The organism is Mesorhizobium sp. M0306 (assembly GCF_040321655.1).
Lineage (GTDB): Bacteria > Pseudomonadota > Alphaproteobacteria > Rhizobiales > Rhizobiaceae > Mesorhizobium.
Genome location: NZ_JAMYRY010000007.1, coordinates 55,488 through 111,453 on the forward strand (window position 1 = coordinate 55,488; position 55,966 = coordinate 111,453).

At 62.8% G+C, this 55,966-nt stretch carries 56 protein-coding genes and 1 pseudogene (2 of these 57 only partly in view); 32 read left to right on the forward strand and 25 right to left on the reverse strand.

Annotated features, from left to right (window positions below; translation table 11 throughout):
• Together NKI95_RS12960 and NKI95_RS12965 are read right to left on the reverse strand one after the other, a co-directional pair.
• Window positions 1–225 carry the 5' end (the start) of a bifunctional 5-dehydro-2-deoxygluconokinase/5-dehydro-2-deoxyphosphogluconate aldolase gene (locus tag NKI95_RS12960; protein ID WP_352717162.1) on the reverse strand. The gene continues 1,710 nt to the left of window position 1, outside the view, so 225 of the gene's 1,935 nt are visible here — the first part of the coding sequence; the start codon lies at window positions 223–225; the stop codon falls past the left edge of the window.
• A 200-nt stretch (window positions 226–425) separates the two neighbouring features.
• Window positions 426–1,154, reverse strand: a complete 729-nt coding sequence (locus tag NKI95_RS12965) for an SDR family oxidoreductase (protein WP_352717164.1) — start codon at window positions 1,152–1,154, stop codon at window positions 426–428.
• Window positions 1,155–1,291: 137 nt separating this feature from the next.
• On the opposite strand from NKI95_RS12965, the gene NKI95_RS12970 reads away from it, so the two are divergent.
• On the forward strand, window positions 1,292–2,182 hold the full coding sequence (locus tag NKI95_RS12970; protein ID WP_352717165.1) for an AraC family transcriptional regulator: 891 nt from the start codon (window positions 1,292–1,294) through the stop codon (window positions 2,180–2,182).
• On the opposite strand, the gene NKI95_RS12975 is transcribed toward NKI95_RS12970, so the two are convergent.
• Window positions 2,179–3,024, reverse strand: coding sequence for a MurR/RpiR family transcriptional regulator (locus NKI95_RS12975; protein WP_352717364.1), 846 nt, complete (start codon window positions 3,022–3,024; stop codon window positions 2,179–2,181). The two genes, NKI95_RS12970 and NKI95_RS12975, sit on opposite strands and share 4 nt — an antisense overlap.
• A 152-nt stretch (window positions 3,025–3,176) precedes the next feature.
• Here NKI95_RS12975 and NKI95_RS12980 point away from each other — a divergent pair, with 152 nt between their 5' ends.
• The gene (locus NKI95_RS12980; protein ID WP_352717166.1) at window positions 3,177–4,286 is read left to right on the forward strand and encodes a Gfo/Idh/MocA family protein; all 1,110 of its coding nucleotides are present in this window, start codon (window positions 3,177–3,179) and stop codon (window positions 4,284–4,286) included.
• A 60-nt stretch (window positions 4,287–4,346) separates the two neighbouring features.
• Here the strand turns inward: NKI95_RS12980 and NKI95_RS12985 are convergent, their stop codons facing one another.
• The 10 genes and pseudogenes from NKI95_RS12985 to NKI95_RS13030 form a co-directional block, all read right to left on the reverse strand.
• On the reverse strand, window positions 4,347–5,438 hold the full coding sequence (locus NKI95_RS12985) for a 3-deoxy-7-phosphoheptulonate synthase (protein WP_352717168.1): 1,092 nt from the start codon (window positions 5,436–5,438) through the stop codon (window positions 4,347–4,349).
• Complete coding sequence (locus tag NKI95_RS12990) at window positions 5,432–5,674, reverse strand: hypothetical protein (protein ID WP_352717170.1); 243 nt, start codon at window positions 5,672–5,674, stop codon at window positions 5,432–5,434. The genes NKI95_RS12985 and NKI95_RS12990 overlap by 7 nt, the downstream gene beginning before the upstream one ends.
• Before the next feature lie 486 nt (window positions 5,675–6,160).
• Window positions 6,161–6,403: a hypothetical protein gene (locus NKI95_RS12995; protein WP_352717171.1), complete on the reverse strand. Its 243-nt coding sequence runs from the start codon at window positions 6,401–6,403 to the stop codon at window positions 6,161–6,163.
• Between the two features lie 41 nt (window positions 6,404–6,444).
• Window positions 6,445–6,522 (reverse strand): annotated as a pseudogene (locus NKI95_RS13000) (VapC toxin family PIN domain ribonuclease); the annotation flags it as partial.
• 20 nt (window positions 6,523–6,542) lie between these two features.
• Window positions 6,543–7,337, reverse strand: coding sequence for an SDR family oxidoreductase (locus NKI95_RS13005; RefSeq protein ID WP_352717172.1), 795 nt, complete (start codon window positions 7,335–7,337; stop codon window positions 6,543–6,545).
• A 23-nt stretch (window positions 7,338–7,360) separates the two neighbouring features.
• The gene (gene iolG, locus NKI95_RS13010; protein ID WP_352717173.1) at window positions 7,361–8,362 is read right to left on the reverse strand and encodes an inositol 2-dehydrogenase; all 1,002 of its coding nucleotides are present in this window, start codon (window positions 8,360–8,362) and stop codon (window positions 7,361–7,363) included.
• Window positions 8,363–8,427: 65 nt separating this feature from the next.
• On the reverse strand, window positions 8,428–9,195 hold the full coding sequence (locus NKI95_RS13015) for an ATP-binding cassette domain-containing protein (protein WP_352717175.1): 768 nt from the start codon (window positions 9,193–9,195) through the stop codon (window positions 8,428–8,430).
• A 2-nt stretch (window positions 9,196–9,197) separates the two neighbouring features.
• The gene (locus tag NKI95_RS13020) at window positions 9,198–10,274 is read right to left on the reverse strand and encodes an ABC transporter permease (protein WP_352717176.1); all 1,077 of its coding nucleotides are present in this window, start codon (window positions 10,272–10,274) and stop codon (window positions 9,198–9,200) included.
• A 114-nt stretch (window positions 10,275–10,388) separates the two neighbouring features.
• Complete coding sequence (locus NKI95_RS13025) at window positions 10,389–11,330, reverse strand: sugar ABC transporter substrate-binding protein (protein WP_352451673.1); 942 nt, start codon at window positions 11,328–11,330, stop codon at window positions 10,389–10,391.
• A gap of 310 nt (window positions 11,331–11,640) precedes the next feature.
• Window positions 11,641–12,672 carry a LacI family DNA-binding transcriptional regulator gene (locus NKI95_RS13030; RefSeq protein ID WP_352717178.1) on the reverse strand — a complete coding sequence of 344 codons (1,032 nt, stop codon included), beginning with the start codon at window positions 12,670–12,672 and terminating at the stop codon, window positions 11,641–11,643.
• Window positions 12,673–12,807: 135 nt separating this feature from the next.
• On the opposite strand from NKI95_RS13030, the gene NKI95_RS13035 reads away from it, so the two are divergent.
• Genes NKI95_RS13035 through NKI95_RS13045 form a run of 3 tightly spaced genes read left to right on the forward strand, consistent with a single transcriptional unit; the run spans window position 12,808 to window position 15,526 of the window.
• Window positions 12,808–13,938: a fatty acid desaturase family protein gene (locus tag NKI95_RS13035; protein ID WP_352717365.1), complete on the forward strand. Its 1,131-nt coding sequence runs from the start codon at window positions 12,808–12,810 to the stop codon at window positions 13,936–13,938.
• 41 nt (window positions 13,939–13,979) lie between these two features.
• Window positions 13,980–14,294, forward strand: coding sequence for a MocE family 2Fe-2S type ferredoxin (locus tag NKI95_RS13040; RefSeq protein WP_352464700.1), 315 nt, complete (start codon window positions 13,980–13,982; stop codon window positions 14,292–14,294).
• Between the two features lie 2 nt (window positions 14,295–14,296).
• Complete coding sequence (locus tag NKI95_RS13045; protein WP_352717367.1) at window positions 14,297–15,526, forward strand: NAD(P)/FAD-dependent oxidoreductase; 1,230 nt, start codon at window positions 14,297–14,299, stop codon at window positions 15,524–15,526.
• Between the two features lie 34 nt (window positions 15,527–15,560).
• Here NKI95_RS13045 and NKI95_RS13050 read toward each other — a convergent pair whose 3' ends face one another.
• The 5 genes from NKI95_RS13050 to hslV form a co-directional block, all read right to left on the reverse strand.
• Window positions 15,561–16,520 (reverse strand): DUF1402 family protein, encoded by a 960-nt coding sequence (locus NKI95_RS13050; RefSeq protein ID WP_352717180.1) that lies wholly within the window; start codon window positions 16,518–16,520, stop codon window positions 15,561–15,563.
• Between the two features lie 183 nt (window positions 16,521–16,703).
• Entirely contained in the window at window positions 16,704–18,017 is a 1,314-nt protein-coding gene (gene hslU, locus NKI95_RS13055; RefSeq protein ID WP_352464697.1) for an ATP-dependent protease ATPase subunit HslU, read from the reverse strand.
• A gap of 4 nt (window positions 18,018–18,021) precedes the next feature.
• Window positions 18,022–18,618 (reverse strand): DUF2585 domain-containing protein, encoded by a 597-nt coding sequence (locus NKI95_RS13060; RefSeq protein WP_254815925.1) that lies wholly within the window; start codon window positions 18,616–18,618, stop codon window positions 18,022–18,024.
• Window positions 18,619–18,622: 4 nt separating this feature from the next.
• Entirely contained in the window at window positions 18,623–19,165 is a 543-nt protein-coding gene (locus NKI95_RS13065) for a GNAT family N-acetyltransferase (RefSeq protein ID WP_352717181.1), read from the reverse strand.
• Window positions 19,155–19,706 (reverse strand): ATP-dependent protease subunit HslV, encoded by a 552-nt coding sequence (gene hslV, locus NKI95_RS13070; RefSeq protein ID WP_292660356.1) that lies wholly within the window; start codon window positions 19,704–19,706, stop codon window positions 19,155–19,157. Before hslV ends, NKI95_RS13065 begins: the two co-directional genes overlap by 11 nt.
• A gap of 225 nt (window positions 19,707–19,931) precedes the next feature.
• On the opposite strand from hslV, the gene hisB reads away from it, so the two are divergent.
• From hisB to NKI95_RS13140, 14 genes are all read left to right on the forward strand, one after another.
• Window positions 19,932–20,531 (forward strand): imidazoleglycerol-phosphate dehydratase HisB, encoded by a 600-nt coding sequence (gene hisB / locus NKI95_RS13075; RefSeq protein WP_352717183.1) that lies wholly within the window; start codon window positions 19,932–19,934, stop codon window positions 20,529–20,531.
• A 4-nt stretch (window positions 20,532–20,535) separates the two neighbouring features.
• On the forward strand, window positions 20,536–21,009 hold the full coding sequence (locus NKI95_RS13080; RefSeq protein ID WP_352717184.1) for a DUF2628 domain-containing protein: 474 nt from the start codon (window positions 20,536–20,538) through the stop codon (window positions 21,007–21,009).
• 1 nt (window position 21,010) lies between these two features.
• Window positions 21,011–21,661: an imidazole glycerol phosphate synthase subunit HisH gene (hisH, locus tag NKI95_RS13085; RefSeq protein ID WP_352717185.1), complete on the forward strand. Its 651-nt coding sequence runs from the start codon at window positions 21,011–21,013 to the stop codon at window positions 21,659–21,661.
• Between the two features lie 3 nt (window positions 21,662–21,664).
• Window positions 21,665–21,955, forward strand: a complete 291-nt coding sequence (locus NKI95_RS13090) for a DUF1330 domain-containing protein (protein ID WP_352717187.1) — start codon at window positions 21,665–21,667, stop codon at window positions 21,953–21,955.
• A gap of 2 nt (window positions 21,956–21,957) precedes the next feature.
• Window positions 21,958–22,707 (forward strand): 1-(5-phosphoribosyl)-5-[(5-phosphoribosylamino)methylideneamino]imidazole-4-carboxamide isomerase, encoded by a 750-nt coding sequence (hisA, locus tag NKI95_RS13095; protein ID WP_352717189.1) that lies wholly within the window; start codon window positions 21,958–21,960, stop codon window positions 22,705–22,707.
• Complete coding sequence (locus tag NKI95_RS13100) at window positions 22,704–23,540, forward strand: arginase family protein (protein WP_352717191.1); 837 nt, start codon at window positions 22,704–22,706, stop codon at window positions 23,538–23,540. Before hisA ends, NKI95_RS13100 begins: the two co-directional genes overlap by 4 nt.
• A complete protein-coding gene (hisF, locus tag NKI95_RS13105) occupies window positions 23,537–24,331 on the forward strand; it encodes an imidazole glycerol phosphate synthase subunit HisF (RefSeq protein WP_352717369.1) in 795 nt (264 codons plus the stop codon). The genes NKI95_RS13100 and hisF overlap by 4 nt, the downstream gene beginning before the upstream one ends.
• 36 nt (window positions 24,332–24,367) lie before the next feature.
• A complete protein-coding gene (locus NKI95_RS13110; protein ID WP_292660336.1) occupies window positions 24,368–24,694 on the forward strand; it encodes a phosphoribosyl-ATP diphosphatase in 327 nt (108 codons plus the stop codon).
• Between the two features lie 18 nt (window positions 24,695–24,712).
• The gene (gene coaA / locus NKI95_RS13115) at window positions 24,713–25,672 is read left to right on the forward strand and encodes a type I pantothenate kinase (protein WP_352717192.1); all 960 of its coding nucleotides are present in this window, start codon (window positions 24,713–24,715) and stop codon (window positions 25,670–25,672) included.
• Window positions 25,673–25,748: 76 nt separating this feature from the next.
• Window positions 25,749–26,756: a glycosyltransferase family 2 protein gene (locus tag NKI95_RS13120; RefSeq protein ID WP_352717194.1), complete on the forward strand. Its 1,008-nt coding sequence runs from the start codon at window positions 25,749–25,751 to the stop codon at window positions 26,754–26,756.
• On the forward strand, window positions 26,756–27,526 hold the full coding sequence (locus tag NKI95_RS13125; protein WP_352717195.1) for a class I SAM-dependent methyltransferase: 771 nt from the start codon (window positions 26,756–26,758) through the stop codon (window positions 27,524–27,526). The genes NKI95_RS13120 and NKI95_RS13125 overlap by 1 nt, the downstream gene beginning before the upstream one ends.
• A gap of 7 nt (window positions 27,527–27,533) precedes the next feature.
• Window positions 27,534–27,929, forward strand: coding sequence for a GtrA family protein (locus NKI95_RS13130; protein ID WP_352717196.1), 396 nt, complete (start codon window positions 27,534–27,536; stop codon window positions 27,927–27,929).
• A complete protein-coding gene (locus tag NKI95_RS13135; protein ID WP_352717197.1) occupies window positions 27,919–29,493 on the forward strand; it encodes a hypothetical protein in 1,575 nt (524 codons plus the stop codon). The genes NKI95_RS13130 and NKI95_RS13135 overlap by 11 nt, the downstream gene beginning before the upstream one ends.
• A 91-nt stretch (window positions 29,494–29,584) precedes the next feature.
• The gene (locus NKI95_RS13140; RefSeq protein ID WP_352717198.1) at window positions 29,585–31,198 is read left to right on the forward strand and encodes a hypothetical protein; all 1,614 of its coding nucleotides are present in this window, start codon (window positions 29,585–29,587) and stop codon (window positions 31,196–31,198) included.
• Here the strand turns inward: NKI95_RS13140 and NKI95_RS13145 are convergent.
• The 3 genes from NKI95_RS13145 to NKI95_RS13155 form a co-directional block, all read right to left on the reverse strand.
• Window positions 31,161–31,778 carry an alpha-ketoglutarate-dependent dioxygenase AlkB family protein gene (locus tag NKI95_RS13145; protein ID WP_352717199.1) on the reverse strand — a complete coding sequence of 206 codons (618 nt, stop codon included), beginning with the start codon at window positions 31,776–31,778 and terminating at the stop codon, window positions 31,161–31,163. The two genes, NKI95_RS13140 and NKI95_RS13145, sit on opposite strands and share 38 nt — an antisense overlap.
• A gap of 130 nt (window positions 31,779–31,908) precedes the next feature.
• Window positions 31,909–32,346 (reverse strand): alternative ribosome rescue aminoacyl-tRNA hydrolase ArfB, encoded by a 438-nt coding sequence (arfB, locus tag NKI95_RS13150; RefSeq protein ID WP_352717200.1) that lies wholly within the window; start codon window positions 32,344–32,346, stop codon window positions 31,909–31,911.
• A gap of 79 nt (window positions 32,347–32,425) precedes the next feature.
• Entirely contained in the window at window positions 32,426–34,036 is a 1,611-nt protein-coding gene (locus NKI95_RS13155; RefSeq protein WP_352717201.1) for a phosphoenolpyruvate carboxykinase, read from the reverse strand.
• A gap of 341 nt (window positions 34,037–34,377) precedes the next feature.
• On the opposite strand from NKI95_RS13155, the gene NKI95_RS13160 reads away from it, so the two are divergent.
• The 13 genes from NKI95_RS13160 (at window position 34,378) to NKI95_RS13220 (ending at window position 52,417) form a co-directional block, all read left to right on the forward strand.
• On the forward strand, window positions 34,378–35,079 hold the full coding sequence (locus tag NKI95_RS13160; RefSeq protein ID WP_023677547.1) for a response regulator transcription factor: 702 nt from the start codon (window positions 34,378–34,380) through the stop codon (window positions 35,077–35,079).
• Between the two features lie 142 nt (window positions 35,080–35,221).
• Window positions 35,222–37,006 (forward strand): sensor histidine kinase, encoded by a 1,785-nt coding sequence (locus tag NKI95_RS13165; protein ID WP_352717203.1) that lies wholly within the window; start codon window positions 35,222–35,224, stop codon window positions 37,004–37,006.
• Window positions 37,007–37,037: 31 nt separating this feature from the next.
• Window positions 37,038–37,484: an HPr kinase/phosphorylase gene (locus NKI95_RS13170; RefSeq protein ID WP_352464662.1), complete on the forward strand. Its 447-nt coding sequence runs from the start codon at window positions 37,038–37,040 to the stop codon at window positions 37,482–37,484.
• Between the two features lie 164 nt (window positions 37,485–37,648).
• Complete coding sequence (locus NKI95_RS13175; RefSeq protein ID WP_254815942.1) at window positions 37,649–38,050, forward strand: PTS sugar transporter subunit IIA; 402 nt, start codon at window positions 37,649–37,651, stop codon at window positions 38,048–38,050.
• Complete coding sequence (locus NKI95_RS13180; RefSeq protein WP_023677551.1) at window positions 38,047–38,343, forward strand: HPr family phosphocarrier protein; 297 nt, start codon at window positions 38,047–38,049, stop codon at window positions 38,341–38,343. The genes NKI95_RS13175 and NKI95_RS13180 overlap by 4 nt, the downstream gene beginning before the upstream one ends.
• A gap of 156 nt (window positions 38,344–38,499) precedes the next feature.
• A complete protein-coding gene (ahcY, locus tag NKI95_RS13185; protein ID WP_023677552.1) occupies window positions 38,500–39,900 on the forward strand; it encodes an adenosylhomocysteinase in 1,401 nt (466 codons plus the stop codon).
• Window positions 39,901–40,088: 188 nt separating this feature from the next.
• Window positions 40,089–42,650: a sensor histidine kinase gene (locus NKI95_RS13190; RefSeq protein ID WP_352717204.1), complete on the forward strand. Its 2,562-nt coding sequence runs from the start codon at window positions 40,089–40,091 to the stop codon at window positions 42,648–42,650.
• Between the two features lie 8 nt (window positions 42,651–42,658).
• Entirely contained in the window at window positions 42,659–44,170 is a 1,512-nt protein-coding gene (gene tsaE / locus NKI95_RS13195) for a tRNA (adenosine(37)-N6)-threonylcarbamoyltransferase complex ATPase subunit type 1 TsaE (protein WP_352717205.1), read from the forward strand.
• A 56-nt stretch (window positions 44,171–44,226) separates the two neighbouring features.
• Complete coding sequence (locus tag NKI95_RS13200) at window positions 44,227–44,970, forward strand: nucleotidyltransferase family protein (protein WP_352717371.1); 744 nt, start codon at window positions 44,227–44,229, stop codon at window positions 44,968–44,970.
• Entirely contained in the window at window positions 44,967–48,104 is a 3,138-nt protein-coding gene (gene addB, locus NKI95_RS13205; protein WP_352717206.1) for a double-strand break repair protein AddB, read from the forward strand. Before NKI95_RS13200 ends, addB begins: the two co-directional genes overlap by 4 nt.
• The gene (gene addA / locus NKI95_RS13210; RefSeq protein ID WP_352717208.1) at window positions 48,101–51,610 is read left to right on the forward strand and encodes a double-strand break repair helicase AddA; all 3,510 of its coding nucleotides are present in this window, start codon (window positions 48,101–48,103) and stop codon (window positions 51,608–51,610) included. Before addB ends, addA begins: the two co-directional genes overlap by 4 nt.
• A gap of 73 nt (window positions 51,611–51,683) precedes the next feature.
• Window positions 51,684–52,007: a thioredoxin gene (gene trxA, locus NKI95_RS13215; protein ID WP_023677558.1), complete on the forward strand. Its 324-nt coding sequence runs from the start codon at window positions 51,684–51,686 to the stop codon at window positions 52,005–52,007.
• 128 nt (window positions 52,008–52,135) lie between these two features.
• Window positions 52,136–52,417: a cupin domain-containing protein gene (locus NKI95_RS13220; protein ID WP_352717209.1), complete on the forward strand. Its 282-nt coding sequence runs from the start codon at window positions 52,136–52,138 to the stop codon at window positions 52,415–52,417.
• A gap of 47 nt (window positions 52,418–52,464) precedes the next feature.
• Here the strand turns inward: NKI95_RS13220 and NKI95_RS13225 are convergent, their stop codons facing one another.
• From NKI95_RS13225 to trpA, 4 genes are all read right to left on the reverse strand, one after another.
• Window positions 52,465–52,884 carry a VOC family protein gene (locus NKI95_RS13225; protein ID WP_352717210.1) on the reverse strand — a complete coding sequence of 140 codons (420 nt, stop codon included), beginning with the start codon at window positions 52,882–52,884 and terminating at the stop codon, window positions 52,465–52,467.
• A 49-nt stretch (window positions 52,885–52,933) separates the two neighbouring features.
• Window positions 52,934–54,259: a bifunctional folylpolyglutamate synthase/dihydrofolate synthase gene (locus NKI95_RS13230; RefSeq protein ID WP_352717212.1), complete on the reverse strand. Its 1,326-nt coding sequence runs from the start codon at window positions 54,257–54,259 to the stop codon at window positions 52,934–52,936.
• Between the two features lie 62 nt (window positions 54,260–54,321).
• Window positions 54,322–55,248, reverse strand: a complete 927-nt coding sequence (gene accD, locus NKI95_RS13235) for an acetyl-CoA carboxylase, carboxyltransferase subunit beta (RefSeq protein ID WP_352717214.1) — start codon at window positions 55,246–55,248, stop codon at window positions 54,322–54,324.
• Between the two features lie 93 nt (window positions 55,249–55,341).
• Window positions 55,342–55,966 carry the 3' portion of a tryptophan synthase subunit alpha gene (trpA, locus tag NKI95_RS13240; RefSeq protein ID WP_292662785.1) on the reverse strand. The gene runs 215 nt beyond the window's last position, so the window shows 625 of its 840 coding nt (coding positions 216–840); its start codon lies beyond the right edge, outside the window; its stop codon occupies window positions 55,342–55,344.

A 55,966-nucleotide genomic window follows, 5' to 3' on the forward strand; every position in this document is an offset into this window, starting at 1 on the left:
GAAGCGGCCCATCTGCTCATTGCCGACGCGGGTGAGCAGCGCCGAGCGCAGGCCGAGCCTGGCAGTGCCGACTGCGATGTTGGCTGGGCAGCCGCCGACCGACTTGGCAAAGGAAGTAATGTCCTCGAGGCGCGAGCCGATCTGCTGGCCGTAAAGATCGACGGAAGCGCGGCCGATCGTGATGACGTCGAGCGGCGCATGTCTCGCTTCCACGGCTTCGCCCATTCGAACCTCCCATCGGCTTTGTTGTCTTGGGTAACACGCGCGAGCGGCAGCGTGGCGCCGGCAATATGAAATAATAATTCCAATCCATAGTCAATATGGAACGAGCATTCCCAAGGCTGAAAAGTGCGGTGCAAGGCTCGCGCGTTCAGAAACTTTGAAGTCAGACGAACGTCAAGGGTCTGCCACTGAAACCAGCTGATTTACCAAGGAAGCGGGCCATCATCGTTGAAGTACCCGGCGGTCGGGCCATCGGCGTCCAGGGTCGCCAGGTGAATGACGATCTCGGCCGCCTGCTGCACCGTGCGGTGACCTTTATACCCGTTGAGATCGGTGGCGGTGTAGCCGGGCGCCGCGGCGTTGACCTTGATGCCTTGGAGCGCGAGTTCCCTGGCGAAGGCCACGGTGATGGCGTTCAAGGCTGTCTTGGAGCTGCCGTAGCCCATCATATTGACGGCGTGGTTCGCGGTGGCGGGATCCAGCGCCCGGCCGATGGACCCGGTGGAGCTGCTCACCATCACGATCCGGGCAGCAGGTGCTGCCAGCAGCAGCGGCAGGAATGCCTGGGTCACGCGGATGGGGCCGAAGACATTGACGTCGTAAGTGGCCTGGATGTCGGCGATCCGCTGCTGGCTCGGCGGCAGGTCGTAATTGATGGCGACGCCGGCGTTGTTCACCAGCACGTCGAGGCAGGGGCTGGCCTGCCCGAGTGCCTTGGCTGCCGCCGCAACACTGTTATCCTGCGTGACGTCGAGTTCAAGCCACTCTGCGTCGAGGCCTTCCGCGCGCAATGCCTGCGCCGCCGCCATGCCGCGCTCGGCGTCCCTGGCGCCGAGCCAGACCTTGAAGCCCATGGTCGCCAGTCGCCGGGCGATTTCGCGGCCTATACCCTTGTTGGCGCCGGTCACCAGCGCGGTCTTCGAAGTCGTCATTTCGGTGTCTCCATTTTTCTTGTGGAAGACCCACAAATGGCGCGAGGCAGCGGGCGCCGCACGCCGGAAATTCTCAGGCTCTTGCCTAATCCTCTCACGCTGTTGCGCGGCCGGCGTGAATGCGCGATGCTGGCGCAATGAGCGAGGCGCTGCAGGAGTTGATCGAGATCGCCGGCCGCCATGCGTACGGGCGGCGAACAAGCACGGCGGTTCCCCGCGTTTCGATCGGCCGCAGCGAAGTTGCCACGCCGCCATTGCCAGGGGTGTGGGGGTCGGGGATCTTATTCGTATTGCAGGGCGCGAAAACGGTCCTGATCGGCGACCGGACCCTTCGTTACAATCCGGCCAGCTATTTCATCTACACTGTCGAGACGCCCACCATCAGCCAGATAGTCGAAGCGAGCGCCGCGCGCCCTTACCTGGCCATTGGCTTGACCCTTGACCTGCAGGCAGTCGCCGCGCTCCTCGTCGGGCACGCGCCGGCCCTCGGCGGCGACAGTTTCTCCACCTCTCCCGTTGATGACGAGCTACTCGACGCATTGCGTCGAATGATGCGGCTGCTTGACCGGCCAGCGGAGATTCCCGTGCTCGCGACCATGCTCGAGCGGGAGATGCTGTTTCGGCTCCTGCAAGGCCGACAAGGCGGAAAGCTTCGTGAGCTTGCGCGCGCCGATGGCCATCTGTCCCGGATTGGCCGGGCGATTACCTGGATCCGTTCGCATTCCCATCAGCCGGTCCGGGTCGGGGATCTGGCCGAAATCGCCCATATGAGCAGTGCTGCGTTTTATCGTCACTTCAAGGCGGCGACGGCCATGAGCCCAATCCAGTATCAAAAGCAAATCCGCTTGCTGGAAGCCCGCCATCTGCTGATTGCCCAGCCGGGCAACGTGGCGCGTGTCGCCTTCGCTGTCGGCTATGAGAGTGCTTCCCAGTTCAGCCGGGAGTATGCCCGCCAGTTCGGGTCGCCGCCTGCCCGCGACGCAGCGCGGCTTTTGACAGGAGGCGAAACGGCAATAGAGGTGATCTAGGCCTTGCGCTTGCGGCCGCTGTCGCGCCGCTTCTCGCCAACGGCGACGGTCAGCGCCATGGCCAAAGCCATCGTCGCCGACAGCGAGCGGAATCCGGCAAAATCGGCCTCGGCGACCTCGAACCAAACCCTGGCGAATTGGGCGAGCGGCGAAAAGGAGCTGTCGGTAATCGCCACGATCGGCACGCCTTCCTCCGAAATGACGCGCGCCTCTTCGATGGTGGCCGGGGCATAGGGTGAAAAGCTGATGGCGATGACGGCATCCCTTGGAGAGGCAAAGCCGATCATCTCCGCGTTCAGGCCGGCGGCCGATTCGATCAGCTGGTTGCGGATCTTGAGCTTGCCCAATGCATAGGCAATGTAGGAGGCGACCGGGTAGGAGCGCCGCTTGGCCAGCACATAAATGGTTTCCGCCTTGGCCAGCACGGCGATCGCGTCTTCGAAATGGTCTTCATTCAGCGTGCGCGAAATGTCGTTGAGCGAGGTGCTGGCCGCGGCGACAAAACCGTCGAAAATCGCGCGGTGGCCGGCGCCTTCCTCGGCCTTGGCGCGCAATGCCGCCAGCCTTTCATCGTAGGATGAGTTGCGCTCGCGCAGGCGCTCGCGAAACACCAGTTGCAGGCTGGTGAAACCATCAAAGCCAAGCTGCTGGGCAAAGCGGATCAGGGTCGAAGGCTGGACACCGGCGGAGGCGGCGATGCTGGCAGCGGTGCCGAAGGCGATATCGTCGGGGTTGTCGAGCGCATAGGCGGCGATCTGGGCGATACGTTTCGGCAGGCTCTGACGCCGCTCCAGGATCGTCGCCCGCAGCGTTTCGAAATCGCGAGGCACCCGTTCGTCCATCGTCGCTCCGCCCAGGCTCATCGTTAGTTCCCTCTGTGCCCCATCATAGCGGGCCTGTGCAAGAACACCATAAAAAATGAGGCAAGCGTTCCATTTGCAAACAAAATGGACTAATTCATCCACATAAGTTTGCACACAGGGAGGCAAGGCAGATGGTCAGGGTAGGTCTTATCGGCACGGGCTTCATGGGCAAGTGCCACGCCATTGCCTGGAACGCGGTCGGCACCGTCTTTCCCGATGTCGACAAGCCAAGGCTGGTCCATCTGGGCGAGGTCAACGAGGACCTTGCCAAACGCCGCGCCAGCGAATTCGGCTTCGCCAAGGCATCCGGCGACTGGCGTGCGGTGGTCGATGATCCGGATGTCGATGTCATCTCGCTGACCACGCCAAACCAGTTCCACCCGGAAATGGCCATCGCCATCCTCGAAGCCGGCAAGCATCTGTGGTGCGAGAAGCCGATGGCGCCAAGTTTTGCGGAGGCGCAAGCGATGGCTGCGGCGGCCCAAAAATCCGGCAAGGTGGCCGCGCTTGGCTATAACTACATCCAAAATCCCGCGATCCGCCGCATCGGTGCGCTGCTCGACGAGAAGATCATCGGCGAGGTCAACCATCTGCGTATCGAGATGGACGAAGACTTCATGGCCGATCCGGAGGCGCTGTTCTTCTGGAAGCACGAGACGGCGTCCGGTTACGGCGCGCTCGACGATTTCGCCGTGCATCCGCTGTCGCTCATCGCCGTGCTGTTCGGCCGCGTCGCCCGCGTCATGTGCGACATGGCCAAGCCCTATGCCGACCGCCGCGTCGCCTCAGGCGGGCGCCGCGCCGTCGAGACCTATGACATCGCCAGCATCCTGATGCATCTCGAAAACGGCATTGCCGGCACGCTGCTGGTCAACCGTTCGGCTTGGGGCCGCAAGGGCCGGATCGCCATCCAGATTTTCGGTTCGAAGGGCTCGATCCTGTACGACCAGGAGCGGATGAACGAGTTCCAACTCTATCTGACGGCCGACCGGCCGACCGAGCAAGGCTACCGCACCATCCTGGTGGCCCCGCACCATACGCCTTACGACGCCTTCCTGCCGGCACCCGGCCACGGCCTTGGCTTTAATGACCTCAAGATCATCGAATGCCGGGAACTGTTGACGCGGCTTGCCGGCAAGCCGGCGCGGATCATCGATTTCGACGAAGGCCTGGAGATCGAGCGCACCGTGCATGCGATGGCGCGCTCGTTCGCGGAACAGCGCTGGATCGCGGTGCGGTAGCACCGGCGTTGGCTTCCCCTTCTCCCACGACAAGGGGAGAAGGTATCGGCGCCAACCAGCTCAGGCGGCTCCTGGCCGGCCGGCGATCATTGCACGCCGAACCGACCGGCGCTGCTCGACGGCGTCGGCAAGGCCGTGAAGCACCGTCTCGGTGGCTGCCCAGTCGATGCAGCCATCGGTGATGCTCTGGCCATAGACGAGCGGCTTGCCGGGCACGACGTCCTGCCGGCCGGCGACAAGGTTGCTCTCGATCATGACGCCGATGATGCGCTCGTCGCCTGCCGCTACCTGGCCAGCCACGACGGCCGCCACTCCTGGCTGGTTTTCCGGCTTCTTGCTGCTGTTGGCGTGGCTGACATCGATCATCAGCCGCGGCGCCACGCCGATCCGGCCGAGTTCCGCGCAGGCAGCAGCAATGCTGGCCGCGTCATAATTCGGCACAATACCGCCGCGCAGGATGACGTGGCAGTCCTCGTTGCCGGTGGTCGTCGCGATGGCGCTGCGCCCGCCCTTCGTCACCGCCATGAAATGATGCGGCTGGGCGGCGGATTTCACGGCCTCGGCCGCGATCCGCAAATTGCCGTCGGTGCCGTTCTTGAAGCCGACCGGGCAGGACAGGCCTGATGCGAGTTCGCGGTGGATCTGGCTCTCGGTCGTGCGCGCGCCGATCGCGCCCCAGGCGACGAGGTCGGCGATATATTGCGGAGTGGCCATGTCGAGGAATTCGGTCGCCGCCGGCAGACCGAGATTGTTGACGGCGGCGAGCACGTTGCGGGCCATCCGCAGCCCCTTGTCTATGTTGAAGCTGCCGTCGAGGTCGGGATCGTTGATCAGGCCCTTCCAGCCGACTGTCGTGCGCGGTTTCTCGAAATAGACGCGCATCACGATCTCCAGCCGATCCGACAGGCTTTCACGCAGCGATGCCAAGCGGCTGGCATAGTCTACGGCAGCGGCCGGATCGTGGATCGAACAAGGGCCGACGACGACCACCAGCCGATCGTCGGTGCCGGTCAGCACGGCGTGGATCGCGTTGCGTGACGCGGCAACGGTGCGCGTCGCAGTCAACGTGCGCGGTATCTCCCGCATCACCTCGTCCGGCGTGCTCAATTCCCTTATTTCTTTGACCCGAAGATCGTCTGTGGTCGTCAACACGGCATTCTGCTCCTGATTGGGAGACCTGCCGGCTGAAACAAAAAAGCCGCCAGGTCTGGCGGCTGTTCGGATGTTGTTGCTGCAATCTTCAGATCGAGCGCAATCCTCCCGCCGCCAGCGAGCTCATAAAGTACCAATATTTGGCGGTCAGGTTGATCATGAGGGCTGATATAGTCGATGCGGAAGCGCTTGTCACGTGCCAGGTGGCTCGGCTTGAAATGTGACATGTCGTCCATCGTCACCTAAGCCAAACCGCTTTATGCTTGACACGAAGCCGCTCCACCGAATGCGGCGCGAAAGCGAAATCAAAGGTTATGCCAGAGCCCCAAGGATACCATCTTCTCATAATCGTGGCGTTCGTATTGGCGATGGCCGGAATCGTCTATGGCTTGAGGTCTCCAAATTTGACTCTTGGCTGGCGCTTTGTGCTGTTCATTGCTGTTTTTGTTTTGAGTGCCCCTGGCCTCTTCTTTCTTTTCGCTTCGCTCGTCGCGCGTGCCGGGTAGACTGACACCCTTTATGGGCTCAGCCGTAGGGGAGCAGCATTCTGCGCCGCTGCAATGCTTTGAAGTCACATATGGATCTCGGGGTCTGCGCCGCGCCGCTTCGCTCCTTGCTTCGCCCCGCGATGAAGAAGCGATGGGCGTTTCCGCTAGTCGCCAAGGCATTCGGGATTTAAGCGCAAGCGCCTCCGATCTGTCAGGAGCCGAGAAGGTCGTGTCTCAGTTTGCAATGTGTTCCAAACCTTGAGGATACCAGATGCCGCGACGAAACCAGTTGGCCGCACCCAAATTGGGCACGACATGGTTCTGGTCGAGATCGTTCATGTCCTTGATGATCTCGATACTGATAATTTCTTGGCGGATCCCGTAGGCAAGGGCGAAGAGTTGTAGGGCATCGGCTTCCGACCGGGCGGTAACGCTAACGCCAAGGCTACCGCTTATCCTGATCCAGTATGGATGCATCTCGGGTCACTTTCGAGGCCCAACATGCAGCGCCGAGCGGTTCATGCAGTCCAGGGATCGACGAGTTCAATTCCAAAGCCTTCGAAATCCTTCGTGTTACGCGTTGCCAAGGTGAGCTCCTGCGGCTACTCGGTTGATCCTATTCCGGCGACGACCCTGCGATGTTCTGATCGTAGTCGACCAGCGACCCGGTCATGACGCCGGACTGCGGGCTGATCATGTAGCTGATCAGTCGGGCAAGCTGCGCCGGCTTCACCAATTGGCCCATCGGCTGCGCGGCTTCGGCCTTCTCCAGCCAGTCGTCCGGCGCGTCATGCCATTTCTTCTGCACGATCGCCTCGCCCTCAGTATCCATCCAGCCGGGCAGCACCGCATTGCAGCGGATGCGATTGCCGCGATAGGCATTGGCGACATTCTTGGTCAGTGTCGCCAGCGCTCCCTTGCTCGACGAATAGGGTGCCAGGAACGACTGGCCGCAATGCGCCGACATCGACAGCACGTTGACGATCGAGCCCGGTGCCTGGCGCGCCAGCAAATGCGCCACCACTCCCTGCATCAAGAAAAACGGGCCGCGCACATTGGTCTGGAATATCTGGTCGAACAGATCCTCGGAGGTCTCGACCAGCGAGCCGCGGGCCGAGGTGGCGGCGGCGTTGACCAGCGCGTTGATGGTGCCGAAATGGCCAATCGCCGTTTCGACCGCACGCTTGCAGTCGGCCACTTTTGAGACGTCGGCGCTGATGAAGATGGCATCGACGCCTGCGCGCTTGAGAGCGGCGACAGCCTTGTCGCCCTTCTCCTGCGAGCGGCCGATCAGCGCCAGTGCCCGGCAGCCCTCATCGGCCAGCGCTTCGGCGACGGCAAAGCCGATGCCTTGTGCGCCGCCCGTGACGATGGCGCGTGTTTCGGAATTGCGACCGGCTGAACCGTTCATCGCCTTGCTCCTGTGCTTGATAGTCAGATTGTTTTGTCGAGGCGGACGGTCTTGCCTTCCTTGGCCGATTTCAGCGCCGCATCTGCCAGCCTGAGCGCCACCAGCCCGTCCTTGCCACTCGGCGCCGCCTTTTTGCCTGACGTCGCTGCCGCGATGAAAGCAGCGATCTCGTTTGCGTAGGCGTCGAGATAACGGGTCATGAAGAAATCGTGCAGCGGCGGCCGCGTATAGCCTTTCTCATTGGCCAGTTCGATCGACACCGGCCGCTGGTTCTCGGCCGCAATCATGCCTTTCGAGCCATGCACCTCGATGCGCTGGTCGTAGCCATAGGTGGCGCGGCGCGAGTTGGAGATGACGCATTGCTTGCCGGAGGCAGTTTCGAGGATGACGCTGACGCTGTCGAAGTCGCCGGCCTCGCCGATCTTTTTATCAACCAGCACAGAAGCGTGCGCGCTGACCGCCACCGGCTCCTCGCCAAGCAGGAAGCGCGCCATGTCGAAATCATGAATGGTCATGTCGCGGAAGATGCCGCCCGAGCGGCCGATATAGTCGAGCGGCGGCGGGCCGGGATCGCGCGAGGTGATGGTCACCATCTCGACCGCGCCGATGGCGCCGTCGTCGATCGCCTTGCGCACGGCGGCAAAATGCGGATCGAAACGGCGGTTGAAGCCGACCATCAGGGTGGCGCCGGTCTTGTCGACGACGGCCAGGCATTGTTCCACCCTGGCGGCGTCGAGATCGATCGGCTTTTCGCAGAAGATCGCTTTACCCGCTTTGGCGAAGCGTTCGATCAGATCGGCATGAGTGTCGGTGGGCGTGCAGATGATGACCGCATCGATATCGCCGGCCTTCTCGATGGCATCGATGCTGCGCACTTCGGCGCCATAGGCAGAGGCCAGATCGGTCGCCGCCTTCTCGAACGCGTCGGCAACCGCAACCAGCCTGGCCTGCGGATTGGAACCAACGGCGCGAGCATGGACCTTGCCGATACGGCCGGCACCGAGAAGAGCAAAGCGAAGAGGCATGAAGAATTTCCTTTGAGGACGGTTTGGAAGGGAAGGCGTCAGCGCCTGTGGCTCGGCGTTGGCCCTTAGGCCGCAAGTTCCGCCTGCCCGGTCTTGGCGCCGGTGATGTAGGAGACGATATCGTTGCCGTCGGTGTCCTGCTTGCGCAAATTGGCGACGATGCGGCCGCGCCGGAAAACGACGATACGGTCGACCAGGTCGAAGACCTGGCGCATGTTGTGAGAGATCAGGATCAGCGGTTCGCCATTCTCCTTCAGCGTGCGTATGATGTTTTCGACCTGCATCGTCTCCTGCACGCCGAGTGCCGCCGTCGGCTCGTCCATGATGATGAGCTTGGAGGCAAAGGTCGCGGTTCTGGCGATCGCTACGCACTGGCGCTGGCCGCCCGACATGTGGCGAATGGTGTTGGAAAGATTGGGGATCTTGACGGCGGTGCGGACCAAGGCTGCCTCGGTCGCCTTGCGCATGAACTTGCGATCGAGGATCGAGAAGGGCCCGAGATTGAACAGCACCCGCTCGCGGCCGAGGAACAGGTTCGACGGCACGTCGAGATCGTCGGCGAGCGCCAGGTTCTGGAACACCGTCTCGATGCCCGCCTCGCGGGCTTCGATGGGGCCGGCGAAATTCACTTCCTTGCCGTCGAACCACATCTTGCCGTTGGTGCGCTGCTCGACGCCGGTAATCTGGCGCACGAAGGTCGATTTGCCGGCGCCATTGTCGCCCATGATGGCGACGTGCTCGCCCTTGCGCAGCTCGAAATTGGCACCCTCCAGCGCATGGACGCCGCCATAATACTTGGTCAGGTTTTCGGTTTTCAGCACGACGTCCGACATGATCAAGCCCTCATTGCCCGCAGGCGTTGGCGCCACTGGTCGAGTACGACTGCGCCGACGATGATAACGCCCTTGACCATCTCCTGATAATAGGCGTCGAGGCGCAGAAAGGTGAAGCCGGAGATGATGACGCCGAAGATCAGCGAGCCGATCACTGTCCCGATAATCGAGCCGCGACCGCCCGACAGCGACACGCCGCCGATAACTGCCATGGCGATCGCGTCGAGCTCGTACATTACACCCATGCCGGCCTGGGCGGTGAGATTTTTCGAGCTCAGCACCACGGCGGCGAGCGCGGCGAGGACGCCGGCAATGACGTAGACGAGGATCTTGTGGTTGGCGATGTTGATGCCGGACATGCGCGCGGCGTCCTCATTGGAGCCGATTGCATAGCAGTGCTTGCCATATTTGGTGTAGCTCAGGATCAGCTGGAACAGCACCGCGAGTGATATGAAAATGATGACCGGCATCAGCCCCTTGCCGATGGCGGCGAAACTCTCAGTCGGAAACGAGATCGGCTGCCCCTTCGACCACCATTTGGCGATGCCGCGCGCGGTGACCATCATGCCGAGCGTGGCGATGAACGGCGGAATGCGCGTGTAGGCGATCAATGCACCGTTGACCAGACCGGCCAGCAGACCGCAGCCGATCGCGACCAGCACCGGCACGATCACCGGCAGGTCGGTCCAGCCCTGGGCGATGAACATTGCCTTGGGGTTCGGGTTGCCGTTGACCGTCGCCACCTGGGCGAAGCTCATGGCTATCATCGCCGTGGCGCCGACAATCGAACCGGAGGACAGATCGATGCCGCCGGTAATGATCACCTGCGTCACGCCGATGGCGATGATGCCGACGATCGACACCTGCAGGATGATGATCTGCAGGCGCGCTTCGTTGAAGATCGCATCGATATTGTCGCGGGTATTGAACAGGAAGCTGTCGCCCAGGAAAACCCGGCCGATCAGCTCGAAAGCGCCGACGAGGATGACGAGCGCCAGGAAGACGTTGAATTCGGCTGGCCATGCGCGCCGCTTCGCATCAAAGCTGAGCCCGCCGACGCCGTGAGATGTCTGTGCCAATCGTGCTTCCTCCGTCAGCCACGGTCTCCACTCGGCGCTGTTCAGGCCGAGAGGGAAAAAGCGGAGCGGCGCTGTCTTACTTTGGCGCGCCGCTCCGTATCGGAAAGGTCCGCCTCAGTTCTTCTTCAGGAACTTGTCGATATTCGCAGGCGTGACCAGCTGGAACGGGATGTAGACCTTGTGCTCGACCTTCTCGCCCTTCGCCAGCTTGAGCGCTGCGTCAAGCGCGCCGGCGCCCTGGCCGGCTGCGTCCTGGAATACCGTCGCATCGAGGTCGCCCGCCTGCATCGCCGCAAGCGCGTCCTGGGTAGCATCGACGCCGCCGACGACAACCGACTTCATGTCGATGTTGGCGGCCTTCATCGCCTGGATGGCGCCGATGGCGCTTTCGTCATTATTGGCGATGACGCCGTCGAACGGCTTGCCGGTCGACAGCCAATTGGTCATCAGATTCTGCGCTTCTTCGCGCTTCCAGTTCGACGTCTGCTTGTCGATGATCTTGATGAAGCTGCACTCCGGCGTGGCGATCACGTCGTCAATGTCCTTGGTGCGCTGCACCGCTGCCTGGTTCGACAGCTCGCCCATGATCACATAGACGTTGGCTTCAGTCTTGCCGGCCTCCTTGAACAGGCGGCAGACCTCCTTGGTCTCAAGCGTGCCGGAATCGGCTTCGTTCGAGGCGACGAACGCCTGGTTTTCGGGCAGCGTGTCGACGTTGACCGGCTCGCGATTGACATAGACCAGTGGAATCTTGGCAGCGGCGGCTGCGTCCGACATCGCCTGGGTGGCCGAGGTGTCGACCGGGTTGACGATGATGGCGTCGACGCCCGAGGCGGCGAAGTTCTTGATCTGGTCGAGTTGCTTGGCGACGTCGTTCTGCGCATCCTCCACCTGCAGCTCGACGCCGTCCATGCCCTTGGCCTGCTCAATCATGCCGTTGCGCAGCACGGTGAGAAAATTGTCGTCGAACAACGCCATCGACACGCCGATCTTGGCAGCAAAGGCGGACGAACTCATCAGCGCCGCGAACGCGACGCCCAAAAGCAGTTTTTTCATTTTATTTCTCCTCCACATTGGTGTCCGGCTGCACCGATCTACCCGGAATCCCCGATCTCGCAGGGAATTCTCTCCCGATTGCCATTTTCAGTTCCGGAAGGCATTTGCCTGAAACAGATCTTCCGGAACGAAAGAACCAAAATGCTCAGTTGGTGAAATATTTATTCCATTTCGCGTGGGCGTCAAGCGAGATTTCGCTATGAGGAATGGATTTTCGGCATTTCGAGCGCTTCTAGACGGACGCTAACGCAAGCCAGGCCTGAAAGCGTTCTGATAGATTACATCATGTCTGCCGCCGATGACCGCGACGTCAGATGTTTTCCGGCAGATAAATGTCGAAGGGCAGAAAGGTCTGGCCCGGCGCATTCGCAGCGCCGGTCTCGATGGCATGCGCCATCAGCCCGACAAGCTCGCGGCAAAGCGCTGCCAGTGGCGTTGAGATCACCATCGTCAGGAAATTGTCTGCCAGCGCCGCGCGGGAGTCGGGCGTGATCTCGTTGCAGACGACCGCCGGCATCTCAGCCGGCTTTGCCTCTCTCAGCGCCGAGATCGCGCCTTCCATGCCGCCACCGGCGACATAGCAACCGGCGAGATCGGGGTGGCCGGCCAGAAGCTCGATCATTGCATCATGCGTGATCTGGTTCGCTTCCAGATTGACCAACGTCTCGAGGAGAGTGAATTCCGGCGCCTGCTCGCGAAAGAAGGAGCGAAAACCGATCTCGCGAAGCTCATGGCCATGGAAGCGATGGCTGCCGACGAAGAGGGCAACCTTGCCAGGTCTCTTCGCAGCCTTCGAGATCATCCAGGCAGCGGTGCGGCCGACCTTGCGATTGTCGAGGCCGACATAGCCCTCGCGAATACCGGACGCAAAGTCGGAAAGCAGGGAGAACACCGGTACACCATTGGCTTTGAGAGCCTCGACGGCGACCGTCAGCGTCGGGTGATCAGGCCCGACCAGGGCGACGGCCCTGGATTTGGCGGCCAGCTTGCGCATCCGCTCGACGATCTCGTCCGGCGCCAGCGAAGCGGCGAAGTCGATGGTGGCCACGCCGCGAAAGCGCGGCGACTGCGATACCGCCAGTTCAAGCTCGCGGGCAAATTCACTGTAGAAGACGTCCTCCCGCCTCAACAGCAGGAACCCGAGCCGGTATTCGGGCAATTCATGGCGCATCCGCTGCTTGATCAATCCGGCTGCGTGATAGCCGATGCTGGTCGCCGCTTCATAGACGCGGCGTGCGGTTTCCTCGCGCACTGGCAAGCGGTTGTTCAGCACCCGGTCGACGGTGGCAACGCTGACCCCCGAAATGCGTGCCAGGTCGGTGATCGTCGGCCGTTTCGCCATCGCTGCCTCGCTCTACTGTCCGGCTCCTTTTACACCATTCTGATGGAAAATGATAGAAACTATCTTTGTGATATTGAGCCTATCAGGGCTCGGCGTTATTTTGAACGCTGACCGAATATGATCGAGGCCTCCGCCATGGTGGATATTGGACTCCGAACCGGGAATACGAGCTCCGCAGCAGCGTCCCGACGCGACTACAGCCTGATCGGCCGCGACGCGAAGCTCGCCGTCGAGAGCGGGCTGGCGGCGGCCGAGTGGTATCACACCGACGTGCCGCGCAAGCAGATGAAGGAGCTGATGCAGCGCTCCGACGGCCCGGCAATCCGCGATACCATCATCTGGCTCGGCGCCTTAGTCCTGAGCGGCGCCGGCGCCGTCTGGTTCTGGGGCAGTTGGTGGTGTGTGCCGTTCTTCTTCGTCTACGGCGTCCTCTACGGTTCCTCCACCGATTCACGCTGGCACGAATGCGGCCACGGCACCGCTTTCAGGACGCAGTGGATGAACGACGTGGTCTATCAGGTCGCCTGCTTCATGATCATGCGCAACCCGGTGACCTGGCGCTGGAGCCACACGCGCCATCACACTGATACCATCATCGTCGGCCGCGATCCGGAGATCTCGGTCATGCGGCCGCCCGATCTGCTGCGCGTCGTTCTCAACTTCGTCGGTATTCTCGATGCCTGGCATGCGATGAGCGACATGCTGCGCAATGCAGCCGGCATCATCAGCCCGGCCGAAGGAACATTCATTCCCGACCAGGAGCAGCCGAAGGCAATCCGCATTGCCCGCATCTGGACGACAATCTATGCCGCGACCATTGCGCTGGCGCTCTACACGGGCTCGTTCCTGCCGCTGATGCTGGTCGGTCTGCCCAGGCTTTACGGTGCCTGGCATCATGTCATGGTCGGCCTGCTGCAGCATGGCGGCCTGGCCGAAAACGTCACCGATCACCGGCTCAACAGCCGCACCGTCTACATGAACCCGATAAGCCGCTTCATCTACTGGAACATGAACTACCACGTCGAACATCACATGTTTCCCATGGTGCCCTATCATGCGCTGCCCAGGCTGCATGAACTGATCAAGCACGATCTGCCGGCGCCGACGCCGTCCATCCTGGCCGGCTACCGCGAGATGATACCGGCTTTCCTGCGCCAGCTGCGCAATGAGGATTATTTCATCAAGCGCGAACTGCCGCCGACGGCGAGGCCCTATCGCGAGGACTTCCACAGGGATAACGCTGCCGCTGCTGTGGCTGCCGAATGACAAGCCCATGCCGAGGGCGCCAAGAATTGGGGGAGGCGTAAATGAGCGACTGGGTCGAGGCCTGTGACGCCGGGGACATCGACGAAGAGGACGTGATGCGCTTCGACCATGGCGGCCGCACCTTCGCCGTCTACCGCAGCCCCGACGACGAGTATTTCGCCACCGACGGGCTTTGCACGCATGAGAAGGTGCATCTGGCGGACGGGCTGGTGATGGACGATATCATCGAATGCCCGAAGCATAATGGCCGCTTCAATTACAAGACTGGGGCTGCCAGGGGCGCGCCGGTCTGCGTCGATCTAAGAACCTATCCGGTCAAAGTCGACGCCGGCAAAGTCCTTGTCCGGATCGGTTGATGATGACGAAGGGAATGGTCATCATCGGCGCCGGCGAATGCGGCGGGCGCGCCGCCCTTGCGCTGCGCGAGCTCGGCTATGATGGCCCGGTGACGCTGGTCGGCGACGAGCCGCATCTGCCCTATGAGCGGCCACCGCTGTCGAAAGACGCGATGGTCGCCGACTCGCCCCTGCTCAAGGCGATCGCCAGCGAGGCGGTCCTGGCCGAAAGATCGATCAGGCATATCCATTCGGTCCAGGCGGTGGCGATCGACCGCGCGGCGCATGTCGTGCGCCTCTCGGACGGTTCCGTCCTGGCCTACGAGAAGCTCCTGCTGGCGACCGGTTCGGTGCCGCGCAAGCTGCCGATGCCGGGCCTTGGCGGGCGCTGCGTCTACCTCCGGACCTTCAACGACGCGCTGGCCATTCGCGCCCATCTCAGCGCCGGAAATCGCATCGCCATCATTGGCGGCGGCTTCATCGGGCTTGAGCTTGCCGTGGCGGCACGCAGACTGGGTGCGGCGGTCACAGTTATCGAGGCGCAGCCGCGCATTCTGATGCGCGGCGTGCCGGCCGAGATCGCCGAGATCATCCATCAGGCGCATGAAGCCGAAGGCGTCAAAATCCTGTGCGGCGAGGGCATCGCCGCCATTGCCGATGACGGCGCCGAAGTGCGCATCACGCTTGCCGGTGGACACGACATTGTCGCCGATCTTGCCGTGATCGGCATCGGCGCCGTGCCGGTGACCGGACTTGCCGCGGAAGCAGGGCTGACGATCGACAATGGTATCGCCGTCGACGCCGAGCTTCGCACCAGCGACCCGGACATCTTTGCCGCCGGCGATTGCTGCTCGTTTCCGCTCGCCTTCTATGGTGGCCGGCGCGTGCGGCTCGAAGCTTGGCGCAATGCGCAGGAGCAGGGCGCGCTCGCCGCAAAAAACATGCTTGGCGCCGGCGAGGCCCATGCGGCGGTGCCGTGGTTCTGGTCGGATCAGTACGGCCTGACCTTGCAGATCGCCGGCCTGTCGGACGAAGGCCGCAGCATTGTGCGCCGCGATCTCGGCGACGGCGCCTTCATCCTGTTCCACCTCGCCGAGGACGGCAGGCTGGTTGCGGCAAGCGGCATTGGCCCCGGCAACGCGATCGCGCGCGACGTAAGGCTGGCCGAGATGCTGATTGCAAAGCAGGCAAAGCCGGCGCCGGAAGCGCTGGGCTCGCAGACCGTGAAGTTAAAGTCGCTGCTGGCGGCTTGATCCGCCGCGTGGATAGTTGGCCGAACGCGTTCGGCTAAAACAGCGCCTTCAGCTCCGGCAGCTTGTCGTTGACCAGCCAGCCATAGTAATTTTCCTCCGGCAGCTTTTCCGGCTCGCCCGCAGCGCGGCGCTTGTCGTTCTCGGCCTTCAGCGCATAGGCACGCTGTTCGGGGTTGCCGACATTGTAGAGCGTCGACGTGATGCCGGGATTGCCTGAGATGTCGAAGCCGGCAATGCTTTCATAGGCGTCGATCGACTTCCTGATCGTCGCCGCGACATAAGGCAGTGTCAGGTCAGGGTCCATGATTGTCTTGTAGACCGCGTTCGGGTCGCCGACGTCGAGCTCCGGCAGGCCGGAAACCTTGTGCACGAGGTCGCTCATCTGCAGTGCCGTCAGCGGATTGAGCTGGCCAAGGCCAAAGGTCTGGCCGGCATAATAAGGCTGGAAGAAAGTGGCGCCGAAGCGGTCGTTGGGAAAGCTCTCGCCGTTGACGGTTTTGCCGCGGAACGACCGGTTCCACACCTGTTCGCGGCACTCCCACAGATCGTAGCTGTCGGACTTCCCTGCGCATTTCGCAAATTGCGGCCGTTGCACGAAATCGGTGATGTCCTCGCCATCATAGGCAAAGGAGAGCTTGCTCGACAGGTACGAGATCGCCTTCACGTAATAGGTCTGCAGCCGGTCATAGGCATCGACATTATAAGTATGCTCGCCGACGACGGCTCCAACGATATGCATTGGGTCGATGCCATAGGCCGCGGCTGCCTGCTTGATCTTGCCGCGCAGTTCGGCATCGTTCTGGAGCAGCGCAAAGACTTTTCGGTATTTCGCCTGGAACGTGGTGTTGGTCGCCTGGGTGCGCCGGCTCGATGCGCCCGGTATGTCGGGTTGCTCGGTGTTGCGGTTGCCCGGCGGCACCATCGTTGCCGCTTGCGCGGCGAACATGGCTGCCGCCAGCGTCAGCCCCAAAATGACGAGGATCAGTTTTTTCATGCGCCGCCGCCCAAATAATCGCCGGCAAACTAGGTAATGCTCCACCGGGAGTCGAGAGACGCCTGCACCGGACGGGACGAAAGCTTGCCGGATGCTTCCATTTGGCCACACATCGGGAATGCCGGGCCGAATTAGGCGGAGACCGGGAGCAATTCCCCGGCCTCTTCGAGAATGAAGCGTCTCCTACAGGATGAAACGCGACAAGTCCGTGTTTCTGGAGAGGTCGCCGACATGCTTCTCGACATAGGCGGCATCGATGGTCACCGAGGTGCCGTTACGGTCCGGCGCGTCATAGGAGATGTCGTCAAGCACCCGTTCCATCACCGTCTGCAGCCGCCTGGCGCCAATGTTCTCGACGCTTGCGTTGAGGTCCACGGCGATGCCGGCCAACGAATCGATCGCGTCGTCGGTGAAGACCAAGTCGACGCCTTCGGTCTTCATCAGCGCGATATACTGCTTGATCAGGCTGGCTTCGGTCTCTGTGAGGATGCGGACGAAATCGTCCTTCTCCAGCGCCCGCAGCTCGACGCGGATCGGCAGGCGGCCCTGCAATTCCGGCAGCAGGTCGGAGGGCTTGGCGACGTGGAACGCGCCCGAGGCGATGAACAGGATGTGGTCGGTCTTCACCGGTCCGTATTTGGTCGCAACCGTGGTGCCTTCGACCAGCGGCAGCAGGTCGCGCTGCACGCCTTCACGCGAAACGCCGGCACCGATGCCGCCTTCGCGCGAGGCGATTTTGTCGATCTCGTCAAGAAAGACGATGCCGTCGTTCTCGGTCGATTCGAGTGCCCTGCGCACCACTTCGTCCTGATCGAGCAGCTTGTCGGACTCGTCGCCGATCAACAGCCCGTAGGACTCCTTGACCGTCGTCTTGCGCAACTTGGTCTTCTTGCCACCCATCGCCTTCGACAGCATGTCGTTGATATTGAGCACGCCGATATTGGCGCCCGGCATGCCGGGGATCTCGAAGCCGGGCATGCCGCCATTGCCGGTATCGGCCACTTCGATCTCGATCTCCTTGTTGTCGAGCTCGCCGTCGCGCAGCTTCTTGCGGAAACTGTCGCGGGTGGCCGGGCTTGCCGTCTTGCCGACGAGGGCTTCGAGCACCCGTTCCTCGGCGTTGATGTGGGCTCGCGCCTTGACGTCCTCGCGCATCTTCTCGCGCACCAGCCCGATGGCGATCTCGACCAGATCGCGGATGATCTGCTCGACATCGCGGCCGACATAGCCGACCTCCGTAAACTTGGTGGCTTCGACCTTGACGAAAGGCGCACCGGCAAGGCGTGCCAGGCGGCGCGATATCTCGGTCTTGCCGACACCGGTCGGGCCGATCATCAGGATGTTCTTCGGCATCACCTCTTCGCGCATCTGGCCCTCGAGCTGCTGGCGGCGCCAGCGGTTGCGCAAGGCAATCGCCACGGCACGCTTGGCGTCTTTCTGGCCGATGATGAAGCGGTCGAGTTCCGAAACGATTTCGCGGGGAGAGAAGGTGCTCATGTCACTAAATTCCACTTTGCCACTGCCGAATGGACTCGAACGGATGCAGCAGCATGATCACGTTGAGTGTCAGATTGTCCCGGATGAGATAGCCGACACCGAATTCGAAGATGAGGGCGAGGGTTACGATCACCCATATAGGAAGCCTTCGCGCCATGACAAACCCCAGCACCATTGCCAGCGTGTCCGACACCGAATTGATGATGCTGTCGCCATAATAGTCGAGCGAGATCGTGCCGGCGCGATAGCGATCGATGATGAAAGGGCTGTTCTCGAGCAGCTCCCAGCCGCCCTCTATCACCACCGCAAAGGCCAGCCTGAGCCCGATCGGCGAGCGCGGGAAAAGAAACCACGCCAGCGCATAGAAAAGGAAGCCGTGAATGATGTGCGAGAAGCTGTACCAGTCGGAAATATGCTGGGAATTCTCGGAGCTCTGCACGATGCCGTGCCACAGCTTGACGTAGCCGCAGGTACAAATCGGCGTCCGCCCCATGCCGTAGAGGACCCCGGCCTGGAAGATGACCAGGCCGAGAACCAGCAGAAGCCCCATTCGCCAGCTGTCTTCGTAGGCCGAGACGGTTTTGTCGCTGGAAACGCTCATGCTGCTATTGCCCCTCTTCTGTGTCACCCTGTTCGGCATCACCCTCTGGGGCATCAATCGCCATCAGCACGGCATCGCCATATTCCGACTTCCTGCGATCGATAGCCCTGAAACCGGCCTTTTCATAGGCTCGGATAGCCCGTGCATTGGCTGGGTCCGGATCGATGATGACGCGCGGCGCCCCTTCCTCGAAAAGCTGCTCGACGAACTGCCGGACGATCGCCGAGCCATGGCCGATCCCGACAAGCTCCGGCACGCCGATCGACAGATCGATGCCGAGCGTGCCGAACGGCTGGTCGCTATAGGGATGGCCATCCTCCAGATGTGGATCGTAGCTCTGCAGATAGCCGATGGGTTTGCCGTCGAGCTCGACAATCAGCGGCTCGACCGAAATGCTGTCGATATGTTCGCGGATCTCCGCGATCTCGGTCTCTGGATCGTTCCACCATTCGGCGACATGCGGCTCGGCAAGCCAGCCGGCGATCATCGGCAGGTCCCTCTGGGTCACCGGCCGAAAACCATAGCGGAGGCTCCGCTCAGGCGGCATCGAGGGTTTCGACGACGAAGCTGTTGTTGGTGTAGACGCAAATGTCTGATGCGATCTGCATCGCCTTGCGGGCGATCTCCTCTGCGCCCTTGTCGCTATCCATCAAGGCGCGTGCCGCTGCCAGCGCGTAATTGCCGCCCGAGCCGATGGCCATGACGCCAAATTCGGGCTCCAGCACGTCGCCGGTGCCGGTCAGTGCCAACGACACCGACTTGTCGGCCACCAGCATCATCGCTTCCAGCCGCCGCAAATAGCGGTCGGTGCGCCAGTCCTTGGCGAGCTCCACGCAGGCGCGTGTCAGCTGGTCGGGATATTGTTCGAGCTTGGCTTCGAGCCGCTCGAGCAGAGTGAAGGCGTCGGCGGTGGCGCCGGCGAAACCAGCGATGACGTTGCCGCCCTTGCCGATGCGGCGCACCTTCTTGGCGTTGCCTTTCATGATGGTCTGGCCGAGGCTGACCTGGCCGTCGCCGGCGATCACCACTTTGCCGCCCTTGCGCACGGTCAGGATGGTCGTGGCATGCATGGTCAGTTCATTCGACATTTTCCGCTCCGATAAGCACCGATCCCATCAAGGCGATCGGCGCGTTACGAGTGACTTGATCGGCCATATGTATGCATAGGCCGGACGATTGCAAACCGGCCATCCGCCGGGCCGGACTGTGCTCCGCAGCGGTAACTGGCAATCGCCGGACCATGCTGCTAGAAGGCTTTCGTTTTCAGGCATGTGAACGCCTGAATCATGCAAATCTGAGACAAGGATGAGGTCATGGCGCCCCGTTCCGCCGAGATAAGCCGCAAGACCAAGGAAACCGACATCTCCGTGTCGGTCCAGGTCGACGGCTCGGGCAAATCCGACATTTCGACGGGCGTCGGCTTCTTCGACCATATGCTGGACCAGTTGTCGCGCCATTCGCTGATCGACATGACCGTGAAGGCCAAGGGCGACCTGCACATAGACGACCACCACACGGTCGAGGATACGGGCATCGCGCTCGGCCAGGCGCTGGCCAAGGCATTGGGCGAGCGGCGCGGCATCATGCGCTACGCCTCGATCGATCTCGCCATGGACGAAACGCTGACGCGGGCGGCAATCGATGTCTCCGGCCGGCCTTTTCTGGTCTGGAATGTTTCATTCTCGTCGCCGAAGATCGGTACGTTCGACACCGAGCTGGTGCGCGAATTCTTCCACGCGCTGGCGCAGAATGCCGGCATCACGCTGCATGTCACCAATCATTACGGCGCCAACAACCACCACATCGCCGAGACCTGCTTCAAGGCCGTGGCGCGTGCGTTGCGTTCGGCACTTGAGCGCGACCCGCGCCAGCCGGATGCGGTTCCCTCCACCAAGGGATCCCTGAAAGGATAGCGTCATGGCCATCTATATCGTGATGGAGCCGCCAGGCCGCAGCGAAAGCGTGGACACTACCTTTATCCGTGACGGCTTTGCCTGGCTCGGCTTCCTGGTGCCGCCGCTGTGGCTGGCGTGGCACCGGCTGTGGGTCGAGGCGGCATTGGGCTTTGTCGCCATGGGCCTGCTCTCGATGCTGGGCGAAAGGCTGGGCCTCGAAACAACCGGCTCGCTTTTATCCCTGCTTGTCATGCTCTTTATCGGACTGGAAGGGCAGGGCTTGCGGATCGCTGCCCTGCGCCGTCGCGGCTGGCATGAATGGGGCGTGGTCGAGGCCGACAGGCTCGACGACGCCGACGTCCGCTATGCATTGGAAGCCGAAGCCCAGTCGGATGAACAACCGCCGGTGCAACGCATCGTGCCGGACGCAGCACTTGCCCGGCCGGCGCAGATGGGCATGGCGCTGGGGCTGAACCATATTCCGGGAAAGCCCTGAGATGAGGGTCGCGATCATCGACTACGGGTCGGGCAATCTGCGCTCGGCCACCAAGGCCTTCGAGCGTGCCGCGCATGAAGCCGGCATTGCCGCCGCGATCGAACTCACCGCCGATGCCGAGCGGGTCAGGACCGCCGACCGCATCGTCCTGCCGGGCGTCGGTGCCTATGCCGATTGCGCCGCTGGACTGCGTGCGGTCGCCGGCATGTGGGAAGCGGTGGAGGATGTGGCGATCGCCAAGGCTCGGCCGTTCCTCGGCATCTGCGTCGGCATGCAGCTGATGTCGGAGCGAGGCCTGGAAAAGACCGTCACAAAGGGCTTTGGCTGGATCGCAGGCGACGTCAAAGAAATCACGCCGGCCGATCCGACACTGAAGATCCCGCAGATCGGCTGGAACACGATTGACCTGAAGCGCAAGCATCCGCTGTTTTCCGGCATTGCAACGGGCGGCAAGGGACTGCACGCCTATTTCGTTCATTCCTACCATCTCGACGCACGGAAGGAGGATGAGGTGCTGGCGGTTGCCGACTATGGCGGCCCGGTAACGGCCGCTGTCGCCCGCGACAATCTCGCCGGAACGCAATTCCACCCCGAGAAGAGCCAGGCGCTTGGCTTGGCGCTGATCACCAATTTCCTAGGCTGGAGGCCCTGAACCATGAGCAAGAAGGGCTATTGGATGGCAATGGTCGATGTCCACGATCCTGAGATCTACAAGCAGTACATCGAGGCCAATGCCGCGGCTTTCGCGAAATACGGCGCGAAGTTCCCGGTGCGCGCCGGGCGGTATACCAGCCCGGAAGGACCGACAGGCAATCGTCACGTGCTGGTGGAATTCGAATCCTATGAAAAGGCGATGGAATGCTACGGCTCGCCTGAATACCAGGAGGCCTTGAAATACAGGCTCGCCGGCTCGACCGGCCACTTTGTCATCGTCGAAGGCGCCTGAAGGTGTTTTTGTTTCCGGCGATAGACCTCAAGGACGGCAAATGCGTGCGCCTCAGGCATGGCGACATGGCGACCGCGACGATCTACAATGACGATCCCGCGGCTCAGGCGCGCGCCTTCGAAGAGCAGGGCTTCGAATGGCTGCACGTCGTCGACCTCAACGGCGCCTTCAAGGGCCAGAGCGTCAACAGCGCTGCGGTCGGCGCCATCCTCACGGCGACGAACAATCCGGTGCAGCTCGGCGGCGGCATCCGCACTCTGGCGCAAATCGAGGACTGGCTCGACCGTGGGCTGGCCCGCGTCATTCTTGGCACCGTGGCGGTGCGCGATCCGGATCTGGTCAGGCAGGCGTGCAAGGCGTTCCCGGGCAAGATCGCCGTCGGCATCGACGCCAAGGGCGGCAAGGTCGCGGTCGAAGGCTGGGCCGAGGCATCGAGCCTCGGCGTCATCGAACTGGCGAGGAAATTCGAAGGCGCCGGCGTTGCTGCCATCATCTACACCGACATCGATCGCGACGGTGTGCTGGCAGGCATCAACTGGGACGCCACCATCGATCTCGCCGAGGCGGTTTCGATCCCGATCATCGCCTCGGGCGGGCTCGCCTCGATCGCCGACATCGTGCGCATGACCATGCCCGATGCGCAGAAGCTCGAAGGCGCGATCTCCGGCCGCGCGCTCTACGACGGCCGCATCGATCCGGCCGAGGCACTGGCGATCCTGCGCGGCAAGCCGATGGCAGGGGCGTCATCATGAAAGTCTCGATTATCCTCGCCCCCTATGACAGTGGGCGCTATCATGAAGGGTGTGGCCAGGGGCCGGCCGCCATCATCGGCGGTGGGGTCGTCGAAGCCCTGACCGTGGCTGGCCATGACGTCGCCGTCGAAGATATCGGCAAGGTCGGAGACGAGCAGGGGCGCGAAATTGCAACCGGCTTCGCCGTCTGCAACGCCGTCGCGACCAAGGTTAACCTCGCCCGCGATGGAGGACGCTTCCCCATTATCCTTGCTGGAAATTGCCTGACCGCCGCCGGTGCGGTCGCCGGCGAAGTTGCGGATTCGATCATCTGGATCGACCAGCATGGCGATCTCAACACGCCGGAGACGTCCGCCTACGGCTTTCTCGACGGCATGGCGCTGGCGGCGACGCTCGGGCTCTGCTGGCGTCCGATGGCGGCAGCGATTCCGGGGTTCCGGCCGATAGACCCGGCGCGCTGCATGCTGGTCGATGCCCGCGACCTCGATCCCGACGAAAAGCGCCTGCTGGAAACTTTGCCGATCGTGCGCACCGAATGTGCCGGTGCACTCGATAGAGTCGGAAAGCTCACAGCGGCAGGGGCCGTCCAAGCACATCTGCATCTGGACCTGGATGTCCTCGATCCGGATGTGTTGCAGGTGAACCGCTACGCGCATCCGGGCGGCCCGAGCCCGGAACAGCTACGGCAGCTTGCCTGCGGACTGGCCAGGTCAATCCCGATCGTCGGCGTGACGCTCTCGGCCTACGACCCGGCTGTTGATTCCCAGGCCGAGGTTCCGCCCGTCGTCGGCCAGCTGCTTGTCGATTTTCTTGCGGAGATCGAGAGGATCTGATGCTGAAAGCCCGCGTCATCCCCTGTCTCGACGTCAAGAACGGCCGCGTCGTCAAGGGCGTCAATTTCGTCGATCTGGTCGATGCCGGCGATCCCGTCGAAGCGGCAAAAGCCTATGATGCGGCCGGCGCCGACGAGCTCTGCTTTCTCGACATCACCGCCTCGTCGGAAAACCGCGAGACCATTTTCGATGTCATCGCCCGCACCGCCGAACAATGTTTCATGCCGCTGACCGTTGGCGGTGGCGTCCGTCAGGTCGCCGACATCAGGAAGCTGCTTTTGGCCGGCGCCGACAAGGTGTCGATCAATACGGCGGCGGTGAAGACCCCAGATTTTGTCGCCGAGGCTGCCGACAAATTCGGCAACCAGTGCATCGTCGTCGCCATCGATGCCAAGAAAGTGTCCGCTGCGAGCGAGGCTGATCGCTGGGAGATATTCACCCATGGCGGCCGCGAGAAGACCGGCATCGATGCCGTCGAGTTCGCTCGGCGAGTGGTCGATCTCGGCTCCGGCGAGATCCTGCTGACATCGATGGACCGCGACGGCACCAAGGCCGGCTACGACATAGCCCTAACCCGCGCGGTCGCCGACGCCGTACGCGTGCCGGTTATCGCTTCCGGCGGCGTCGGCACGCTCGACCACCTGGTCGAAGGCATTCGCGATGGCCATGCCGGCGCGGTGCTGGCGGCGTCGATCTTCCATTTCGGCACCTACAGCATCGCCGAGGCCAAGCTGCATATGGCTCAGGCCGGACTGCCGATGCGGCTGGACTCGCCGGGTAATCGGTCCTAGAGCCTTTCCGGCTAAGAAGAGGCTGTAAACGCCGTCATGACTGAGTTCTCACTCTCCGATCTGGAGAAGATCATTGGCGAACGCGCACGCTCCGGCGATCCGGATTCGTGGACGGCCAAGCTCTTTCAGCGCGGCATGAGCAAGGCAGCGCAGAAACTCGGCGAAGAGGCGGTCGAAACGGTGATCGCAGCCGTCAGCGCCGATAGGGCCGCGCTTGTTTCGGAAAGCGCCGATCTCATTTATCATTGGCTTGTCGTTCTTGGCGTAGCGGGCATTCCGCTGAGCGATGTGCTCAACGAGCTTGAACGCCGCACCGGTCGTTCGGGCATCGCCGAAAAGGCGTCTCGGCTGGACCGGGGCTGATCGCTGCGGAGGAACTCGATGGACCAGCTCGCTCCTACCGAGAAGTATTCACCCTATCGTTTCTTCTCGGCCGAGCAATGGTCGCGGTTCCGCGCCGATACGCCGATGACGCTGACCGCAGACGAGATCCATCGTCTGCGGTCGCTGAACGATCCGGTCGATCTCCACGAGGTCGAGCGCATTTACCTTTCGATGTCGCGGCTGTTGTCGGCTCATGTCGAAGCCAGTCAACTCTTGTTCAGGCAACGCCAGGTCTTCTTCAACGCGCTGGACGTGGCCAAGACACCGTTCATCATCGGCATTGCCGGTTCCGTGGCGGTCGGCAAATCGACCACGGCGCGCGTCCTAAAGGAGCTGCTGGCGCGCTGGCCGTCGAGTCCCAAGGTCGACCTGGTCACCACCGACGGTTTCCTGCTGCCGAACGAAGTCCTGCGCCGCAACAATCTGATGGAGCGCAAGGGCTTTCCCGACAGCTACGACGTCGGCGCGCTGCTGCGCTTCCTGTCCGGCATCAAATCGGCGCAGCGTAACGTCCGCGCGCCAGTCTATTCGCACCTGACCTATGACGTCATTCCGGGCGAGTTCCAGACCATTGACCGGCCGGACATCCTGATTTTCGAAGGCATCAATGTCCTGCAGCCGGGCAAGTTGCCGAAGGACGGCAAGATCGTGCCTTTCCTGTCGGATTTCTTCGACTTCGCCATCTATATCGATGCCGAGGAGGCGCTGATCCATCACTGGTATATCGCCCGCTTCATGCGGCTGCGCGAAACCGCCTTCCGCGACCCGGCTTCCTTCTTCCATCGCTATTCGCAACTTTCCGAGGATGCGGCCCGCGCCATCGCCGAGGGCCTGTGGACCAACATCAATCTGAAGAATTTGCGCGAGAATATATTGCCGACCCGCGCCCGAGCCGATCTCATCCTGCGCAAGGGCGCCAACCATCTGGTCGAGGAAGTGGCGCTCCGAAAACTTTGAAATCCTGAGGCATTCCTTAAAGTCATCTTAACCCAGTCTTCCTATTGTCGGGCTTGATCTGCGGGCTCGGCAAACAATGAATGCGCCATTCCTAAATATTGATCGGCCGGCAGCTGGCCGCGCGGCACATCCGGGCAGCGGCGCCGCAACGATTGCCCTGATCGTGCCGGTCCACAATGAGGAAGGCGCAATTGCTCCATTCCTGAAGGCCGTGTGTGAAAGCACTGCTCCGCTGAAGGACAAAGGCGTTGCCCTCGAGTTCATCTTCGTCAACGACGGCAGCAGCGATACGACGCTCGAAAAGCTGATCGAAGCTCAACAAACCGATCCACGCATCCACATAATCGACCTTTCGCGCAATTTCGGCAAGGAAGCCGCGATGACCGCGGGGCTCGACAGCTGCGATGCCGATGCAGCGATTCCGATGGATGTCGATATGCAGGATCCGCCGCATGTCATTCCGCTGCTTGTGGAAAAGTGGCGCGAGGGTTTCGAGGTCGTTCTGGCCAAGCGAGCCAACCGGTCGAGCGACAGTTTTCTCAAGCAGCGCTCCGCCTCGATGTTCTACCGCGTTCACAACTGGATCGCGCAGCAGAAGATCCCGCACGATGTCGGCGACTTCCGTTTGATCGACCGTCAGGTCATCCAGGCGCTGCGGTCTTTGCCCGAACGCCGTCGTTTCATGAAGGGCCTGTTCGCCTGGGTCGGGTTCCGCACCGCAAGCATCGAATATGTCCGCGATCAGCGCATCGCCGGCCAGTCGAAATTCTCCGGCTGGAAGCTGTGGAACTTCGCGCTCGAAGGCATTACCAGCTTCTCCACCGCTCCGCTTGAAATCTGGACCTATGTCGGCGCAACGATTTCCGCACTGTCGTTCCTCTACGGCCTGCTGATCGTCGCCAAGACAATGATCTTTGGCGTTGATGTTCCCGGCTACGCCTCGCTGCTGGTCAGTGTTCTTTTCCTTGGCGGCATCCAGTTACTCGGCATCGGCATCATCGGACAGTACCTCGGCAGGGTCTACGCCGAGATCAAGCAGCGTCCGATCTACATTGTGCGCCGCAAATATGAGGGAATGAGCTGATGGAGCTCGACGCCTACCGACAGATGGCCGCCACCGAAGACGAGCATTGGTGGTTCTGCGGGCGTCGCGCCATCGCAGAGGCGGTCATTCGCAGCATCGACCTGCCCGAAAAGGCGCGCATCGTCGAGATCGGCGCCGGCACCGGCGGCAACATCAGGATGCTGGAGCAGTTCGGCGCCGTGACGGCAGTCGAGATGAGCGATCTCGCGCGCAGGATTGCCTGGGAAAAGACCGGCCGCGACTTCCTTGCCGGATATCTGCCGGACAACATTCCTGTCGCGCCGCAAAGCTGCGACCTGGTTTGCCTGTTCGACGTGCTGGAACATGTCGCCGAAGACGAGGCATCGCTTGCCGCGATCCGCCAAATGCTGAAACCGGGCGGCAGCGTCGTCCTCACGGTGCCCGCACACCAATGGTTGTGGAGCACGCATGATGTGGGGCTGCATCATATGCGGCGCTATTCGCGCAATCTGCTGCGTGAACGAATTGAAAGGGCTGGCTTCAGGATCGACCGGCTGAGCTACACAAATGCCGCACTCTTTCCTGTAGCGGCACTGGCACGGCTGGTGGACAGGTTGCGCACGTCGGCCTTGCCAGCCGGCCATGCAACGCCGCCGAAACCACTGAATGCGGCGATGAAGGCAGTGTTTTCGGCGGAAGGCCGCATCATACCAAATGCAAGCCTGCCCTTCGGTGTTTCGCTGCTGGCGGTATTCCGCAAGGACGACGCCGTCGAAACCGGTCGCCTCGACGAGAAATTGGCTGCTTGACCGCGTAATGGGCAGCGGCTCGTATCGTCGACTATCGCGCTTTGCGCTAATTGGCATCGCGTCGACGCTGATCTATGCCGTTTGTGCTTTCCTACTGTCGCGTGGACAGGCAACGGCGGCCCTGCCGGCGGCGCTCACATCGTTTGCGGCCTACGCCGTCGCCGCGCTGTTCTCCTACACCGGGCATAAATATTTCACCTTTACCTCGGGCGGCAGCCACGCGATGGAATTGCCCCGCTTCCTCCTGCTCACCGCTTCCGGTCTCGCCGTCGCGATCGCCCTGCCGGGCCTTTTGACCCAGATGCTCGGCGTCCCGGCCGCAATCCCGATCCTGCTCACCTGCATTGCCGTGCCGGTCATCAACTATGTCGTCCTCGGGCGGTGGGTGTTTCGTGGTCTCTAGCGCGCGATCCCTCAGTGAACTGCTGCCCGGCGCCAACCGTTTCTCGCCGTTTGCGGGTGTAGCGGGTGCTCCGTTGCTGCTGGCCTGCCTGGTCGTCACATACGCCGTCTGGCTATTTACCGTTGCAATTCCGACCAATGTCGACGTGTCATGGCTTCTGGTCGTCTGTGACCGCCTGCTTGGCGGAGAGCGGCTCAACACGGACATCATGGAGACCAACCCACCGTTCTCGATCTGGCTCTACATGCCGTTCATGCTCCTGGAAAAGCTCACCGGCATACGTGCGGAATTCTGGCTGACGCTTGGCATCGTTTGCCTGAGCCTGGCCAGTCTTTTCATTTCCGTCCGCATTTTCGCGCGCGATGAACCGGTTTACCGGCAGCCCCATGCGCTGTGGGCGGCAGCGGCGGCCCTGTTTTCGATCCTCTGTTTCATGCCGGATCAATTCGGCCAACGCGAGCACTTCGCGATGATTGCCATTTTGCCCTGGGTGGCGTTGCAATGCACACGTCAGCGGACCCCGGATTTCAGCGCGGGCTCGCCCCTGGAGCACATGGTCGCGGGCCTCGGCGCGGCGGTCGGGGTCATGGTCAAGCCGCCCTATTTTGCGCTGGCCTTCATGTTGCCGTCACTCTGTCTTGCGGTTGAAAGGCGGTCGCTGAAACCGCTCTTCGTCGTGGAGAACGTGCTTGGCGCTGCGATCGTGGCCGCCTATGTCGCGTCCATCGCGCTCTTCGACCGCGCTTACGTCAGCGACGTCCTGCCCTTGGTCAGGGAGGTCTATCTTCCGTTGAGGGCCTCTGCCGCCGATATGCTGGCAAACTGGCCGAAAGTGGTGCTGCTTCTGGCCGCCGCCACCGTGCTTGTGGCCGGCGGCCTGAGACAGACGAGCTGGGACGTCAGGATTCCGCTTCTGACCGCACTGGGGTTCATTCCGGCCTTCATCATCATGGGCAAGGGTTGGCCCAATCACGCCCTGCCGATGGTCGTTGTTGCAGCACTTGCATTTGGCATCCAGCTTGTGCGGTTCGGCACATTCCGCAGTGCAGGCTTCGTTCGTAAGGCCGCCCTGATCTTCGGTTGCGTGCTGGTGCTGCAAATAGCGGTCAGGGCACAGTACGCGGCGCTGACGGCGGACGACGGCCCGATCGCCCGGTCTGTCGCCGCGATCCGCTCGACGGTCGAAACCCCGACCATCATGTCGATTGCCGACCAGATGCAGGTTGCCCATCCCCTCGCCAGGCTGGTCGGCGGCAGGTTCATATCACGCCATCCGAGCGCCTGGACGGTCTCCAACGCGGACACGCTCGCCCGCGTCACCAGCGATCTCGAACGGAGACGGGAACTTGAAAGCATCCGCGATCGGGTGATCGGCGAATACGCCGCGGAGGTATCAGCGAAGAAGCCCGATATCGTGCTGTCAGGCTCGCGGGCGTGGACTGCCCTGATGCTGCAGGACAAGCGGATCGCTGCCGCTTTGGCCGACTATCGTCTGCTGCACGCCGAGCCGGAAATTACTGTCTATCTTCGTTACACTGCGCCCGCGCCGCTCCAAACCGATTGAGCAGAAGCCCCCGGAAAACCATGACACGGCTGGATCCAATCGCTCCTCTGGACGACATATGGCTCGATCTCGAGAGCCTCGGTGCAACTTCATGAGCGTCTCGAACGACATTGGCGGCTTGAGCCGCTGGCGCGGCCGGGATATCGCAGCGTCGCTGCTTCCTAGCCGCAATGTCCTGGCCATTGCCGCAGTCACCGTCTTCTCGATCGTCTGGCAGCGGCGTTGGGGGACTGTTCCCGATACCAGCTGGCTGATCACGGTCTGCGAGCGTATGCTGTCCGGTGAGCGGCTTTACTCGCAAATCTATGAGACCAATCCTCCATTCAGCGTCTGGCTCTATCTGCCACCAGTGGCTGCGGCCAGAATGCTGGGCACGGCCCCGGAAATCCTGGTTGAGGCCTGGACTTACCTTGCCGTGCTCGTCGGACTTTCGCTCTCGGGAGTGATCGTCAAGCGCGCGGGTTTCACCGAAACTGCATCATTGTTTGCACTGGGGCCAGCGTTTTGCGCAATGTTGGTGGTCTTCCCCGGCAATGCCTTCAGCGAGCGGGAGCATATCGGCATGGCGCTTTTCATGCCGCTGCTTGCGCTCCATGCGTGGCGTGCCCGCAGAGATGCAGCTGCCCAACCAGGCCCGGGGCTTGCCGTACTCGCCGGCCTGTCGGGCAGCATTTTGCTGCTGGTCAAGCCCTACTATGCGATCATGGTGTTGGCGCCGGCGCTGGTCGTTGCAGTGCGCCGGCGCAGTCTGAAATCGATCTTCGCCCTGGAACACTGGGTCATTGCCGGCATCTGCATTGTCTATCTCAGCACGGTCACGCTGATCCATCCGGAATTCCTGCGTGACGTCTATCCCCTCTTGGCGGATGTTTATGGAAAGATCGGCATCTTTTGGCCGATTGTGATCGGCTACGGTTTCTCGTGGTGTTTCCTTGTCTTCCTGATCTGGTGGCTGTGGCCTGCCAGGCGGTTTCCAGAGCTGGCGGCGGTAGCGTTGGCGGCATCGATCGCCGGCATGTTTCCCCTATTCTACCAAGCGAAAGGCTGGTCTTATCATGCCTATCCCGCGATCTTTTGCGCCGTGGCAGCCATTTTCTGCCTGCTGGCGGTGCCCAGGATCGTGCAGCAGCCGTCGAAGCTGTTGGCGTTCGTGACGGCTCCTTCGCGAGCATGGGCACTGGCGGCGGTGGCAATCGCTTTCTTGCCGTACTGGAGCACCCAGAAACCAGGGCCAGCGCTGATTGCCACCATTCGCGCCGCCACCGATCGGCCGACCGTAGCGTTGGTCAGTTCGGATATTTCCTCGGGACATCCGTTGAACCGTATGATCGATGGGCAGTTCGTTTCGACCCACGTCAGCGATTGGCTTGGAGCGTTCGCACTTTCCCTGTCCCGGCAGGCAGCCCTCTCGGGTGACACCGCCGAAGCCACGCGTTACCAGGCCATCATGGCGCGTTACGTCGAAAGCAAACGCGAAGAATTCGCGCGTCTGCGTCCGGATGTCGTCGTCTTCAAGAAAAACAACACAATGTGGACAAGCCAACTGATGGGGCGTTTTGGCTTTGACGCCCACCTGGCGCACTACCGCATTCTCGTCGAGGACGAGACCGAGCGCATCTATCTGCGCGACGATTATGTCCGCCCGGGTCACCGGCCACCCGAACAGCCTATTTCGGCATCGTCACCCGTCGCAGTGTCAGATTGATGCGGCCGCCACTCCTGAGCAATGCCGATGTCGACGGGTAGATGCGGTCGACGCCGTGAAAGCAGAGCCGCCCTTCGCCGCCAAGCACGACGACGTCGCCGCTTTTCAACCTGAACGATTTGGTGGCGCCGTCGCGCGTGTTCTGGCCGACCCGGAACAGGCAATCGTCGCCGAGCGAGACCGAGACGACAGGCGCGGAGAAATCGCTCTCGTCGCGATCCTGGTGAAGACCCATCTTGGCATCCTGCGAATAGAAATTGACCAGGCAGGCCTCCGGCGGGTGCGCATAGCCGGATACGTCCCGCCACAGTTCGAGCAGTATCTCCGGGATCAGCGGCCAAGGCCTTCCGGTCACCGGATGGGTCGGCTGATAGCGGTAGCCGTGCTCCCTGTCGGTGACCCAGCCCAGCGGGCCGCAATTGGTCATGCGCACGCTCATCTCCTTGCCGGTACGTGGCATCGCCGGCACGAACAGCGGGGCCTCTTGCACGACCTCCCTGATATCTTCCACCAGCACTTCCTGCATGGCGCGCGACAGGTAGCCGGGCATATGGCGGACGCCTTTGGGCAGTACGAGCATCGCGTCGCTTGATCCGTTGGTCTGGAAAATCAGAATGCCACCGTCAAATGAAAACGGCGACCCGAAAGCCGCCTCCGACGCTGGCTGCGCGCTTTAACCGGCGATCTGGGATCCGAAGCCGCTTCGGCTGTCAGTCATCCCCGACCCGGCCGCGCAGTTTCTTGATCGAACCGCGCCCCGCCTTGGTCTTCAGCCGTCTTTCGACCGCGCCCTTGGACGGCCTGGTCTTCTTGCGCGGCGGCGGCGGTGGTTCGGCGGCCTTGGCGACCAGTGCCGTCAGCCGCGCCCGGGCGTCCGCCCGGTTCTGCTCCTGCGTGCGGAAGCGTCCGGCTTCGATGACGATGACGCCGTCCTTGGTGGCGCGCTGGCCGGCAAGCTTGATGGTCCGTTCGCGCACACGCTCCGACAGGCCTGGAGCATTGGCGGCATCGAAGCGCAATTGCACCGCCGTCGCCACCTTGTTGACGTTCTGGCCGCCCGGGCCCGACGAACGGATGAAGTCCTCGTGCAGGTCGCCCGGATTAATCACCGCATCGTCGTTAATGATGATTTTCTCGTCGGCGTTCATGCCGCAGTCATGGCGCGGCAGGCGAAAAAAGAAAAGGCCCGATCGAAGCCGGGCCTTGAAACGTCGCCGACAGCGACAGCTATTCCGCGGCCACCTGCATGCGTGGTGCAGCGCCGAGCACGGTGGCGTCGACATGGGCTTCGAACTTTTCGAAATTGTCGACGAACATGCCGACCAGCCTTGCCGCCTGCCGATCGTAGGCGGGTTTGTCGATCCAGGTCGATCTCGGGTCGAGAATCGCGCGGTCGACGCCGGCAACTGTCACCGGTACGTCAAAACCGAAATTGGCGTCGGTCCGGAAGTCGGCCGCTTTCAGCGAGCCGTCGAGCGCTGCCGCAAGCAGCGCCCGCGTTGCCTTGATCGGCATCCGCTTGCCGGTGCCGTAGGCGCCGCCGGTCCAGCCGGTATTGACCAGCCAGCAATCGACACCGTGGCGGGCGATGAGCTCGCGCAGCAGATTGCCGTATTCCGATGGATGCCGCGGCATGAACGGTGCGCCGAAGCATGTCGAAAATGTCGCTTCGGGCTCGGTAACGCCCTTCTCGGTCCCCGCCACCTTGGCGGTATAGCCGGAGAGGAAATGGTACATAGCCTGCGCCGGGGTCAGCCGCGCGATCGGCGGCATCACACCGAATGCGTCGGCGGTCAGCATGATGATGTTTTTCGGGTGGCTGGCGCGCCCCGTCTTGCTGGCGTTGGGAATGAAGTGGAGCGGGTAGGCGCAGCGCGTGTTTTCGGTCAGCCCGCCATCGTCGAAATCCGGCACGCGACCGGCGTCGAGTGCGACATTCTCCAGCACCGTGCCGAAGCGCTGGGTGGTGGCGAAGATCTCCGGCTCGGCTTCGGCCGAAAGCTTGATCGTCTTGGCGTAGCAGCCGCCTTCGAAATTGAAGATGCCGTGCGGTCCCCAGCCATGCTCGTCATCGCCGACCAGCGTGCGCGACGGGTCGGCCGACAACGTCGTCTTGCCGGTCCCGGAAAGGCCGAAGAAAACGGCCGCGTCGCCCGCGGGCCCTTCATTGGCCGAGCAATGCATCGGCATCACGCCTTTTGTCGGCAGCAGATAGTTGAGTACGGTGAACACCGACTTCTTCATCTCGCCGGCATAGGAGGTACCGCCAATCAACACGATCATGCGCGAAAGATCGACGGCAATCACCGTTTCGACGCGCGTGCCGTGGCGGGCGGGATCGGCGCGGAACGACGGCAGGTCGATGATCGTCAAACCGGGCATGAAATGCTCGAGTTCGGCGGCTGCCGGCCGGATGAGCAGATTGCGGATGAACAAGGAATGCCAGGCAAGCTCCGTGATCACCCTGGTCGGCAGCTTCAGTTCCTCGTCGGCACCGCCGACCAGGTCCTGCACATAAAGGTCCCTTTCAGCGGCATGGGCGCGAAAATCGGCAAGCAGCGTATCGAATTGCCCCGGCGAAATCGCTTTGTTGTTGTCCCACCATACATGCGGCGCGGTGCTTTCGTCGCGCACCACGAATTTGTCCCTGGGCGAGCGGCCGGTGTGCTGTCCGGTTTCGGCGGCAAGCGCGCCATGCGCGGTGAGTCGGGCCTCGCCACGGCGGATTGCCTCCTCGTAGAGCGCGGCCGCGCCGAAATTATAGCGCACCACGCCCGTGGTTCTCAGGCCGATCCGACCGATTGCACATGCAGGATTGCGTTTGCCGGCTTCCGACATGGGTGTCCCTTCTTCGATTTACCGCGTCTTTACCGGCGAATTCCGGAACCCCATTGCAGGAGCTAAAAACGTCAAAACCAGAAAAGGCGAATGATATCAAATCATTAATCGATTTAAATATTTTGAAAGTTGTTTAAATCGTTTATATGTGCAAAAACACCGATGGTTGCCCAAAGGATTGGCGATGTTCATTCGTCCAATCCATGTCGAGGCACAATTGTGGCCGCCGGCATGCCGCGCGTGACAGCGGATAGAGCCTATGCCACATTTTGTACCTAATTTGTCCTGCAAAAGCCCCTTCTCGACGAAAGAAGGGACAGCTCATGAGGGAGCCGCTTGAAATGGCAACAATCGCGCTTGTCGACGACGATCGCAACATTCTGACTTCGGTTTCGATCGCCCTCGAATCCGAGGGTTATCGGGTCGAAACCTACACGGATGGGGCGTCGGCGCTGGAGGGACTGGCGGCGCGCCCGCCGAACCTCGCCATCCTCGACATCAAGATGCCGCGCATGGACGGCATGGAGCTGCTGCGCCGGATGCGTCAGAAATCCGACCTGCCGGTAATCTTCCTGACCTCCAAGGACGATGAGATCGATGAACTGTTCGGCCTCAAGATGGGCGCCGACGACTTCATCCGCAAACCCTTCTCGCAGCGTCTTCTGGTCGAACGCGTCCGCGCCGTGCTGCGCCGCGCCAGCACCCGCGAGGCGGCGGCCAAGGCGCCCAACCAGCAGGCTCGGTCGCTTGAGCGCGGCCAGCTTGTCATGGACCAGGAGCGCCACACGTGCACCTGGAAGGGCGAGCCGGTGACGCTTACCGTCACCGAGTTCCTCATCCTGCATTCGCTGGCCCAGCGTCCGGGCGTCGTAAAAAGCCGTGATGCGCTGATGGATTCGGCTTATGATGAGCAGGTCTATGTCGATGATCGCACCATCGACAGTCACATCAAGCGGCTGCGCAAAAAGTTCAAGGCCGTCGATGATGACTTCGAAATGATCGAAACCCTTTACGGAGTCGGGTATCGGTTCCGCGAAGCATGAGTTAATGCATGTCGCCCAAAAGTGGTCCCGGTTTTGGGGCAACGGCATGCATCAAAACGCTAATGCATGTCGCCCAAAAGTGGTCCCGGTTTTGGGGCAACGGCATGCATCAAACTAAAGACTGAGCGGGGGCTGCTATTCGATGGCAGTGCAAGTTGAGCGAGTGAGACGGTCGGGCGCCGCCAGGCGCCCGCCGCGGATTCTGCCCGCCTTCGTGTCGAAAATTACGGTGCCGATGCGCCGGTTTCTCGGCCATCACATCTTTTCCAGCCTGACGCGGCGCATCCTCTTTCTCAACCTTGCCGGCCTTGCGGTCCTGGTCACCGGCATTCTCTATCTCAACACCTTTCGCGACGGGCTGATCGACGCCCGTGTCGAGAGCCTGATGACTCAAGGCGAGATCATCGCCGGCGCGATCGCCGCCTCGGCGACGGTCGAGACCGATTCGATCAGCATCGATCCGGAGAAGCTGCTCGAGTTGCAGGCCGGCGAAAGCCTAGGCCCCGGCTCCGACCAGCTCGACAACCTCGATTTCCCGATCAATCCGGAGCGCGTGGCGCCGGTGCTCAGGCGATTGATCTCGCCGACGCGCACACGCGCCCGCATTTACGACCGCGACGCCAACCTGCTGCTCGATTCCCGCCATCTCTATTCGCGCGGCCAGATCCTTCGTTACGATCTGCCGCCGGTCGAAGAGGAACAGCCGGATCTTCTGGAGCGCATCCAGAAATTCGTCTTTGATTTCTTCCGCAACAAGCAGCTGCCGGTCTATCGCGAGCAGCCGGGTGGCAACGGTGCCGCGTTTCCGGAAGTGGTCAAGGCGCTTACCGGCAGTCCGTCGACGATCGTGCGGATATCGGAGCAGGGCGAGCAGATCGTTTCAGTGGCGGTGCCGATCCAGCGCTTCCGTGCCGTTCTCGGCGTGCTGATGCTGTCGACCGAAGGCGGCGACATCGACAAGATCGTCGCGGCCGAGCGCAAGGCGATCCTGCGCGTGTTCGGCATTGCCGCCCTGGTTACCGCCATCCTGTCGATGCTGCTGGCCTCCACCATCGCCAACCCGCTGCGCCGGCTTTCGGCGGCGGCGGTCAGGGTTCGCCGCGGCGTCAAGAACCGTGAGGAAATCCCCGACTTCTCCGACCGCCAGGACGAGATCGGCAATCTGTCGATCGCCGTGCGCGACATGACCAATGCACTCTACGCCCGCATCGAGGCGATCGAAAGTTTTGCCGCGGATGTCTCGCACGAGTTGAAGAACCCGCTCACCTCGCTGCGCAGCGCGGTGGAAACATTGCCGCTGGCCAGGAACGACAATTCGCGTAGCCGGCTGATGGATATCATCCAGCACGATGTGAGGCGGCTTGACCGCTTGATCACCGATATTTCCGATGCCTCCCGTCTCGATGCCGAACTGGCGCGGGAAGACGCGGGAACCGTCGACCTGAAGAAGTTCATCACCGATCTGGTCGCCGTCTCGCGCGAGGCCACGCGCAACAAGAAGGCGGTCGAGATCGAATTCAAGGTCGCCAAACTGCCGCAGGGCGTGAAAGGCTACTTCGTCGTCGGCCATGATCTGAGGATCGGCCAGGTGATCACCAACCTGATCGAGAATGCCCGCTCGTTCGTCCCCGAAGAACGTGGCCGCATCACCATATCGCTGGCGCGCGCCGGCAAGTTCAACATCGTCACCGTCGACGACAATGGGCCCGGCATCCGGGCCGATAACATCGATCGCATTTTCGAGCGGTTCTATACCGATCGGCCGGCCGGCGAGGCGTTCGGCCAGAACTCGGGCCTTGGCCTGTCGATATCCAGGCAGATCGTCGAAGCCCATGGCGGCACGCTGAGCGCCGAGAACATCCCGGGCACCAAGCCCGGCGAGATCAAGGGCGCGCGCTTCGTGGTAACGCTGCCGGCCGAAGGCTGACGGATGAATTCCAATCACGCCTGGTCCTATTGTGCAGCCTGAAAATATTCACGGCACCGCGATCCTGATAGGTGATCGCGGCATTCTCATCACCGGACCGTCCGGCTTGGGCAAGACGACGCTGGCGCTCGCCTTGATCGATCATTGCAGCCAGCGCGGGCTGTTTTCCCGGCTGATCGGCGATGACCAGCTCTATGCCGCCGATTGCGAGGGGCGGCTGGTCTGCCGCGCACCAGCCAGCATAGCCGGCCTCGTCGAGGTGCCGGGATTCGGCCCCAAGCCGATACAGTTCGAGCCAAGCTGCGTGATCGACCTCATTATCCGGCTGGTGCCAGCCGGCAAAATGGCCCGCTTCCAGGAAGACTGGAGCGAACTCGTTTTCGGCGTACCAGTGCCGCGCATCGATCTTGCCGGGCGCAATGTCGCGGCGGCCTTGCCGGCAGTGATGTCGCGCCTGTCGATTGCGCCTTTCCTGTGATCCGATTTCGATTTTTTGCTGCAATGCGTCAAATTGGCCTGGGCCGGCGCAATTTTGGGCTTGTCAACGGGCCTTGCGTCGACAAGATAGCGCTCCCGCCACCTGGAACGGTCGGCGAGCATAAAATGCGCCTGTGAAGCGGCCATGACGGGAGCCACCAAAGAATGATCGGACTCGTGCTTGTAACGCACGGTCAACTGGCCGCCGAGTTCCGCAATGCGGTGGAACATGTCGTTGGGCCACAAGACAATTTCGAGACCGTGGCGATCGGTGCCGACGACGATATGGAACAGCGCCGCCGCGACATTATCGACGCAGTCGGCCGCGTCGATACGGGATCAGGCGTCATCGTTTTGACCGACATGTTCGGCGGCACGCCCTCCAACCTCGCCATTTCAGTGATGGAATCCGGCCGTATCGAGGTCATTGCCGGCATGAACCTGCCGATGCTGATCAAGCTGTCCAGCGTTCGCAAAGGCGACAACATGACGGCCGCGCTGGATGAGGCGCAGGCTGCCGGCCGCAAATACATCAACGTCGCCAGTCAGCTCCTGAGCAGTAAATGAGTGCGCTGTTGCCGGAAAAGGACAAGATCGTTCGCGACTTTCCGATCGTCAACCAGCGCGGCCTGCACGCGCGCGCCTCTGCCAAGTTCGTTCAAATTGCAAGCGGCTTCAACGCCACGGTCCAGGTCGAGAAGGACGGGGTCAAGGTCGGCGGCACCTCGATCATGGGCCTGATGATGCTGGCGGCGAGCCCCGGTTATTCGATCCGCGTCACCGCCACCGGCCCGGAGGCCGAAGAGGTCATCGACGCGCTGGAGCAACTGGTTGCTTCCCGTTTTGGCGAGGAATGCTGACGTGTTGGTCGCCGCTTAAGACATGCACGGATAAAGATTTCTTTATATCCCATTGTCGTCCGACTCTCGATCTGCTAGTCAGGCCGGCAACTCGCGCCCTCCGGCACGCCTTCGGGGCGGGCGCGTCCCGCAATCAATTCGCATCGGAGCACTGCCATGACGGGTAGCAAGGACTATGTGGTCGCAGACATCGCGCTTGCCGGCTGGGGCCGCAAGGAGATCGAGATCGCCGAAACCGAAATGCCGGGCCTGATGGCCTGCCGCGAGGAATTCGGCGACAAGAAGCCGCTCAAGGGCGCGCGCATCACCGGCTCGCTGCACATGACCATCCAGACGGCGGTGCTGATCGAAACGCTTAAGGCGCTCGGCGCCGATATCCGCTGGGCTTCCTGCAACATCTTCTCGACCCAGGACCACGCTGCCGCGGCCATTGCCGAGGCCGGAATTCCGGTGTTTGCCGTCAAGGGCGAGACGCTGGAGGATTATTGGGTCTACACCGACAAGATCTTCCAATGGGCCGATGGCGGCACCTCCAACATGATCCTCGACGACGGTGGCGATGCCACCATGTACATCCTGATCGGCGCCCGCGCCGAGGCCGGCGAGGATGTGCTGTCCAATCCGGGCAGCGAAGAGGAAGAAATCCTGTTTGCCCAGATCAAGAAGCGCATGCAGGCATCGCCCGGCTTCTTCACCAAGCAGAAGGAAGCGATCCGCGGCGTCACCGAAGAGACGACGACCGGCGTCAACCGGCTCTATCAGTTGCAGAAAAAAGGCCTGCTGCCGTTCCCGGCGATCAACGTCAATGATTCCGTCACCAAGTCGAAATTCGACAACAAATATGGCTGCAAGGAATCGCTGGTCGACGGCATTCGCCGCGGCACCGACACGATGATGGCCGGCAAGGTCGCGGTCGTCTGCGGCTATGGCGACGTCGGCAAGGGCTCGTCGGCTTCGCTCAAGGGCGCCGGCGCCCGCGTCAAGGTCACCGAGGTCGATCCGATCTGCGCGCTGCAGGCGGCGATGGATGGTTTCGAGGTGGTCACGCTCGAAGACGCGGCGCCGACGGCCGACATCGTCATCACCACCACCGGCAACAAGGACGTCGTTACCCTCGACCACATGCGCCTGATGAAGGACATGGTGATCGTCGGCAACATCGGTCACTTCGACAACGAGATCCAGGTGGCGTCGCTGCGCAACCTGAAATGGACCAACATCAAGCCGCAGGTGGATATGATCACCTTCCCGGACGGCAAGCGGATGATCCTTTTGTCGGAAGGCCGTCTGCTCAACCTCGGCAACGCCACCGGCCACCCGAGCTTCGTCATGTCGGCGTCCTTCACCAACCAGGTGTTGGCCCAGATCGAGCTGTACACCAAGCCCGGTCAGTACGAAAACCAGGTCTATGTCCTGCCGAAGCATCTCGACGAAAAGGTCGCGCGCCTGCATCTCGACAAGCTCGGTGCCCGCCTGACCGAACTGTCCGGCGAACAGGCCGCCTATATCGGCGTCACTCCGCAGGGACCGTTCAAGCCGGAACACTACCGCTATTAACCACGGCGAAACTTACCACTAGATATTGAAGCCGGGCGATTGACTTTTCGCCCGGCTTTATTTTTGCGCTGATTGATTCTTCACGCCGATTCGCGCAAGCGCTATGGTGCTGATTCGCGGTCCGGGGGCGAGGCCCGGGCGCACGCATCAGGGCGGTCTTGCATTCAGGCGGCGAAGAGGACCAAGACATGCCGGGGGATAACCCGCCTTGCGCGGGACAGGCCGTTTCCGGCGGCCATAACGATTCGATCACGGGCTCCGCTGCCAGAGGCGGCAGCCTTTTATGGCGTGCCGGCAGCCGTGTCGGGGTGCTGCTTGCTTCTTCCGCGCTGGTTGGTCCGCTGCTTGGTTTTACTGCACATGCCCAAAACCGCGTGGCGCAAAAGGCCGGGCTGTCGGTCAGCACGGTCGAGGTCATGCAACTCGCCATGTTCGTCGGCGTCATGGGGGCGGCATTGCTGTCAGCCATCTTTCTGATCCGCGAAAGGGCGCGCACCTCGGCGGAAAATGCCGAGCTCAGGACCCGCATCGCTGACGTTAATGCCGCGCTGCAGCGCTCGGAGGCGCTGCTCCATTCCCGCGATCAGCGCGTGGTCGTATGGGCCGCCGAGAACAAGAAACCAGAGCTTGTCGGGACATTGCCGATCGAGAGCGGCGCGCCGGAGGACCGGGCGGCCTTCCTGGCTTTCGGACGCTGGCTGATGCCGCGTTCGGCGGCCGCACTCGAACATGCCGTCGCAGCGCTGCGGGACAAGGCAAAGCCCTTCGATCTGGTCATCGAATCGCAGGCCGGCCAGCCGCTCGAGGTTCACGGCCGCAAGAGTGCGGCGCATGTGCTGGTTCGCTTCGTCTCGCTGTCGGAGACACAGCGAAGCCAGGCCAGGCTGAAGATCGAGAACCAGCGCTTAGCCGCCGACCACGAGACGCTGATCGGCCTTCTGGATGCGCTCAAGATGCCATCATGGCTGCGCACCGTCGACGGGCGGCTGAAATGGGTCAACCGGGCCTATGCCGAAGCGGTCGAGGCCGAGAATGCCGAAGCGGCGGTCCGTGACGGCAAGGAATTCCTCGGCGGCCAGGCGCGCGACACGATCGCTGCGCAGCACAAGTCGCACCCCGTCTTCGAACAGGCGCTCTCCACGGTGATCGAAGGCGACCGGCGTATGTTTGCCGTGACCGACTTTGCCGGGGCGGATGGTTCGGCTGGTCTTGCCTGCGACATCAGCGCCATCGAGGCCATTCGCGGCGAGTATGAGCGGACCGTGCAGAGCCACGCCGATACGCTCGATCAGCTCAACACCGCCGTGGCGATTTTCGATACCGACGAGAAATTGCGGTTTTTCAATCAGGCGTTCCAGAAGCTATGGGGCCTCGACAGTGGCTTCCTGCACAGCGCGCCGGACAACGCCTTGCTGCTCGACCGCCTGCGCAGCGAAGGCAAGATTGCCGAGCAGCCCGAATGGCGGCGCTGGAAAGAGAGCTTGCTCGGCGCTTACCGCGCGGTTGAATCGCAGGAGCATTGGTGGCATCTGCCGGACGGCAAGACCATTCGCGTCATCGCCAATCCGCAGCCCAAGGGCGGCGTCACCTGGGTGTTCGAGAACCTGACCGAGAAGATGGACCTTGAAAGCCGCTACCAGACCGCCGTCCGGGTTCAGGGCGAGACGCTCGACAACCTTGCCGAAGGCGTCGCTGTGTTCGGTCCCGACGGCAGGCTGAGATTGTCCAACCCGGCCTTCGCGGCACTGTGGGGGTTGGATGCCGATGCCTCAAAACCCAACGTCCATGTCTCGACGATCCGCGACCTTTGCGACCGGCGTGCCGTCGACAGTCCGTGGGGCGGGTTCGTTGCCGCCATCACCGGCTTCGACGACGAGCGCCGCGACCGCCACGGCCAGACCGAATTGAACAACGGCACCGTTTTGCGCTACGCCGTCATCCCTTTACCCAACGGCCAGGTGATGATGACCTTTGTCGACGTTACCGACAGCGTCAATGTCGAGCGGGCGCTGAAGGACAAGAATGAGGCGCTGCAAAAGTCCGACCAGATCAAGAACGAATTCGTGCAGCACGTCTCCTATGAGCTGCGCTCGCCGCTCACCAACATCATCGGCTTTACCGAGCTTCTTTCACTGCCGTCGACTGGTCCGCTGAACCAGAAGCAACGCGAATATATCGGGCATGTCGGCTCGTCCTCCTCGGTCCTGCTCACCATCGTCAACGACATCCTCGATCTGGCGACGGTGGATGCCGGCATCATGGAACTCGACATTTCCGAAGTTCACATCGATCGGACCATTACAGCTGCCGCCGAACTGGTCGCCGACCGGCTAGAGGAACATGCGATCAAGCTTAGGATCGACGCGGCGGCCGCGCCGAAAACTTTCCACGGCGACGAGATCCGCGTCCGCCAGATCCTCTACAATCTGCTCAGCAATGCCGCCAACTACGCGCCGGAGGCGAGCACCATAACGCTCGCCTGCCGCCAACTTGCCGACGGCGTGGAATTTTCCGTTCACGATGACGGCCCCGGCATGCCGCCGGACCTGCTTGACTCAGTGTTCCGGCGCTTCGAGCCGCGCACCAATGGCGGCCGCCGCCGTGGCGCCGGGCTCGGCCTGTCGATCGTCAAGAGCTTTGTCGAACTGCATGGCGGCAGCGTCCGCATCGAGACCGGCAGGGATAAGGGCACTACGGTTGTTTGCGCCTTTCCCGACACGCCGTCCGGCATCCGCGCGGCGGCCGAGTAGCGCGTTCGATGGCGGTATTGGTGCTGGAGCGTTTTCTCGCCGACGAGGCTGCGACGGCAAGGTTCGGCGAGGACCTCGCCATGTCGCTGCGCGTTGGCGACGTGCTCGCTCTCAAGGGCGATCTCGGCGCCGGCAAATCGACCTTGGCACGGGCGCTGATCAGAGCACTGGCCGACGATGCCGGCCTCGACGTGCCGAGCCCGACCTTCACGCTGGTCCAGAGCTACGACACGCGTGTGCCGGTTCATCATTTCGATCTCTACCGCTTGGGCACGGCATCCGAGCTGGACGAGCTGGGCTTCGACGAGGCGCTGACGCAAGGCGCCGCGCTGGTCGAATGGCCGGAGCGGGCAGAGGCATATTTGCCGAAAACCTCGGTGCTGGTCGAACTTCTCCAGCAGGACGACGGCCGACTGGTGAAACTATCGGGAGAGGGCGCCGCCTTCGAGCGTGCGGCGCGATCGCTGGCGATGCGCGATTTTCTCGGGCAGGCCGGCTGGGGCGAAGCGCAGCGACGATATTTCATCGGTGATGCCTCGGCTCGCTCCTACGAGATCGTCACGCTCGCCGGATTTCCGCCGCGCGTGCTGATGAACTCGCCAAGGCTGCTGCTCGGACCGCCAGTCCGCGACGGCAAACCCTATGCCGAGATCGCCCACACCGCGCAATCCGTTTCGGCGTTCGTGGCCATCGACCGGGCCTTGCGGGCAGGCGGCGTCAGCGTCCCGGAAATCCACGCCCAGGACCTCGACCAGGGTTTTCTTCTGCTGGAACATCTCGGTTCCCAAGGGTTTCTCGACAAGCGCGGCCAGCCGGTGGCCGAGCGCTACGCGGCGGCGGCCGAACTGCTTGCCATGATGCATGGCAAAACATGGCCGGCCCGCATGCAGGCCGGCCCCCGCGTCTTCCACGAGGTGCCGCCTTTCGACCGCGACGCCATGATGATCGAGGCCGAATTGCTGGTCGACTGGTATGTCCCGGCGATATCAGGCGCTCCGCCAAGCGAGGCGTCGCGCGCCGGTTACCGCAGCGAATGGGATGCGGTGCTCGATCGGCTCGAAGGGCGCGAATACACGCTGATGCTGCGCGACTTTCATTCGCCCAACCTGATCTGGCGCGCTGACCGTTCCGGTCACGATCGTCTCGGCGTCGTCGATGTCCAGGACGCACTGATCGGGCCGTCCGCCTACGACGTCGCGTCGCTCGCCATGGACGCGCGCGTCACCATTTCACCCGAAATCGAAAAGCACACGCTCGCCGCCTACATCGCCGCGCGCCGCGCCGCCGGCGCCTTCGACGAGAACGAATTCCGCGAAACCTATGCAATCATGGCCGCACAGCGCAATTCCAAGATCCTCGGCATTTTCGTGCGGCTCGAAAAACGTGACGGCAAGCCTTATTATCTGAAGCATCTGCCGCGTATCCGCGATTATCTTCGCCGGGCGCTGGCGCATCCGGCGCTGGCCAGGCTGCAGGATTTCTACATCGCCCACGGCTTGCTGGAGGAACGCTCGATTTGACGGCTAAGGATTTGGGCCTGAAGGCGTCGGACGAGGGACCGATGCCGACGACCGCCATGGTGCTCGCCGCCGGGCTCGGCAAGCGCATGCGGCCGATCACCGATACCATGCCGAAGCCGCTGGTCAAGATCGCCGGCAAGACATTGCTCGATTGGGGGCTGGACTGCCTAGCCGAAGCCGGCGTCGCCAAGGCCGTCGTTAACGTCCATTACCTGCCGCAACAGATCGTGGACCATGTAGCCCGCCGCAGTGCGCCGAGAATCGTCATCTCGGATGAGAGCACCGGCCTGCTCGACTCTGCCGGCGGTATCGTCAAGGCATTGCCCAGGTTAGGGGCGCCCTTCTATGTGCTTAACGCGGACACCTTCTGGATCGACAGCGGCGTTTCCAATCTCAGGCGACTTGCCCTTGCATGGGAGGGCGCGACAATGGACATTCTGCTGATGCTTGCGGATCTCCAGTCGGCAACCGGGCATAGCGGCGGCACCGATTTCCTGATGGCGCCGGATGGCGCCTTGCGGCGTGCGAACAACGATCCGGCCGGCCTGATCTATGCCGGCGCAGCAATCGTCCATCCGCGCATCTTCAAGGATGCGCCGGGCGGCCCGCTGTCGCTCAACGCCTATTTCGATGCGGCAATCGCCGCCGGCCGCCTGTTCGGCATGAAGATGCAGGGTCACTGGATCACTGTCGGCACACCGGACGCGATCCCGCGGGCGGAAGCAGCGGTCGCCGCTGCGCTTGCCGGCACGCCCGATGCTGTTGCTGAGGCACCCGGCGCTCTTACCGAGTCGAAATGAGCGGCTCCCGCCGCGTTTTCTCGATCCCGCCCGGAGCGCCGTTCCTGCCGACGCTGGCCGAGGCGCTGCTTGCAGGGCGCCTGGTTCCCGGCTTTGCCTATGATGGCGATCCGCTGGTGCTGGCCGATCTCACCATCTATGTGCCGACGGCCCGTGCGGCGCGGGCGCTTCGCGGCGTCTTCGTCGATGCTCTCTCGCGCTCCGGAAGCCGCTCGGCGATCCTGCCGGTCATCCGCCCGCTTGGTGAGTTCGATGAAGATGAAGCCGCCTTCGAGGCGGGAGCTTCGGCCGCCATCGACCTTGCGCCGCCGATCGCCGCGGTAGAGCGCCTGTTGCTGCTTGCGCCACTGGTGCGGGCGTGGAAACGCCGCCTGCCGGCGCATGTCGCGGCATTGTTCGACGAGGAGATCGTCATCCCGGCCTCCGCCGCCGACGCCATCTGGCTGGCGCGCGACCTTGCACGCCTGATGGATGAGATCGAGACCGAAGGCACGGATTGGGCAAGGCTCGCCGACCTTGTGACCGGCAATCTTGCAGGCTGGTGGCAGGTGACGCTCGATTTCCTGACCATCGTGACCGAGAACTGGCCGAAGCTGCTCGAGGAACGCCATCGCTCCAATCCGGCCGCGCATCGTAATGCCCTGATAAGGCTGGAGGCGGCGTGGCTGAAGCGTAATCCGCCGGCCGGACCGGTGATCGCCGCCGGTTCCACCGGCTCCATTCCCGCCACGGCCGAGCTGCTTGCCGTGATCGCCGGTCTGCCCAATGGCGCCGTTGTGCTGCCCGGGCTCGACCGGGCGCTGGACGAGCCGTCCTTTGCCGCCATCAGTGCACTTGGCGCGCGCCCGGCCCTGCTTGGCCACCCGCAATACGGCCTGGCAAAGTTGATCGGCAAGATCGGCGTGCCGCGCGCCGATGTCGGGGAACTCGCTGTTGCGCCGCGGCCGCTTGCACTGCGCGCCGCACTCGTCGGCGAAGCGCTGCGCCCGGCGGAGACCACCGAGCTGTGGGCCGAGACGCGCGCCCGCTTTACGGCCGGCGATATTGCCGAGGCCTTCGCCGATGTGACGCTTCTCGAAGCCGCCAGCGAACGCGACGAAGCCGTAGCGATCGCCGTCGCGCTCAAACAGGCCGTCGAGCGGCCCGGCCAGCGCGCAGCACTCGTCACCGGCGACCGCGCACTGGCGCGGCGCGTCTCAGTCGAGCTGTTGCGCTTCGGCGTTGCCGCCGACGATTCCGGCGGCACGCCGCTCATCAACACGCCAGCCGCCAGCCTGCTCAGGCTGGCGCTTCAGGCAGCCTTCCGCCCGGGCGACCCGGTCGCCCTACTGTCGCTGCTCAAGCATCCCCTGCTTGGCCTCGGCCTGGAGCGGGCAAGCGTGCGCCATGCGGCCGAGATAGTCGAACTCGTGGCGCTGCGCGGCGGCACCGGTCGTCCGGACGTGGCGTCGCTGCCGCAACTCTTCGATGCCCGGCTCCTCGAATTCGACGGCGGTGGCAATCGCCGCCCGCCTTTCTGGCGATCGCGCCTCTCGGTCAGGCGCATTGAGCAGGCCCGCGACCTGCTGATCCGGCTAACGGCTGCGCTGGCGCCGCTGGTTGCCTTTCGCGGCGAGGAGAATGCCGATCTTGCCACGCTTGTGCGCGCCAGTGTCGGCGTGCTCGAAAGCCTCGGACGCGCCGCCGACGGCAGCCTGAGCGAACTCTATGCCGGCGATGCCGGCGAAAAGCTTGCCGAGCTCTTGCGCGGTCTGGTCGCGGCCTCGGTGTCGTTCTCCTTCGCCGCTGACGAATGGCCTGACGTGATGGAGGCGCTGATCGCGCCCGAGACGGTCAAGCCGGCGCAGGGCACCGACAGGAACATCGCCATCTGGGGTGTGCTGGAAGCGCGGCTTCAGGACGTCGATACGCTGGTCGTCGGCGGGCTCAACGAAGGCGTGTGGCCGCGCAAGCCGGAGAGTGACCGCTTCATGTCGCGGCTGATGAAGACCGGCATCGATCTTGAACCGCCGGAGCGGCGCATCGGCCTTGCCGCCCATGATTTCCAGATGGCCATGGGCGCCAAAAAAGTGGTGCTGGCTCGCTCCGCCCGCTCCGGCGACGCACCGTCGGTACCTTCGCGCTGGCTGCAGCGCATCCTTACTTTCGTCGGCGAGGATCATGCCGCGGCACTTCGCCGGCGCGGCGACGAACTGCTTGCCTGGGCGCGTGCGCTCGATGCCGGCGAAAAGCAGGACTTTGCGCCGCGGCCGCAGCCGAAACCGCCGCTCGCCGCACGGCCGCACCACCTCTCGGTCACCGAGATCGAAACGCTACGTCGCGATCCCTATGCGGTCTATGCCAGAAGGATACTCGGCCTGATGCCGCTCGATCCGGTCATTCGCGATCCGGGCGCCGCCGAGCGCGGCACGCTGTTTCACGCTATTCTGCACTTGTTCTCGCGGACGGTGGCCGATCCGCGCGCGCCGGAGGCGCTGGACGGGCTCATCGCCGCCGGCCGCTCCTGCTTTGCCGAGGCGGCTCTGCCGGCCGATGTCGAGGCGGTGTGGTGGCCACGCTTCGAAAAGCTTGCCGCCGGCATCATCGAATGGGAGCGCGGCCGGGCCGCAGCCGTGGCACGGCGGCACGCCGAGGAACGCGCCGAAAAGACCGGTGTCGGCCGATCCGGCGTGACCCTGTCCGGCTATGCCGATCGCATCGATCTGCTGGCTGGCGGAATGGCCGACATTCTCGATTACAAGACCGGCTCGTCGCCATCCAAAGCACAGGCGCACACGCTGCTCGCGCCGCAACTGGCGCTGGAGGGCGCGCTGCTGCGTCGCGGCGCCTTCAAGGAGCTTGGCGCACGCGAGCCGTCGCAACTGGCCTTCGTGCGGCTGAAGCCGAATGGCGAGGTGTTCGAAGAATCGATCCTCGAATACAACCGCAAGCCGCGAACCGCCGCCGATCTCGCCGAAGAGGCGTGGGCGCGGCTGGAAAAACTGCTGATCCACTACGCCGACCCGGCGACCGGCTATCTGTCGCGGGCGCTGCCGTTCCGCGAGGGCGAGACCGACGGCGACTATGATCATCTCGCCCGCGTGCTCGAGTGGTCGGCCGGCGGCGATGCCGACGACGAGGGAGGGGAGGTATGAAAAAGGCCTACCCCATTCCAAGCGACACCGCCGCCAGCCAGGCAAGCGCCTCCGATCCGCATAATTCCGCCTGGGTGTCGGCCAATGCCGGATCGGGCAAGACCCATGTACTTGCCCAGCGCGTCATCCGGCTTCTGCTGCGCGGCACCGATCCGTCCAAGATCCTGTGCCTGACCTATACGCGTGCCGCCGCCGCCAACATGTCGAACCGAGTGTTTTCGACCCTGTCGCAATGGACGGCCCTGGGCGATGCCGAGCTCTCGACACGGATAGAGGCGCTGGACGGGCGCCAGCCCGACCGCGAAACCATGCGCCGGGCGCGGCGGTTGTTTGCCGAGGCGCTGGAAACCCCGGGCGGGCTGAAGATCCAGACCATCCACGCCTTCTGCGAATCGGTGCTGCATCAGTTCCCGCTGGAAGCCAATATCCCGGCGCATTTCGAAATGCTCGATCCGCAAATGGAGGCTTCGCTGTTTGCCGCCGCCCGCCGCGACATGATTTCGGGCGGCGTTGCAGGCGATGCGGCATTGGCCGAGGCCTTCGCCACCGTGCTGGAGCGCGGTGGCGAACATGGGCTTGACGCACTGCTGGCCGAGATCGTGCGCAAGCGCGATGGTTTGCGCGCCTTCATCGCCGCGGCCGGCGGCGATAGTTTTCAGGCGCTGTTCGATGAGTTTCAGTTTCGCGCCGGCCAGACCGCCGAAGGCATAGCCGCCTCCGTCTGGCCGCTGCCCGGCTTCCTGCCGGATTATCTCGTCACTTTTTCACGGTCGGCTGAGGCCGCCGATGCGCGCATCGTGCTGAACAATCTGCTGCCATACGCCCGTCTTGCCTTCGCCGAGGAGCATCCGGTCCGCCGCCTGAATCTGCTCTCCAAGGCTTTCCTGAGGGCCGACGGCGAGCCTTACGATCCGGCAAAGACGTTTAAAAGGGCATTGCTTGACCGGCTGCCCGATCTTGCCGAACGTTATCTGGCGGCGGTCGACGCCATTCTCGAAATCTCCGACCGGCTGGCCTTGTTCAGAATGCTGGAAGGCACGCGTGCCGCACTGACCATCGCCGACTGGCTGATCGCCCGCTACGAGCAATTGAAGCGCGCCCGCGGCTTCCTCGACTTCAACGACCTGATCACCCGCACGGTCAATTTACTGGCGCGGCCCGACGCCGGCCCATGGGTGCAATACAAGCTCGACCAGGGCATCGACCACATCCTCCTCGACGAGGCGCAGGACACCAGTCCCGACCAGTGGGAGGTGGTCAAGCGGCTGGCGGAGGAGTTCTTTGCCGGGCTCGGCGCACGCGACGCCGTCCACCGCACCATCTTTGCGGTCGGCGACGAAAAGCAGTCGATCTATTCCTTCCAGGGAGCCGCCCCGGATTCCTTTGCCGACAGCCGGCTTTTGTTTGCCGGCAAAGTTAGATCGGCCGATGCGGCCTTCGCCGATCTCAAGCTGACCTGGTCGTTTCGCTCGACCGACGACGTGCTTGCGGCGGTGGATCGTGTCTTTGCCGACCCGAACGTGCGGCGCGGCATCAGCCATGATCCCGATCCGCTCGACCACAAGGCGATCCGTACCGATGCGCCGGGTTATGTCGAGGTCTGGCCGTCGATCGGCGCCGACGTCGTCGACGAACCAGACGATTGGACGCAAGCGGTCGACCATGCCCACGCGCCGGCAGTCCGCGTCGCTGAAAACGTCGCCGCAACCATTGCCGGCTGGATTGGCAGCGGCGAGGTCATCGAAGGCCGCGGCAAGAAACTCCGCCCCGGCGACGTGCTGGTGCTGGTGCGCAAGCGCGATCGCTTCGTCCATGCGCTAACGCGGGCGCTGAAGCGCCGCGACATTCCGGTGGCCGGCGCCGATCGGCTCAGCCTGCCCGGCCACATCGCGGTGAAAGACCTGATCGCACTTGGCCATTTTCTCATCCAGCCCGAGGACGATCTGTCGCTCGCTGCCGTGCTGCGCAGCCCGATCTTCGATGTCTCGGAAGAGCAGCTTTTCGCGCTTGCTGCCGAGAGGCCGTCGGGCGTCTCGCTGATCGCCTCGCTGCGCCGGCATGCCGGCGAAAGCGCGTTGGCCACCGTCGTCAGCCGGCTCGACACATGGTCGAACGAAGCCGCGTTCAATCAGGTGTTCGAATTCTATGCCGCAGCACTCGCCCGCGACGGCCTTCGCAAGAAGATGATCGCGCGGCTCGGGCCGGAGGCCGGCGATATCCTCGACGAATTCCTGAATTTCTGCCTGGCCGAGGAGCGGACCGGCCTGCCGGGACTGGAATCCTTCCTGTCGACATTGGAAAACGCCGGCCCCGAGATCAAGCGCGAAATGGACCAGACCCGCGACGAGGTTCGCGTCATGACCGTGCATGCCGCCAAAGGCCTGGAAGCGCCGGTGGTGTTCCTCGTCGATGGCGGTTCCGCGCCGTTCAGCGACCAGCATCTGCCGAGATTGATGCCGTTCGAAGGCTCGGGCGACTGCTGGGAGGGCAAGGGCTATCTCTGGCGTTCCGCCAGCGATGTCGCCAATGGGTTTTCACGCGCGGCATCGGCCCGCGCCCGCGAGCTCGCCGACGACGAATACCGCCGGCTGCTCTATGTCGGCATGACCCGCGCCGAGGATCGGCTGATCGTCTGCGGCTACCATGGCAAGCGGGCGCCGAATACCGGCACCTGGCATTCGATCGTCAGCCGCGCACTGGTCGGTGCCGCGGAGAGCGAAGAACGCCGGCATCCCGCCGCTGGCGAGACCGTGCATCGTTTCCAGGTGACGAAGCTGCCGCCCATGCCGTCGGCGGCAGTGGGTGAGGCACGACAGGCGGAACGCTTTGCGCCATTGCCGGAAACCCTGTTCCAGCCTCTGCCGCCCTTCGAGGAATTGCCGCGGCCGCTCTCGCCGTCCGGCGCCTCGGTGCTGATCGACGAGGCGCGGCAAGCGGTGGCCGACACGCGTTCGCCGGTACTGGATGCCGACGCCGAGCCCGGCTTTGCCGTCATGCGCGGGCTGGCGCTGCACAAATTGCTGCAGATGCTACCCGGCATCGCCGAGGGAAAACGCCAGGATGCCGCTGAACGCTATCTGGCAAGAGCCGGCGCGGGATGGCCCGACGACGAGCGCGACAAGGCCTTGGCTGGCGTTTTCAGAATTCTTGCCGACAGCCGCTTCGCGCCGCTGTTTGCGCCAAACTCGCGCGCTGAAGTCGCCATCATGGGCAGCCTGGGAGTGAGGGGCAAACTGCGCTCGATTTCCGGCAAGATCGACCGGCTGGCAGTAACGCCGGACAAGGTTTCGATCGTCGACTACAAGACCAATCGGCCAGCGCCGGCTACGCTCGCCGAAGTGCCGCAAGCCTATGTTTTGCAGCTCGCACTCTATCGCGCGCTGCTTCAGCCGCTCTATCCGGGACGCGAGGTCTCGGCGGCGCTGCTGTTTACCGAGGCGCCGCGGCTGATCGAGCTGCCGGCGGCGGCCATGGACGACGCGCTTGCTAGACTCACGGGAGCGTGACACAAGACTTGCTTGAACACGGACGCGATCACCACCACATTTGGTGCGACGAACAAATCGAAAGGATCTCAGCATGGCTACCGTCAAGGTCGACAAGAGCAATTTCCAGGCCGACGTGCTCAACGCCAAGGAGCCGGTCGTGGTCGATTTCTGGGCGGAATGGTGCGGCCCGTGCAAGATGATCGCCCCGGCGCTTGAGGACATTGCCATCGAACTCGGCAGCAAGATAAAGATCGCCAAGCTCAACATCGACGAGAATCCTGAGCTGGCCGCGCAGTTCGGCGTGCGCTCGATCCCGACGCTGATGATCTTCAAGGGCGGCGAAGTCGCCGACATGAAGGTCGGTGCTGCGCCGAAAACGGCATTGTCGCACTGGATCAACGGCAGCCTCGCCTGATCCGATCAATATTTTGCAGAAAGGCCCGGCCTCGCGCCGGGCTTTCTTGTGGCGTCACCGATCCGCAGATCTGGCACTCGCCACTTGCCGTCTCATGCTCTTGTCTGGCTTAAAGCAGGAGAAGCGATATGACCGGATCCGCCAAGGCCACCGTCTTCATCGATAATGAGCGCGTCATCGTCACCGAATACCGCTTCGCTCCCGGCGACAACACCGGCTGGCACCGCCATGGCCACGACTATGTGATCGTGCCGCTGACCGACGGCAAGGTGAAGCTCCTGACCAAGGATGGCGAATCCTTCGCCGAGATGAAGAAGGGCTCGCCGTATTTCCGCAACGAGGGCGTCGAACATGACGTCATCAGCACAAACGATGGCGAATTCGCCTTCATCGAGGTCGAGCTGAAGTAAGTCCACCGACCATAGGCTGCGCCGCTACAATTGTCCGCGAGGCGCGATCACCAATCCGCGATACGATCGCCACCGACGAATTGTGCGCTTTTCTCAGTGTATTCGAACAGTTCTATCTTCACGCCGTTGGGGTCGCGGATCCAAGCCTGGTAGGTGTCATCGCACGCGCGTTTCTTGGAAGTGATATCAACCCCCTTTGACCTCAGATGGGCGATCGCGGCGTCGATGTTTTCCACTTCGAGGCAGAAGTGGTTGATCTGGTTCAAGTCGCTATAGCTGGCGCCGTCTTTCTGGAACACCTCGACATGGCTACGGCTGCCGCAATTGAGGTAGAAGCCGAAAATCTTCCCGTCGCGCAGAAAATTGAACTGCGTATCCATGCCGAGGACGTCTCGATAGAAGCTTCGCGTCATCTCCAGGTCATTCGCGAAAATGCAAACGTGAGCGAGCTGCTTTACCTTGATCATGATTGCCTCCTCGCGGTGGTCTCGTAAGTGTTCCCGGGTGAAGCACGCCTCAAACCGGCGGCGTGCCGTTTTCGGCCAATACCGCGCCGGCCAGGTAGAGCGATCCGCCGATCAGGATGCGTGGGGGCGGTCCGTCCCATGTGTCGCGCAGCAGCATCAGCGCATTGGCGACGGAACTGACCGGTTCGGCCGACAGGCCGGCCTCGATGGCGCGGGTCGCCAGTTCGTCGTTCGGCACGCCGGCGTCGCTCAGGCTCACCGGCACGGTGTAGACATGCCGGACCAGCCCTTTGAAGGCGCGGAAATAGCCGCTCTGGTCCTTGGTGTTGATCATGCCCGAGATCAGGAACAGGGGCCGCGGGTTCTTTTCCTCCTGCTCGGCCAGCGCCTCGGCGACGACCACGCCGGCGCCGGGATTGTGGCCGCCGTCGAGCCAGATGTCGGCGCCCTTTGGCGCCAGTTCGCTCAGCCGGCCCTGAGGCAGCTTCTGCATCCGGCCCGGCCAGGCAACATTGGCCATCGCCTTCTCGGCGGCGCGGTGGCTGATCTCGAAACCCGCCGCCTTGACCGCCGCGATCGCCGCCGCCGCATTGGCGAATTGGTGGCGTCCCGGCAGGCGCGGCGGCGGCAGGTCCATCAATCCGTCTTCGTCCTGATAGACCATGCGGCCGTTTTCCTCATAGGCAAGGAAGTCCTGGCCATAGAGGAAGGCGGGGCAGTCGAGCCGCTCGGCGGTTTCGATGAGCACCTGCTGCGCCGTCTCGCTTTCCTGCGCGCCGATGACGACCGGGCATCCGCGCTTGATGATGCCGGCCTTTTCGACGGCGATCAGCTCGACGCGGTCGCCGAGATAGGCTTCGTGGTCGAGCGAGACCGGCATGATCACCGACACGGCCGGCTCGGCGATGACATTGGTGGCGTCGAAGCGGCCGCCAAGGCCGACCTCGAGGATGACGGCATCGGCCGGATGTTCGGAAAACAGCAGGAAGGTGACGGCGGTGAGGATTTCGAAGACGGTGATCTTCTGGCCTTGATTGGCTTTGGCGACGCGGGCGATGGCTTCGGCGAAGACCTTGTCGTCCACCAGCTTGCCGCCGCCATCGGCGGCCAGCCGGTAGCGCTCGTGCCAGTTCACCAGATGTGGCGAGGTGTGGACGTGGACGCGGTAGCCGGCGGCTTCGAGCAGCGCCCGTGAAAAAGCAGCACAGGAACCCTTGCCGTTGGTGCCGGCGATGTGGATGACCGGCGGCAGCTGGTCCTGCGGATTGCCGAGCCGCTCGAGCAGCCGCGAAATGCGGTCGAGCGAAAGGTCGAAGCCCTTCGGGTGAAGCGCCATCAGGCTTTCGATTTCGCGGTCGGCGGCAAGCGTGGTCATGGAAGAATCCTAGGCGCGTGCGCAACGGCACACAACAGCCGCTCGCGCCGCGTGATGTCGCGTCAGGCGTGCGGCCGGGCTTCGGCCGGAATCACCGACGGCGGCAGGATTTCCGGCTCCTGCGGTTTTTGCTCTTCCGGCAGCTTGAGCAGCATTCTCAACAGTCGCGCAATCGTCTGACGCATTTCCAGCCGTGACACCACCATGTCGACCATGCCGTGTTCCATCAGATATTCGGCGCGCTGGAAGCCGTCGGGCAGCTTTTCGCGGATGGTCTGCTCGATGACGCGCGGGCCGGCAAAGCCGATCAGCGCGCCGGGCTCTGCAATATGCACGTCACCCAGCATGGCGTAGGAAGCGGTGACGCCGCCGGTCGTCGGGTTGGTCAGGACGACGATGTAGGGCAGGCCGGCCTCCTTCAGCCTGTCGACGCCGACCGTGGTCCGCGGCAACTGCATCAGCGACAGGATGCCTTCCTGCATACGGGCGCCGCCGGAGGCCGCAAACAGAATCAGCGGCCGCTTGCGCTGCAAGGCGACCTCGAAGCCATGCACGATGGCGTCGCCGGCCGCCATGCCGAGTGAGCCGCCCATGAAGGCAAAATCCTGCACCGTCACCACCACCGGCAGACCTTCGACGGTGCCCAGCGCATTGATGATGGCGTCTTCCATGCCGGTCTTGGCCTTGGCATCCTTCAGCCGGTCTAGGTAGCGCTTCTCATCGCGGAACTTGAGCGGATCCTGAACGACCTTGGGGTTTTCCAGCGTCTCGTATTTGCCGTCGTCGAGGAAGAATTTCAGCCGTTCCTTGGCCGATATCTTCATATGGTGGCCGGAGGACGGGATGACGAACTGGTTCTGCTCCAGATCCTTGTGGAACACCATTTCGCCGGTCTCGGGATCCTTGATCCACAGGTTTTCCGGCATGTCGGTGCGGCGGCCGAGCATCGAATTGATCTTCGGGCGGACGTAATTGGTGATCCAGTTCATCGCTTCGCTCCTGTCCTTACGAAGAGTTAGACCATGATCCCGAAAAGTGGAAACCGGTTTTCGGCAAGATCATGGCCAACCAGAAGATCAAGATTATTCGGCGGCAGCAAGGCGAGCCGCGCGAACTCCTTGCGAAAGCCCGCTGACCAGCGTGGCGACGGCCTCGGCCGGATCGGCGGTCTTTTCGCCCTTCGGCCCGAGCACGTTGGCGACGGCATTGACAATCGCGGTGCCGACGACGACGCCGTCGGCTGACGCGCCGATGGTGCGCGCCTGCTCGGCGGTCTTGACGCCGAAGCCGACGCAGACCGGCAGGTGGGTATGGCTCTTGATGCGCTTGACCGCCGCCGCCACCTTGCCGGTGTCGGCCAGCGCCGAACCGGTGATACCGGTCATCGACACATAATAGACGAAGCCGGAGGTGTTCTGCAGCACCTTGGGCAGGCGCTTGTCGTCGGTGGTCGGCGTCGCCAGCCGGATGAAATTGATGCCGGCCTTGAGTGCCGGGATACAAAGTTCCTCGTCCATCTCAGGCGGCAGGTCGACGACGATCAGCCCGTCTATCCCGCTGGCCAGCGCATCGCTCAGGAAGCGCTCGACGCCGTAGATGTAGATCGGATTGTAATAGCCCATCAAGACGATCGGCGTTTCATTGTCGCCGGCGCGGAATTCCGAGGCCATCTTCAGCGTTTTGACCAGTGTCTGGCCGCCCTTCAGC

Bases quoted from the DNA above. Each gene is read 5' to 3' on its own strand.
- NKI95_RS12965 (WP_352717164.1), bottom strand. From the start codon at position 1,154: ATGACGACTTCGAAGACCGCGCTGGTGACCGGCGCCAACAAGGGTATA.
- NKI95_RS12970 (WP_352717165.1), top strand. From the start codon at position 1,292: ATGAGCGAGGCGCTGCAGGAGTTGATCGAGATCGCCGGCCGCCATGCG.
- NKI95_RS12975 (WP_352717364.1), bottom strand. From the start codon at position 3,024: ATGGACGAACGGGTGCCTCGCGATTTCGAAACGCTGCGGGCGACGATC.
- NKI95_RS12980 (WP_352717166.1), top strand. From the start codon at position 3,177: ATGGTCAGGGTAGGTCTTATCGGCACGGGCTTCATGGGCAAGTGCCAC.
- NKI95_RS12990 (WP_352717170.1), bottom strand. From the start codon at position 5,674: ATGGACGACATGTCACATTTCAAGCCGAGCCACCTGGCACGTGACAAG.
- NKI95_RS12995 (WP_352717171.1), bottom strand. From the start codon at position 6,403: ATGCATCCATACTGGATCAGGATAAGCGGTAGCCTTGGCGTTAGCGTT.
- NKI95_RS13005 (WP_352717172.1), bottom strand. From the start codon at position 7,337: ATGAACGGTTCAGCCGGTCGCAATTCCGAAACACGCGCCATCGTCACG.
- iolG (WP_352717173.1), bottom strand. From the start codon at position 8,362: ATGCCTCTTCGCTTTGCTCTTCTCGGTGCCGGCCGTATCGGCAAGGTC.
- NKI95_RS13015 (WP_352717175.1), bottom strand. From the start codon at position 9,195: ATGTCGGACGTCGTGCTGAAAACCGAAAACCTGACCAAGTATTATGGC.
- NKI95_RS13025 (WP_352451673.1), bottom strand. From the start codon at position 11,330: ATGAAAAAACTGCTTTTGGGCGTCGCGTTCGCGGCGCTGATGAGTTCG.
- NKI95_RS13030 (WP_352717178.1), bottom strand. From the start codon at position 12,672: ATGGCGAAACGGCCGACGATCACCGACCTGGCACGCATTTCGGGGGTC.
- NKI95_RS13035 (WP_352717365.1), top strand. From the start codon at position 12,808: ATGGTGGATATTGGACTCCGAACCGGGAATACGAGCTCCGCAGCAGCG.
- NKI95_RS13040 (WP_352464700.1), top strand. From the start codon at position 13,980: ATGAGCGACTGGGTCGAGGCCTGTGACGCCGGGGACATCGACGAAGAG.
- NKI95_RS13045 (WP_352717367.1), top strand. From the start codon at position 14,297: ATGACGAAGGGAATGGTCATCATCGGCGCCGGCGAATGCGGCGGGCGC.
- NKI95_RS13050 (WP_352717180.1), bottom strand. From the start codon at position 16,520: ATGAAAAAACTGATCCTCGTCATTTTGGGGCTGACGCTGGCGGCAGCC.
- hslU (WP_352464697.1), bottom strand. From the start codon at position 18,017: ATGAGCACCTTCTCTCCCCGCGAAATCGTTTCGGAACTCGACCGCTTC.
- NKI95_RS13060 (WP_254815925.1), bottom strand. From the start codon at position 18,618: ATGAGCGTTTCCAGCGACAAAACCGTCTCGGCCTACGAAGACAGCTGG.
- NKI95_RS13065 (WP_352717181.1), bottom strand. From the start codon at position 19,165: ATGCCGCCTGAGCGGAGCCTCCGCTATGGTTTTCGGCCGGTGACCCAG.
- hslV (WP_292660356.1), bottom strand. From the start codon at position 19,706: ATGTCGAATGAACTGACCATGCATGCCACGACCATCCTGACCGTGCGC.
- hisB (WP_352717183.1), top strand. From the start codon at position 19,932: ATGGCGCCCCGTTCCGCCGAGATAAGCCGCAAGACCAAGGAAACCGAC.
- NKI95_RS13080 (WP_352717184.1), top strand. From the start codon at position 20,536: ATGGCCATCTATATCGTGATGGAGCCGCCAGGCCGCAGCGAAAGCGTG.
- hisH (WP_352717185.1), top strand. From the start codon at position 21,011: ATGAGGGTCGCGATCATCGACTACGGGTCGGGCAATCTGCGCTCGGCC.
- NKI95_RS13090 (WP_352717187.1), top strand. From the start codon at position 21,665: ATGAGCAAGAAGGGCTATTGGATGGCAATGGTCGATGTCCACGATCCT.
- NKI95_RS13100 (WP_352717191.1), top strand. From the start codon at position 22,704: ATGAAAGTCTCGATTATCCTCGCCCCCTATGACAGTGGGCGCTATCAT.
- NKI95_RS13110 (WP_292660336.1), top strand. From the start codon at position 24,368: ATGACTGAGTTCTCACTCTCCGATCTGGAGAAGATCATTGGCGAACGC.
- coaA (WP_352717192.1), top strand. From the start codon at position 24,713: ATGGACCAGCTCGCTCCTACCGAGAAGTATTCACCCTATCGTTTCTTC.
- NKI95_RS13120 (WP_352717194.1), top strand. From the start codon at position 25,749: ATGAATGCGCCATTCCTAAATATTGATCGGCCGGCAGCTGGCCGCGCG.
- NKI95_RS13125 (WP_352717195.1), top strand. From the start codon at position 26,756: ATGGAGCTCGACGCCTACCGACAGATGGCCGCCACCGAAGACGAGCAT.
- NKI95_RS13130 (WP_352717196.1), top strand. From the start codon at position 27,534: ATGGGCAGCGGCTCGTATCGTCGACTATCGCGCTTTGCGCTAATTGGC.
- NKI95_RS13140 (WP_352717198.1), top strand. From the start codon at position 29,585: ATGAGCGTCTCGAACGACATTGGCGGCTTGAGCCGCTGGCGCGGCCGG.
- NKI95_RS13145 (WP_352717199.1), bottom strand. From the start codon at position 31,778: ATGCTCGTACTGCCCAAAGGCGTCCGCCATATGCCCGGCTACCTGTCG.
- arfB (WP_352717200.1), bottom strand. From the start codon at position 32,346: ATGAACGCCGACGAGAAAATCATCATTAACGACGATGCGGTGATTAAT.
- NKI95_RS13155 (WP_352717201.1), bottom strand. From the start codon at position 34,036: ATGTCGGAAGCCGGCAAACGCAATCCTGCATGTGCAATCGGTCGGATC.
- NKI95_RS13160 (WP_023677547.1), top strand. From the start codon at position 34,378: ATGGCAACAATCGCGCTTGTCGACGACGATCGCAACATTCTGACTTCG.
- NKI95_RS13165 (WP_352717203.1), top strand. From the start codon at position 35,222: ATGGCAGTGCAAGTTGAGCGAGTGAGACGGTCGGGCGCCGCCAGGCGC.
- NKI95_RS13175 (WP_254815942.1), top strand. From the start codon at position 37,649: ATGATCGGACTCGTGCTTGTAACGCACGGTCAACTGGCCGCCGAGTTC.
- NKI95_RS13180 (WP_023677551.1), top strand. From the start codon at position 38,047: ATGAGTGCGCTGTTGCCGGAAAAGGACAAGATCGTTCGCGACTTTCCG.
- ahcY (WP_023677552.1), top strand. From the start codon at position 38,500: ATGACGGGTAGCAAGGACTATGTGGTCGCAGACATCGCGCTTGCCGGC.
- NKI95_RS13190 (WP_352717204.1), top strand. From the start codon at position 40,089: ATGCCGGGGGATAACCCGCCTTGCGCGGGACAGGCCGTTTCCGGCGGC.
- tsaE (WP_352717205.1), top strand. From the start codon at position 42,659: ATGGCGGTATTGGTGCTGGAGCGTTTTCTCGCCGACGAGGCTGCGACG.
- NKI95_RS13200 (WP_352717371.1), top strand. From the start codon at position 44,227: ATGGTGCTCGCCGCCGGGCTCGGCAAGCGCATGCGGCCGATCACCGAT.
- addB (WP_352717206.1), top strand. From the start codon at position 44,967: ATGAGCGGCTCCCGCCGCGTTTTCTCGATCCCGCCCGGAGCGCCGTTC.
- addA (WP_352717208.1), top strand. From the start codon at position 48,101: ATGAAAAAGGCCTACCCCATTCCAAGCGACACCGCCGCCAGCCAGGCA.
- trxA (WP_023677558.1), top strand. From the start codon at position 51,684: ATGGCTACCGTCAAGGTCGACAAGAGCAATTTCCAGGCCGACGTGCTC.
- NKI95_RS13220 (WP_352717209.1), top strand. From the start codon at position 52,136: ATGACCGGATCCGCCAAGGCCACCGTCTTCATCGATAATGAGCGCGTC.
- NKI95_RS13225 (WP_352717210.1), bottom strand. From the start codon at position 52,884: ATGATCAAGGTAAAGCAGCTCGCTCACGTTTGCATTTTCGCGAATGAC.
- NKI95_RS13230 (WP_352717212.1), bottom strand. From the start codon at position 54,259: ATGACCACGCTTGCCGCCGACCGCGAAATCGAAAGCCTGATGGCGCTT.
- accD (WP_352717214.1), bottom strand. From the start codon at position 55,248: ATGAACTGGATCACCAATTACGTCCGCCCGAAGATCAATTCGATGCTC.